Origin of the sequence: Paenibacillus sp. J53TS2, assembly GCF_018403305.1 — a bacterium.
Taxonomy (GTDB): Bacteria; Bacillota; Bacilli; order Paenibacillales; family Paenibacillaceae; genus Fontibacillus; species Fontibacillus rhizolycopersici.
On sequence record NZ_BOSK01000002.1, the window covers coordinates 630,411 to 688,081 of the forward strand.

Sequence of the window (57,671 nt, forward strand, 5' to 3'; positions counted from 1 at the left end):
GTAATTCAGGTCTTGCGCTTCTTTTTAGATATTATTCCACCCATTTAAATTCGACATATTCCCCTTCATTCCTTCAGATCTGTTCGTTACATTGAAGTGGTAGCAAATCATCAACTCACTTCCTATATTTCATTTAAAGAAATTCCGCATCATTTATGATACGGTTCTCCCCGATTGATCTTCACCGCGCGATAAATCTGCTCGGTGAGCACCAGGCGCATGAGCTGGTGGGGCAGCGTCATGCGCCCGAACGACAGCCGCTGCTGCGCGCGGCTGAGCACCGCATCGGCGAGCCCGAGGCTCCCGCCGATGACGAACACGACATGGCTCGTCCCGTAGGTGCCGAGCTGATCGAGACAACCGGCCAGCTCCTCCGAGCTCCAGAGCTGGCCGCCAATCGCGAGCGCAATGACATGCGCGTCGCTCTTAATTTGCGCGAGGATGCGTTCGCCCTCGCGCTCCTTCACGCCGATGAGCTCCGCCTCGCTCATCGTCTCCGGCGCTTTCTCGTCGGGTACCTCCACGACTTGAAACTTCACATACGGCGCCAGGCGCTTCGCGTATTCCGCAATGCCCTGCACCAGATATTTTTCCTTCAATTTGCCGACCGCCACGATTTGAATCAGCACTTAAGTTCATCCTCCGTTATCGTCCTATACTCGTCACCCTATATAAAAAAACAGCGGGGCCCGTCACCTGCATGCCGTCGCCCCGTTCGTCGTCCCTCATTCAATTGTGCAACACAACAACACTACACCACCAAAAACCGCGCCTCATGGTCGCATTCCTGGCATTTCACCGGGGGCTCCCAGTCTATAAACTTGGTGTGCTCCAAATCAACCACATCGGGGGCTTCCTCAAACTCATCCACGAACATATCGATGGCCAATTCCACATGATCTTTGCATACGACGTACATAGTCCAAGCATCCTTTCTTATGCGCCGCACTCCCGCGGCCGGCTTCCGTATTAACAGGTTGTCCTTTATCTTTTCTACCATACTCCGCGCAAAAAAGGAACCGCCCCGGTCACATCCCCCAGACGGTTCCCACCCTATCAAACCCAGCTTCCCGGCTCCCTAGCCGGTTTACAAAGGCGTATAGAAGTTTTGCGTATAATACGTATCATAATCGCTGCTATCCAGCCCGTCCACGGCACCGACACCCAGCATCGTAAACGATGGCTCCAGCATATTCTCCCGGTGGCCCCAGGAATTAAGCCAGCCATAATGCCCGTCGATCGCATCGAGGTATCCGGCGGCGATATTTTCGCCCCATGCCCGGAACTGCGGAATCCCGCGAGACATCATGCGGTCGCCCGCCGACTTCCCTTCCGGATTATCATGCTCAAAATAATTCCGCTCCGCCATATCCTTACTATGCGAGCGCGCCACCTCGGCCACGGACTCGTTCCAGCTCAGCACGCCTAACCCTCTTTGTACACGAAACGCGTTGGTCAGGTCAAAAATCTCCCGCTCCGTCGCCTTCAGCGACTCCGATGTAGACGGCGCGTACACATTCGTCTCCGTAAATTTCTTGTCCATCAGCAGCACCCCGTCCACGCGGTACTTCTCATGCTTGTCCAGATACAGATTAAGGTACAACCCTCTCGGTGTATACGTCTCCACGTACTCCCTTGGAGGATCCTCGCTCTTGTCCCAGATCGCGGCCAGGCTGCTCCGCAAAGTCTCCAGCCCTTTCTCCGCCTCAGGCCCGAAGCGCCACTCCTCATGATTGCCGAATAAACCAACCACCTTGCCGTCGGCCACGCCAACCTGTGTATAATGCTTGTAATCCTTATTATAGATATACCATTCCAGTCCGAAGTTGGTTACGTCCTTGCGCACCGGTTCACCAAGCAGCTCAATCACGCGGTCCGTCGAATCCCCGATCCCCACGCCCTGCAGCTGGATCTCCGGCTTGATCAGATCCGGGCTTGTCGCCTTCGGCAGCGTCAGCTTCAACCGGTACAGGAACGTCTGCGCTTCCGCCCGCGACACCGCGTCCTTCGGCGCAAAGCCTTCCACGCCGGCACCGCTTTTCCCTTGGGCCAAGCCTTGGGCAAGCACCCACTGGACCGCCTCATCTTCACTCAAACTCTGCCCGTAAAAAGCTGCCATCAAGCGGGCCACCGACCCGCGCGTAATCGGCTCATTGGGCTGATCGCTCACCGGCCAGGTTAATTCGAACGCTAACTGGTAATAAGGGGTATACCAGGTCTCCTGCCCCTTCGCCGCCTCCAGCTTGATCTCCGGATAGGCCCGTACTAGCATGCTTAGGAACTCCGCTTCCGTCACCGTCTGAGCCGGTCGGAATGTCCCGTCCGGATACCCGTCCGTCACCCCGTTATTCTTCGCCCACATGACTTTGTCATAAGCCCAATGGGAGGCCGGGACGTCCTTAAATTCTACACCCGCAGCCTGAACCGCTGACCCTGTGGCCAACCAGGCCGCTCCTAATCCCGCGAGAATCGCCAATCCGCAAATTCCGCGTTTCCATCCCTTCTTCATGAACCCCTGACCTCTTTCCCTCTTCGATAGATTGCTTGCTCTCTAAGAAGTAGTTCGACAGAAAAAGGACAAATTCCTTGTTCCTACAATAAAATCACATTATCTTCTAGTTCTAACCTGAGATTCCATCTATTCCCTCCGGGTTTTTCGGAACGACCGTACCCTCCAACGCCCGGTCCAGCTCCGCCATCCAACGCCGCTTCACTTCCTCCGACCCGCCAAAGTATCGGGTCATCTCCATGGTGACCGGTTCCTTCCAGCGACGTACCCAAGCGATGTCAAACATCAAAGCCCCTGTTCTTCGCACGAAAAAATCCGCCGGCGTCATCGCCATCTCCGCTTCCAGCGCATACCGCAGCGGAACCGCCACCTCCAGCGGGAGCCGCCTCGAATCGGCCGACGCGGCAGGCGCGCCCGAAGCCGACATCTCTGCGGCGATCGCCAGCAGCCGATCGACGTTAGCACCGTATCGAGCGGCCCACTTGGCGGCAAGCTCCTGCGGGATCCCACGTTCCGCCGCCTCCTGCACTTTGCGCTCCACGAACCCGGGCAGTCCTTGCGAGCCGCCCACCTGCCCGCCGGAGATCGGCAACGTCCGGGTGGAGCAAGGCGGGAAGCTCCGGCCGAATTCCCGCTTCAACTTGGCAGACACGCGGTCAACGACCAGCTCCGCCATCTTGCGGTAGCCGGTCAGCTTGCCGCCGGCAATGGTGATCAGGCCGGATGCCGACTCCCAAATTTCATCCTTGCGGGAAATTTCCGAGGGCGATTTACCCTCCTCATAGATGAGCGGCCGCACCCCGGCCCAGCTGGACTCCACGTCCGCCGCCGTAACGGCCAGCCCGGGAAACATCCCGTTAACCGCATCCAGGATGTAATCGCGGTCGGCCTTCGTCATGCACGGATGGGCAAGCTCGCCGTGATACACGGTGTCCGTCGTGCCCACATATGTTTTGCCATCGCGCGGAATCGCGAACACCATGCGGCCGTCCGGCGTATCAAAATACACCGCCTGCCGCAGCGGAAACCGCCCCTGGTCGAACACCAGGTGCACGCCTTTGGTCAGTTGCAGCATTTTGCCATGCTTCGACCCGTCCATCTCGCGCAACGCGTCCACCCACGGCCCCGCCGCGTTGACGACCTTCCGTGCCCGCAGCTCATATGTCTGCCCGCCGGCCAGATCCTGAACCTCGGCACCGATCAGCCGCCCAGCTTCGTACCGGAACTCGGTCACTTTGGCGTAGTTGACCGCCATCGCCCCGCGGGCCGCCGCCTCCTTGAGCACCTCGAGCGTCAGCCGGGCGTCGTCCGTGCGGTACTCCACATAGTAACCGCCGCCCAGCAGACCGTCCTCCTTCAGCAACGGCTCTCTCGCCAGCGTCGCCGCCACCGTCAGCATGCTTCGCCGCTCCCCGCGTTTCACTCCCGCGAGGAAGTCGTACACGCGCAGCCCCAGCGACGTGCTGAATCGACCAAACGTGCCGCCCCGATAAATCGGTAGCAGCATCCGTTCCGGCGTGGTGACATGAGGGCCGTTCTCGTACACGATCGCTCGCTCGCGCCCAACCTCCGCAACGACGCCAATCTCCAACTGCTTCAGATAACGCAGTCCGCCATGCACCAGCTTCGTCGAACGGCTCGACGTCCCGGCCGCAAAATCCTGCATCTCCACAAGTCCAACCCGCATCCCCCGCGCCGCCGCGTCCAAGGCGATTCCGGCCCCGGTGATCCCGCCGCCCACGACCAGCAGATCCAGCGGCTCAGCCGGGTTCGCCATTTGCTCCAACAGGTGTCGCCGATCCTTACCCGTAAACGAATCGATTGCAGCCATGTCCATCCTCCTTCGATCTCCGCATGCAAAAAGAGACCCCGACCACACTTCAGTCGTTTCTGTCTACGGCTGTCATGTCTTCGGAATCTCTCCTGTGAAAGTGTTATTTATCTTCGTCCAATCCTTGTTCGATCTGCGCCTCCGACGGTTTATCGGTCAGCTTCAGGGTCGCCTTCTCCAGCTTCCCATCACGATAATACGTAACCTCCAGATCATCGCCGATCTTCTTGCTCTCATACAGATATCGGCGTAACTCCAAAGTGGATTGAATCGGCTGTTTGTCGAGCTGGGTAATGACGTCATTCAGCTTCAGGCCCGCTTCCAGCGCCGGCCCATGGGCCTCCAAGACGATAACCCCCTCCGTCACATGGCTCGGCAGTTTGAGGTCCTGGCGTTGCTCATCGGAGATCGGGGAGAACCGGTTGTTGAGATCCAACGTATAGACGCCCATGTACGGACGAACGACCTTACCGTGCAGCAAAAGATCGTCAACCGTCTTCATCACTTCGTTGACCGGAATGGCAAAGCCCAGTCCCTCCACGCCGGTATCGGAAATCTTCATCGTATTAATGCCGATCAGCCGAGCGTTCAAATCAACCAACGCCCCGCCGCTATTGCCTTCGTTAATCGCCGCGTCCGTCTGGATGACCTCTTGCTCCCAGTCGTATACGCCGTCTTGGTTCAACGACACCGGAATCATTCGGCTCGTATAACTCACGATCCCGGAGGTCAACGTTCCCCCAAGCCCCAACGGATTGCCAACGGCAATGACGGTTTGCCCGGCGCGCAGCTTCTGGGAATCGCCCAAATCAATGACCGTATCGATGCCTTGGCCGTCGATTTCTAACACGGCGATATCGTTGATGGAATCTTGCCCGACAACCTCCGCCTTACGCGAGCTGCCGTCGCTCTTCACGATCTCCAGATCGTTCGCGCCGCTGATCACATGCGCATTCGTTATGATATAGGCCTTGCCCTTCTCCTTCTTAAAAATCACACCCGAACCCAGCGCCGCATGCTCCGGATCGAAATCCGACACCTCGCCTCCGTGGTTGAGGATGCTCACCACACTAGGCGCGACCTTGGCTGCCGCCGAGCTGATCCGGTCATAGGGATCACCTGTATCCGAGAGCAAGACGGCACTACCGGTAGCGGCATGGCGAGTCGATGAAGAAGGAAGTCCCGTAATGAAACTGAATAACAGCACGGCCACCACCGCGCTAAGAACGGAAGAGATTAAAGAGATCTGTAGCGTGGACAGCACCGGCCGGTGGTGCTGCTTCCGCGGCCCCCCGCGCCAACGCCGCAGGCCGCCGCCTTCGGACAAGCGCACGCGCCGCCCCGGAACCTTGGTGGAATAAAAGTCATCGTCAAACCATCCCATCTCTATTCTCTCCCTCCGTCGCTCTTCCCCAAAACCGCGTTGGCATCTCCTTCATGCCATCCGCCTCAAGCATAGGTCCCCTTCAACTTTATGCCGTTACGGCAAAGCCATATTCGCACGTTCCTTTTATTTCTTTAACGTCATGAACCGGGGAGATGTTGCCTGAATTTCGGGAAATTGCCGCTTTTTTTTCTGAAAATTGGAATGTTTGACCTTACCCATGACTACACTATATTAATGCGATAGATTGATAGATTTATTTTACCATATTTTGATGGTTCGGAAGCAGAATTTGATCAGGGAAATAACGGGATTTTTTTGGCAATCCCGCAACCCTCATTCAGTCGCAGATTTGTAGGCAATAAACAATGAAAATCGCGCACCTCGCGCGTCCAATTAAGGAGGTTATTCCATGGATTCCTACTACTCAACGCCGATGAACGAAGTGAATGTGCTGGCCAAACTGGCGGATATGAAGGAAGAGCACTATCACCAATTGGTGACCTTAAGCGCCATCATGGAGCTGCTCATAGAGAAAGGGATTTTGACCCGGGAGGAAATTGAGAAAAAAGCGCTGGAGATCGACGGTTTCTTAACCCCGCCTCCGTACCCCACCGTCTAAGCTGATACCTCAGCTCGAGTCACTAGGTAATCGCCAAGATGTCGGACCGGCCGATCACCGGACCGGTTTGCATATTAAATCTTCCCTCCTATCGTGACGTGAATAGGGGGAGACTGTCGCTAAAGCTGACCAGAGTGCTTATTGGGGCGTAAATCGGACAATTTCACTTTTAACGCTTGCCAGCGTGCTTATATTGGCGAAATCGCCTCCTTTTTCCTATGAATCAGGGAAATAAGCTCTCTGATCCGCGTTACATCCTGCACCTTCCCGTTTTTGCCCATTTAGCGTTTCTCCTAAGCGTTAGCGATTCGACCGGTTCGAGTTACTCGTTCTATTCAGTTAGTTCAGGTTGCCAGTTCCATTTAGTTAGTTCGGGTTACCGGTTCCATCAGTTAGTTCAGGTTACCGATTCCTTTCAATTAATTCGAGTTACTCGTTCCATTCAGTTGATTCTTGTTGCCTCCTTCCCGTTCATAGCTACCGCCCCTCGATCCATTAATGTCACATTACATAACATATATTTGTTTTCGCCACCCCAAACGCGAGCCTTAACTCAAAGTTTCACTCACATCTTCTCCACTTTTTTATCTCAAATGTCACATTACCTAACAGAAAGCGATTCCATTTTGCAAAAAGAGGGTTGATTATTTCCATCCCATCCTCTATGATAGGGTTAATCGCAGGATAAGAATTAAAGCACTTTAACTTTCACCTCGTTCAGATCTCGCACACTTCGACAATCACTTCATTCTTCCGCCCATAAGTTAAAGCGCTTAAACTTTTAGAAGAAAGGCTGGTGGTTCTGTGATCCATCGTGAAGGCCGGCGGCGGACATTCTATATGTACCTGTTCATCTCCCCGTGGTTAATAGGCTTCCTGGTGTTCGCCTTGTATCCGATTGTGGCATCGCTCTACTACAGCTTCACCGACTACGACATTATCCACCCGCCCGAATTCGTTGGATTCGCCAACTACGCCGAGATGTTCCGGGACGATTTGTTCTGGAAATCGGTGACGGTCACGTTGAAGTTCACCTTCCTCAGCGTACCTGCGCAACTGCTGCTGTCGCTGGGGTTCGCGTTACTGCTTCATCAGACGATGCCGCTTCGGGGGTTCTTCCGGACGGCGATGTATTTTCCCAGCATGGTTTCCGGCGTGGCGATGTCGCTGTTGTGGTATTGGATCTTCAATCCGCAGATCGGGCTGTTCAACTACATGCTGTCCTGGTTTGGCATCCACGGCCCGGCCTGGCTCATGGACCCCGATACTGCCCTTTATGCGCTCATCATCATGACCTTCTGGACCGCCGGATCGGGCATGATCCTGTTCCTCGCCGGTCTACAGGGCGTGCCGGCCAGCCTGATCGAAGCCGCGAAGCTGGACGGAGCCGGGCGCTTGCGTATTTTTCGCAATGTGACCCTGCCGATGATCTCGCCCGTGCTGCTGTTCCAGCTCATTATGGGCATCATCGATTCGTTTCAGGTCTTTACCCAAGCGTTCGTCATGACGCAAGGCGGGCCGAACTACTCCACCTGGTTCTATGTTTACAACCTGTATACCAGCGCTTTTAAAGAATACCGCGCCGGTTATTCCTCGGCCTTGGCCTGGGTGCTGCTGATTGCGGTCATGCTCTGTACCGCCCTCATCATGAAGATCTCGAACCGTTACGTTCACTACGAAGGAGGAGGAAGATAGATGAGCGCTGTTCCGGCTACCACGCCAACTTCTCGATCCACCTCCGTCAGGTCCCGCCGCCGCAAGCCGGACCCGGTAAAATTCGTTAGCTTCATCCTGCTGCTAGCTACCACTTTCCTGATGCTGCTGCCTTTATTCTTCATGGTCTCTACCTCGCTGAAGTCGCACCGGGAAATGTTGAAATTTCCGCCGACTTTTCTGCCGACCAGCTGGAGCTTCGGCAATTACGTGGAGATCTTCGATACGCTGCAGTTCGGCACGCTGTATAAGAACAGCCTGATCATCGGCGTCATGACGGTCATCGGCACACTGCTCTCCTCCGCGCTCGTCGCCTACGGGTTCGCCCGCTATCGCGGACGGGGCAACAGCTTCTGGTTTATGCTGCTGCTTAGCACGATGATGCTGCCGTACCCGGCGATCATGGTCCCGCAATTCGTGTTGTTCTCCAAGCTGCACTGGATCGATACGTTCCTGCCGCTGATCGTGCCGGCGTTCTTCGGATCGGCGTACAACATCTTTTTGCTGCGCCAGTTCTTCTCTACCCTGCCCGAAGAGCTGTTCGACGCCGGCCGGATCGACGGCTGCAGTGAGCTCGGCATGTGGTACAAAATCGCCCTGCCCCTCTCCGGACCGGCGCTGGCAACCGTGGCGATCTTTGCTTTTATCTACAGCTGGAACGACCTGCTGACTCCCGTGCTTTACTTAAGCTCATCCGAGCTGTTTACGCTTCCAGTGGGCATGGCCTCCCTCACCTCGTCGCGGTTCCGCATCCCGCCGTGGCATCTGCTGATGGTAGCGTCCGTGCTGGCCATGGTGCCGATCGTCACGTTGTTCGCCATCGCTCAGAAGCAGTTCGTCGAAGGGATCGTATTGACCGGCATCAAGTCCTAAACTGCCGCAAGGGGCGGCGTCCACAACCTAACCCAAGGAGGAATCGGTTTTATGACGAAGAACCCCGCAGCACCAAAGCCAAAGTTATCCGTTTTATTGGGGACCATCCTGCTCCTCAGCATGATCCTGTCCGCTTGCAGCGGCGGCAAATCGGCCGGCGATCTCGGCTCGGGTACGAGCACCGGTGGGAACTCCGGCAATGCCGGGAGCAAAGTCGAGAAGGTTACGATCACGCACTATACCATCGATTCGCCGGATCGCACGTTTATCGAGGAGTTGATCCCGGAATTCGAGGCCACCCACCCGAATATTAAAGTAAAAGTGGAGAAAGCTCCCTACGAGCAATTCGACAGCAAACTGCAGACGTTGATCGCCGGCGGCAACTCGCCGGACGTGACCAGCCATTACGGTTACGGCGGATTCGCAGAGTATTACAACAAAGACATGCTGCTCGATCTGACCGATCTGATGGCCGAAGACGGATTCAATGCAGACGACTACAGCATTCCTTCCCACCTGATGGACATCTATAAGGTCAAGGACCGCACATACGGCATTCCCGTCAATATCTACGTCACGCTGATGCTGTACAACAAGGACATGTTCGACGCGGCCGGGATTCCTTATCCGCCAAGCGACTTCGAGGATAAGAGCTGGACGTTCGATAAAATGGTCGAGGACGCCAAGCAAATGACCGTCATCTCCAAAGACATCGCCAAAACACAATACGGCGTCGACTTCACCTGGGCCGAACGCGACATGCGTCCGCTATACTTCGGCGCGGAGCCTTATTCCGCAGACACCTGGACGAACGGCGGCGTACCTTCGGAGACGCATTTCGATTCCCCGGAAGTGATCGCAGCTTATAACAAGCTGTTCGATCTTATTTTCAAGGATAAGGTGTCGCCGAACTCCGAGTGGAGCAAGAGCGTTGCCGGGCAGAACGGCGATCCGTTCGTTGCCGGCAAAATCGGGATGTCCGTTGGCGGTTCCTGGAACCTGGCCGGGGCGAATGATTTTCCGTTCAAAATTGGGGTAGCGGCTGTGCCATGGGGCGGTAACGAGAAGGTACGCAGCACGTTGTTCGTCGACCCGCTGCTGATCCTGAAGGATTCCAAGCATCCGAAGGAAGCTTTTGAGTGGATCAAATTCCTGCTGACCGATGACGTTCAGGAGAAGTCGATTGAGCTAAGCGGCGGCAATCCGCCGGTGAACACGAAAGCGGCTGAAACCTATTACAAGCATTTCGAAGGCATTGACCCGGAGGACGTGAAAAAGGTGTATGAAGGCGCAACGAAATACGGGTTCGAGTCTTATAACCACCTCATTACGAACTATTCGCAAATCAACGACATGTTCATCAACGAAATGCAACCGATCGAAACCGGCCATAAAACCGTAGAGGAAGTGATGCCAACGATTCAAGCGAAGGTTACGGAAATTCTCAAGCGATAACCCGAGTTCCTGACCGCGGGCAGCCCAGAACAAGCGGACAGCGTCACCCGGCCTGATATATACTAAACCTAACAAGATGACATTAAGGGTACGGAAAAACTGCCGCAAGGAGATATAGAGATGAAGGTTAGCATTTTTGACGTCGCCAAAAAATCCGGGTTGTCCGTGGTCACGGTCTCCCGTGTCCTGAACGGGGCGGAAACCGTGCGGGAGAAGAATCGCCAGAAGGTGCTGGACGCTATGAAGGAGCTGGACTACCGCCCCAATGCGGCCGCCCGCAGCCTCGCCAGCGGAAAGACAGGAATCATCGGCGTGATTGTGACGACGCTGCAGGATTCTTTTTTCGATCAAGTGGTAAAAGAACTAAACGAGGTGCTCGCCCTGCACGGCTATTTTCTGGCGATTTCGGTTACGACCGGGATCGGCAGCGGCGATACCCATTACTTAATCCAGGAAGACCGCGTCGACGGCTTGATCTTGCTCTCTCCGATGGAGGAGGACAATTATATTGTTGAGCTGAAGCGGCGCGGCATTCCTTATGTGCTGATTGATAACCAGAAGCCGGATAATGACAGCTTCTCTGTAACGATCGATAACTTCAAAGGCGGATATATGGCCACGAAGCATCTGCTGGAGCAGGGGCATACGTCCATCGCCCATCTATGCGGCGAGGAGATGTTCCGCAGCACCCGGGAGCGGCGCAGCGGATTTTTGCAGGCGCTTTCGGAGCAGGGGCTTGAACCGTTCGAGATCGTGACCGGCGAATTTGAAATCGCCTTCGGCTACGACACGTGCAAGCGTTGGATCGCTGCGAATCGCCTCCCCTCCGCTGTTTTCGCCGGGGATGACAATATCGCGCTTGGCGTGATGAACGCCTTGATGGAGGCCGGTATCTCCGTACCGGGTCAGGTGATGGTCGTGGGGTACGACGACCAATACATCGCGTCCCAGCTCCGGCCGCAGCTCACCACCGTCCGGCAACCAGCGGACCAGATCGCGCTGGCAGCAGCCGACATGCTGCTGAAGCGCATTGATGGGCGCATGAAGCGAGGCGCCGGCCAGCGGATCGATCCGGAGCTGATCCTCCGCGAAACTACTGTCCGTAAGGAGTGACGACGATTGGCTTATTACTTGGGGATCGACGGGGGCGGCACCAAAACCTATGCCCTGTTGACCGATGAGCACGGACGCGTGCTTGGCAAAGGCCGCAGCGGGAACGGCAACCATCAGACAGGCGCCGCTGAGGCGGCGGCCAGCATCCGGGACGCCGCGCTGACGGCTTTGGGCGAAGCCGGACTCCGCATGGAGGACCTGCGGCACGCCTATTTGGGGCTTGCCGGAGCCGACCGTGAGGCGGACTACCGGATTCTCCACCCGATGGTACGGAATATCGGGTTCACGAACTATACGATCAACTGCGATACGATGATCGGATTGCGCGCGGGCACGAACCGCCCGTACGGCATCGCCCTGATCTGCGGCACCGGCACAAACGCGGCCGGTCGCAACCCTCAGGGCGAGCATGTTCAATGCGGCGGCTTCGACTATATGTATGGCGATTTTGGCGGCGGCGGCGCGCTGAATATCGAGGTGTTCCGCTCCGTCATCCGCGCTTGGGACGGACGGGAGCAGGCGACGGTGCTGACCGGACTACTGCTGGAGATGCTGGGGTACGCGCGCGTGGACGACATGTTCAACGATTTCCTGGATCATGGGAAGCATGTCCCCGTGGACGCGGCGCGGCTGTTGTTCCCGGCGGCGGCCGAGGGCGATGCGGTCGCGCTGGAGATCCTGCACCGCCAGGGAGCCGAGCTGGGCAAATCGGCCGTGGCGGTGATCCGCAGGCTGGGGATGAAGGACGACGAGTTTGACGTCGTCCTGGCCGGAAGCCTGCTGACGCGCGGCGACCGCGGCTGGATCCGCGGGCCGATCGAGCAAGCCGTGCGGGCGGAAGCGCCGCAGGCCTCCGTCGTGACGCTGGCCACGGAGCCAGTCGTCGGCGCCGTCTGGTCGGCGATGGAAGAGGACGGCCTAACCGTCTCCGGCGAAGTGCATGAGCGAATGGCCGCATACCGTGATTTTGACGCCATTATTTCAAATGACAAGATAAAGGAGTGACCCCTCTTGGCACCAACAAAGCAAGGTTTAAAGATCGCCGTCATCGGCGGCGGGTCTTCGTATACGCCCGAGCTGGTCGAGGGCTTTATTAAGCACCACCAGGAGCTGCCGGTGCGGGAGCTGTGGCTGGTCGACATTGAGCCGGGCCTGCGCAAGCTGAATATCGTTGGAAACTTAGCCAAACGGATGGTTGAGCAAGCTGGCGTACCCATCGAAGTTCATCTGACGACGGATCGCCGGGCAGCCATTTCGGGCGCAGACTTCGTCAGCACACAGATGCGTGTCGGCATGCTGGATGCCCGGGCCCGCGACGAGTCGATCCCGCCGAAATACGGCGTCATCGGCCAGGAGACGACCGGCCCCGGCGGCATGCTGAAGGCGCTTCGCACGATCCCCGTGCTGCTGGAGATCTGCCGCGACATCGAGGAGCTGGCGCCGGACGCCTGGCTGCTCAATTTCACCAACCCGGCGGGTATGGTGACCGAAGCCATTCTCAAGTATTCCAAGGTGAAGAGCATCGGGCTCTGCAATGCGCCGATCAGCTTAATCAAGCAGGTGTCCAGCAAATACGGTGTAACCGCGGATCGGGTGTATGCCGAATTCGTTGGGCTGAACCATTTGCATTGGGTATCGCGGATCGATGTGAACGGCGAAGACAAGCTGAACGAAATGCTGGCGGACACGGCCGGGTATAGTGCCAAGAACGTCCCTGCCCGCGAATGGAACCCGGATTTCCTCCGTTCCCTGCGTGCCCTGCCCTCTTACTATCTGAAGTACTTCTACATGACCGACGCGATGCTCGAAGAGCAGCTGGAGTCCCTGAATCAGGGGCAAAACCGTGCCGAAGTCGTGAAGCGGGTCGAAGAAGAGCTTTTCGAGCTCTACAGCGATCCTGAGCTGAAGGAGAAGCCGAAGCAGTTGGAGCAGCGCGGCGGTGCGTATTACTCGGAAGCGGCGGTGAACCTGATGCGTTCGCTTTATAACGGGACCAACGACATCCAGACGCTGAACGTAGCCAACAACGGCATCCTCAACTTCTTGCCGGACGACGCCAGCATCGAGGTCAATTGCGTCGTTACGAAGACCGGCCCGCTTCCGCTCCCGCTGACGACTATCCCGCCCATGGCCAAGGGCTTGATCCATGCGGTCAAAACCTACGAGCAGCTCGCCATCGACGCCGCCGTCACCGGCAGCCGCGACCTTGCTTTGCAAGCGCTGGCGCACCACCCGCTGGTCCCGTCGGTCGAAGTCGCCATTAAGCTGCTGGACGAGATGCTGGAGGCGAACAAAGAGTATCTGCCGAATTTCTTCCCGCTGTAAACCTCATCGTATCGTAACCTAAGAACTCTCCTCCCGTTGTTTATGGGAGGGGAGTTTCTGTTTGTTGCACAAAATGCAACATTTCCGCGATCTGACTCATTTCTGAGGACGGAGCTACTCTCGAGTATTCCCTTCGGATTTTAACTGAGCCAAACCTGCATCTAACTTACAATCCATGCGCTCACTACATGCACAGAGCTTTAGATCCCATTCGGCCCTTTCCACCTCATTAGTACCTCTCCTGTGATCCTCGCTGTCATAGCCCCTACGGCTGCATTCAGCCCTTTAGCGCCGTATGCCCGCCGCTAAACATCCTCTGCTCCCGCCGGTAGCTTTGCGGCGAGACCGCCTTGGACTTCTTGAATACACGGCCGAAGTGGGTCACGCTTTGGTAGCCGACGCGATACGCGATATCGGTCACGGGCAGCTCCGTCTCACCCAACAGCGTACAGGCTTCCTCGATGCGGACACGGTTGATATAGGCGACCAGCGTTAGCCCCGTGACCCGGGGGAAAATATGACTCAGGTAATAGGGACTGAGGTGGAAACGGCCGGCCAGCTCGCCGAGGCTTAGATTCTCTTCGTAATGCGCATTGATGTAGCGGGCGACTTCGGAGATTTCCCGGTAAGGGCGCTTCCCGCCTCCCTCTTCCCCATCGTGGGTTGGCCGTCCCTGCGCCATGCGGAGCAGGTTGAGCAGCAGTTCGGCCAGCAGCAGGCGGCCATACTCCTCATACCCGCTCGCCTGCTGCTTCTGCTCCGTCAGCATACGGGCCAAAAGCGGCTGCACGAGATGTTGCTCTTCGGTGCTTAAACGCAGAACCGGATACCGTTCGAAGAGCTGCTCCAGCTCTTCCTCCCTTCCGGGAAGCAACATACTCACCGCCTCTGTGCGGAAGTTCACCAGCAACCGCTCATGGGATTGCGACAGCTTCCCGGACGGGGAAGTTTTATGCAGCACGTTGACCGGGATCAGCACGAGGTCGCCCGCGCAAATGCGGTAGATTTGATCCTTGATGAAATAACACCGTTCCCCGGACACGAGATAATAAATTTCCCACGCATCGTGAAAATGCTCCCCCTCCATCGAGAACCGTCCCGGCTGCTTCGCCGCCTCAATGAACAGCATCCGGCGAATCGGCGCCAACTGCCCCTCCATCGTCAAATCGCTAACCCCCTCGTTTAATTAACAGCAAAAAATGTAGACTAACAGCTCAAATTAACAAAATTCGTGCGGTAACTTTTCTATTATTGCTCTATGTTTATTGTAACATCATTCAAGGGGAGTGAACGAGATATGCAAGAAGCAACAACGGTCAAAAACTTGAAAATCGCCTATATTGGCGGCGGCTCGCGCGGCTGGGCGTGGGGACTGATGAGCGACTTGGCTTTGGAACCGGCGCTTTCGGGGCATGTGGCCTTATACGATATCGACTTAGCAGCGGCGCAAGCGAATGAAGTGATTGGTAACCGCTTGCAAAATCATCCTGATGCGGTCGGATGTTGGCGTTACGAGGCGGTACCGACGCTGCCGGAAGCGCTGAAGGGCGCCGACTTTGTGATCATCTCCATCCTTCCCGGAACGTTCGAGGAAATGCGATCGGACGTACATACGCCGGAAGCTTACGGCGTCTACCAATCCGTTGGCGATACCGTCGGCCCGGGCGGCGCGATTCGCGCGATGCGCAGCATCCCGATGTACGTGGAGATCGCCGAAGCGATCCGCGACCATGCGCCAAACGCTTGGGTCATCAACTACACGAACCCGATGAGCGTGCTGACCCGCACCTTGTACAAGGTCTTTCCGGGCATCAAAGCCTTCGGCTGCTGCCATGAGGTCTTCGGCACGCAAGAGCTGCTCGCCGAGATGCTGCAGGAGATGGAGGGGCTGACCGATGTCCGCCGCCAAGATATCGAAGTGAACGTGCTGGGGATCAACCATTTCACCTGGCTGGACCGGGCTTCCTATCGCGGTACCGACCTGTTCCCGATCTACCGGGCTTTCGCAGAGAAGTATGCTGAAGAAGGCTTTAGTGCCCATGGTCAAAAAGACCACTGGATGAACAACAGCTTCACCTCGGCGAACCGCATCCATTTCGACCTGTTCCGCCGCTTCGGCCTGATTGCCGCCGCCGGTGACCGCCATTTGGCCGAATTCATGCCGAACACATGGTATCTGCGAAGCCCCGAGCACGTGAAGCAGTGGAAATTCGGTCTGACGACCGTGGCCTGGCGGATCGACAATCTGCAGAAGCTGCGCGAGCGCAGCCGCCGGCTTGTTGCCGGCGAGGAGTCGTTCTCGCTCAAATCCAGCGGCGAGGAAGGCATTGCCATGTTGCGCAGCTTAACCGGCGCTAGCGCCCCGATGATCACCAACGTCAATCTGCCGAACCGCGGCCAGATGACCTCACTGCCGCTGAACGCCGTCGTCGAGACGAACGCCGTGTTTGGCGCGGACAGCGTCCAGCCCGTGCTGGCGGGCAGCCTGCCGGAGGACATCAACAATCTCGTCACCCGTCATGTCTACAACCAGGAGGCCATCCTCAAGGCGGCTATCAACAAAGACCGCGATCTGGCCTACCGCGCGTTCCTGAACGACCCGCTGCTTTCCGGCCTCACGCCGAACCAAGCGGAGGAGCTGTTCACGACGATGCTGAATAACACCAAGGCGTATTTGCCGGGGTGGGAACTATAGCATAATAAATACCGCCCGGGGTTCGCCATCCCCGGGCGGTTTGCTTGTCAGAATCTATAAATGTATGCGAAAAACCGAATACATTTCACCGTTTATGCCGTTTTCAACGGAATGTATTCGAATTTTCATACACATTCTCGTCCCAGAAGGTCAATCGGCCAGAATCTATATGAAATATCGTATACAATTTCAAATTTGGTTCCATCCGCAGCACATTGTATTCGAAAAATCATATATAATTCAACGAATGAGTCCACATATACACGCTAGCCCAACCTAGGCGGGTTCCAAAACATCAAACGGCCCCCTCCCGCCGCCACCTACCGCTCGCTCAACACATCCCACGGCGTGGGCCGGTCGTAATACGTTTCGCAAAGCTTGAACTCGCTGTCCCGGAAGAAGCAGCCGCGGTCTTCCATGGAGCCGCGAACGGACATCTTGGCCAAGTCGAGCATATTGTGCTCGCGACTAAGGTGAGCCAGATACGTCCGCTTCAGGCGGCCGTTCAAGATCTCGCTCATCAACTCGCCGGTTGCATCGTTGGACAAGTGTCCCAGGTCGCCGAGAATGCGGCGTTTGATGTTCCACGGGTAACGTCCCATCCGCAGCATCTCGATATCATGATTCGCCTCGAGCACCAACACGTCAGCGTCGCAGATCGCTTCCTTCACCTTGTCGCTGGCGTAGCCGAGGTCGGTACATACGCTCAGCTTCTCCTTGCCATCGTAAAAGTTGTAGCCCACCGGCTCGGCAGCATCATGCGAGATGGCAAACGACTCCACGCGGAGCGAGCCGAAATCGCGAGTATCCCCGGTACCCAAGATGCAGCGCTGGTCGTCCGCGAGGTTCCCGATTGCTTTTTCCATAGCGGCCCACGTCTTCTCGTTTGCATAGATCGGCAGATTGTATTTTCGCGCCACCGCGCCTAGGCCCTTGATATGGTCCGAATGCTCATGCGTAACCAGAATTCCCGTCAGTTCCTGCCCGGTCACCCCGCGCTCCATCATCAGCTCATCGATGCGTTTGGCACTAAAGCCGGCATCGACCATCAGCGTGACTTCCCCGTTCGCAACTAACGTTGCATTGCCCGTCGAACCACTCGACAGCACCGAAAATCGTATCCCCATAATCTCCCATTACTCCTTCGTTTTCTCTGTGTTCGGACTGATGACATCGCCGCTGATGCCTTGCACGTAATACTCCTTGCCGCTCTCCAGCATAAACCTCCATGCCGGCGCGGCCGGCAGATGAGCATCCGAATCGAACACCTCGCCGTAATAGCCCAACTCCACTTCCGTAACGACCGAGCCTTCCGGAAGGAAGTTCTCGATCAGGTTCCCTAGCGCTTTCGAGGCGGACAGCACGCGTTGCGGCTTCTCCTCCTCCGGATAGGTGATCTCAATCGCCCGGCGCTGGTACGAAATGATCTTCTGATTGCTATTGAACAGTTTTAGCTCAATTTTGAAAAGCGGCCATTTCCCGTCGACCAAAGGATGCAACACAAACACGTCTGAACTGCTCGCCACTTCGTCATATCGATAATCGCTGATGTCCGGCAAGCTCGCCTTCAGTGCAGCCGCCAAATCCCTCGGCGTAAAAATCAGCCTGCTATCAACCGGCACCGACAGGTCGGTCAGTTTACCGCTTTGCGAATCGTCCACGAACCGGTAGGCGATCTTCGGCAGCTCCGGCGTTTCCATCGGAATCTTGGCAAGCACACGAATGTTCTTCTCGTCCATCGCTTGCTGCGTATTATTCTCCAGGGCGGTGATATCCAGGTTGGAGTCGGCCTGCTCGCGCAGATCGTTCCACAGCTGATAACCCAGCACCAGATTCAACAGCAAAAAGGCGTAAATCAATACGTTTTTCGCCCGACCCCAATCCATGGTTCGTCCCCCTTTCGTATAGATTCGATTCTCTCATACCGTACCGAAACGTGACGTAACGGACCGTAGTGACGTTAATGGTGTATTTCCCGTCGATATCCCAGCCTAACGGACTCCAGTGACCCTATTCGCACTCTATCGAAACAAATTGGGCTCGACCCAGCCGAATAAGGTCTCCTGGGTCCGTTAGCACGAAGATCCCCCAAACTTTGGCCCAATAGCGCCTCCTGAGTCCGTTAAAAAGTAACGTTTGACGTGGAAGAGGCTACGAAATGACTAAGTTACTCGTTTGCATTTGCAGCATCATTTGCAGCAGCATTCCCATTAGCACCGGCACCAGCGTTACCACCAGCATCAACGCCAACATCCCCGCCTACGCTGGCACCCTCATTCACACCCGCCTCGGTCTTCTCCACAGCGCCCAAGCTGAGTACCCGGGTCGCGCCATTGCTGAGCTCGACGACCCAAGTTGGCTTCAGCAGCAGGCCCTTTTCAGTGAGCGACGGCAAGTACGCCGGGTACAACCCGGCGATGCCGGCCTCCGCCCGAAGCGCTGCAATTTGCTCACGAAGCGCCTTGCCGCCCGGCAGGGAGACAACTTTCTTCTCCCAGTTGCCGCCGGAGCCGTAGATCAACGAACGCTCATATCCGGCGATCGTACCTTGGCGCATCTCGAGCGTGATCGCCCCATAATGGAACGTCGGCAAGTCGATGATCGGGAATGCGCCAAACTGCCCAGTCCCGTAATACTGTTGGAACACGACCCGTTGCTGGTTTTCCTCGATGCCTTCGCTCGTCTGCTCTAACCGGTACTTCCCATTCCAGCCGCCGTGCTGGTTAACGAAGTCAATCGATGACAGCACGTTTTTGCTAGGACTGTTCTCGCCAGCCGAGGGGGCGGCTGGATCGGTGTAATTGATCCAGTTCCGGTTTTGTTTGACTTGAAGGCTGCGTTTACTGTCTGTGTAAATCTCGGAGCCGTCTTTTTCCCGGATATAACGGGTGATGCTCGGATCAAAGAACAAACTCTGCATCTGCTCTGTGGTATATAACCCAATGTTCAAGCCGGTTTCCACCAGATCGATCGGCTCCTCAGGAACGTAGTAGCCGTCCGTCAACGTATATGGCACCCAGTCCTTTCCGAAGTCGACCTGCTGCTGGACGTCCTGCACCGTCAAGTCGGCTTTGGTCGCTTCGTACACGACGTCACCCCGAGAGCTAAAGAAAAAGACGCGCACCTGGTCATCGGTTCCCGTGTTGAAGATCAGCAGCCGGTTGACGTTCTCCGCGTCAAACAGCGGGTCCGGCGCTATCTGCATGACCTTCTGCAGGAGCTGCACTGGCACGCCTCCTCCAAATTCCAGCTCCACGCCGATATCTTTGCTGCGAATGTCCGACCACTGGATATTGTCGATGTCATACCGCTGGAAACCTTCGAACTGACGGCCCTTCAGCCGGTTGTAAATCAGATTGTAAAACGTCGAATCCGGGTAAAACACGGTGTGCCGCTCCTCGCCCATATGTACGGCAATTTGCGCCGGAAAGAGCATCACATCGGCCTCCTGGGTCGTCCCCATATTCTCCGTACGGATGTAGTCGCTCTCCGATTTGACCACCGGATTGCTGCCCGGCAATTGATAGATCAGGAAATAACTCTGTACCAGGCTGCACGCGACCAGCAAGGCCAGCGCCAGCGATTTGACCCTTTCCTTCATCGCGCTTCGCCTCCTTGCTTCTCTGCCGGCAGCGTAAAGGTCACCTTGGTGCCTTTGCCGAATTCCGATTGCAGAGATATGGTTCCGCCGTGGGCGCGCACAATTTCCCGGGCAATGGACAATCCCAAGCCCGTCCCGCCCATATTCCGAGAACGCGCCTTATCGACGCGATAAAACCGTTCAAAAATCCGGTCCAGATCCTTCTTAGGAATCCCGATCCCGGTATCCTGTACCGAAATCGCCAACTGGCGATCATCGGTCAAGTGTGCTTCCAGTGTGATAGTGCCGCCTTCCGGCGTGTACTTCATCGCATTGGAGATCAGGTTGTCCAGCACCTGGTCGATCTGGTCACGGTCGATCCAAGCCGTATCCACGTCACTGGCGATAAACAGCGTTGGCTTGATCCCTTTCTCCTGCATCTGAAAAGAAAATCGATCCGCCACATCCTCCAGCATCTCCATCACGTTCGTCGGTTGCTTACGAAGTTCGGCCTCTTGGGAATCGAAGCGAGACAGGTGCAGCAGGTCGGTGACGAGGCGGATCATCCGCTCGGTCTGATTCTGAATCACAGACACGAACCGCGGCCCAAGCTCCGAATCCTCCATTGCGCCGTCCTCCAGCGCTTCCGTATAGCTCTTGATCGTCGTCAGCGGCGTCCGCAACTCATGCGACACGTTGGCCACGAACTCCCGCCGCGAGGCCTCCAGCTTCTCCTGCTCGGTGACGTCCTGAAGCACGGCGATCGTGCCGATGATCCCGATTTCCCGCCGATGAATCGGCGTAAACGTCACCCGGATGAGGAAAACATCGCCGTCCGGCCCGGTATTTTCGAGAATCGTTGAGTGCATCGTCCCTTGCTCCAGCACATCCCGTTCCTCTTCCGGCAGGTTCATCAGCGACATGATATCGGCCCGGTCGAGCGCCGTATCCGGTGTCCCCAGCATCTCGCTCGCTCGCCGGTTCATCAAGATGACCCGTCCGGTCTCGTCGGTCGCGATCACTCCGTCGCTCATGTTCGTGAGGATCGAGGCGAGCTTCTCCTTCTCTTCCTCGTTCTGCGCCAGCGCATCGCGAAGTCGGCTGGTCATATAGTTAAATGCCTTACTGAGCTGCCCGATCTCATCGTTGCCAAGCACGGGCATTTTCTGGTGGAACTCCCCTTCGGCCACCGCCGTGGCACGCCGGGTCAGCTCCTTAATCGGCGAGGTGATCGTATGCGCTAAGATGACGCCAAGCACCGCCGTCAGCCCCAGCGCCAGCAAGATCCCGGAAATAAATATATTATTAATCCGCTCCATCGTACTGTACAGCTCGCTCATCGACGCCGCGATGTAGATCGCGCCGACGATTTTTCCACTGCTGACCACCGGCTTGGCGACGACCTTCTTCCGGACGTTATCCTCATCGATGATATATTCCTCGTTGTCGCGGATGCCTTGCAGGGCCCGGCTCACGACCGTCTGCGTGTTCTTCGTGCCCACGTAATCGGCGTGGGACGGCTTGGACGTCGTCAACACCTTGCCGCTCGCATCAAGCACCTGAATTTCAGCCCCGCCGATGTTAAACAGGTTGTTCACCAGCACGCGCAAATTCTCCATCGATTCTTCCGCCGACTCTCCAGTCACGCCCAGGTTTTGCGCCGCCAGCACAGAGAGCAGCTCCGCCCGCTCCTGCAGCTCCTTCGTGAAGTTGCTGGTCAGCGAGGTCTTCATCGCGCTCACGAAATACACCCCGATCAACTGCATCGCGATCAGGATGAGGAGCACGTAGATGATGATCAGTTTGGCCTGGATGGTGCGAAAAAAAGAGGGCAGATTCATTCTAGAGTCCACCTGCCTTGGAGCTACGCATCATGTACCCCAATCCCCGCCGCGTCAAAATGTATTCCGGCTTGCTCGGATCCTTCTCGATCTTCTCGCGCAGCCGGCGAATCGTCACGTCCACCGTACGAACATCGCCAAAATACTCGAAGCCCCATACCGCCTGCAGCAGGTGTTCACGCGTCATCACTTTCCCGGCGTTCTTAACCAGGTAATGCACGAGCTCGAACTCCCGGTGCGTCAGGTCCAGCGGTTCGCCGTTCTTATGGACCGTGTACATGTCCGTATCGATGAACAGCTCAAATAAGCTGATGCCTTGCTTTGTCTCCTCCGCACCTTCGGTCGCCGCCGCCTTCTGCTGACGGCGCATCTGCGCCTTCACCCGAGCCAACAGTTCCCGCGTACTGAACGGCTTCGTGACGTAGTCGTCGGCGCCCAGTTCCAGCCCCAGCACCTTGTCGATCTCCCCGTCCTTGGCCGTCAGCATGATGATCGGCGTTTCGAGCTTCGCCCGCACCTCCCGGCACACGTCCATCCCGTCCTTGCCGGGCAACATCAAATCGAGCAGGATCAGATCCGGTTGCTCGGAGAACGCGAGTCGAGTGGCCTCAATCCCGTCGAAGGCGAGAACGACCTCGTAACCCTCTTTTTCCAAATTAAATTTCAAAATATCCGCAATGGGTTTCTCATCATCCACGACCAGAATTTTTCCTTGCATGACTTCGTTCACCCCAACTTTCAGCCATGGGCTTTTGCTCCCTCTATCTTACCATATCTGACGCCGCATCAGCTATCCGCCGATCCGGTAACGATTGACAGCACCTATTTCGGGGTAAATAAGGGTTGAGGCAAAAAAAACCCGCCTCCCTCACGGGTTGCGGGACTGATCTTATATCTTATAGATACTTCATCGGGTTCTGAATGCTGCCGTTCTTATGAATCTCGAAATGAAGATGCGTGCCGGTTGAGCGCCCGGTGTTGCCCATGACGCCGATCTTGTCGCCCTTCTCGACGACTTGCCCTTTCTTCACGCTGATCTTGCTTAAATGGCCATACAGCGTCTCATACCCGTTCTTGTGATCGATGATGATGCAGTTGCCGTAGCCCGTCTTCGTCCCGACAAAAGAGACCACCCCGTCATCGGCGGCGAGGATATTGCGTTTCGAGGACACGAGGTCAACGCCTTTATGCGTCCGCCCCCAGCGCTCGCCATAGCTGCTTGTCATCTTGGCGCTGGATACCGGCCAGGCAAACTGCCCGGAACCTTCGCCCAGCACGACCTTCGTGCCGCGCACGACGATCTTCGGCGACGATTTCTTGGTGACCTCCTGGCCTAACCATTCTTCATCCACGACCATGCCGTTTTCCTTCGTGATCCGATACTCCATCGTTTTCAGGCCGCTGCTCCCCGGCGAGACGACCTTGGTCTCTCCAGATCGCATGCTGGCGTTCGTCTTGACGACCACCTGCGGTTCGGTGATGATCTCTTCCGTCACATGCTCCACGGTGCGAACCGTCAGCGCCGGTTGGACCGCCTTCACATTCAGCAACGTTCCAATCTGCAGCGTCAGCTCTTCAATCCCGGGATTGTTTGCGAACAACTCCTTCTGAGACACATCAAAACGGGCCGCAATCGACGAGATCGAGTCCCCTTCCTGTACCTCATATTGAATGGCTTCCTCGTCTCCCTGAAGAATCTTACGTACAGCCTCCTCAGGGCTCAGTACCTTGTTCGGATCTGATTTGATCTCACCCTGCGCCACCTCTTCGGCGATTTCCACCGTTTCCAGCGTCGTGTTGGATGCCTTTGTTTTGGCCCCCGCCGTCGCGCTGCCTCCGGTGCGTTTTACTTTCGCTGCCAGCGTGCTGGCTGCCACATCCGGTGCATATTGCGTTTTGACCCGGTCCAGCACTTCCCGTGCCGCCTCCTGATCCTTCACGACAGCAATCACTTTGCCGTCCACCTTCAGCTCAACGCCTTTGGCATAGCCGGTCAACATCCCGTACAGCTCATTGAGTGTCGAATCCGCATCGACTTCCGCTTTGTAGGCCTGCTCCGGTTTGGTGGTAATGTCCTCGGTATTCACCGCCATCTCCACTTCCGGGTACTTCTGTTTATATTCTTGCTCTTTGCGCTTAATCAGAGCCTGTAATTGCGATTCGCTCGCGATCGTGCCAATTTCCTTCCCGCCGACATAAACCCGGTAATAAGCTACCGTATTGGCTTTGACATATTGCTGCCCTGCCAAATAAACCGTACCGGCGATCAATACCACCGCTGCCCCTGCCAGGGCGACCTTGCGGGATTTAAGAAGATGGGGCCATTTCCGCCCATTCTCTGCTTCGGATATCTCTGAATCGTTTTCCGGGCGGCTGTGTTGCTCCTGCGTTCGAGAGTTTTCTCCGCGCCACAGCTGCCAACGTTTTCCCGTAAAACCTTTCATACCGATCTCCTTTATTCATCGACTCGATTCGACTTAAAATGGTTTCAAAATTTTAACCTTTTACCGCTATTGTTAACTTTAACACAGCCCAGCAAGGGATTTCAACCTTGGGCCAAAATGCAAACAACCCGCTTAACGAAGCGGGTTATCGCGAATTCAGCGGCATCTCGGCCGTTTTTTTTAATTTACAATCCTGTGAATGTTAACGCTGACATTCCCTGTAGACCGGGGGTTTGGCGTTACTTTTTTAACAATTCCATGACCTTGGCATATTCCGTCTTGTCCAGATGTTTAGATAGCATTTGCTCGATGTTCATCATCTCCGTCTCGGTCAGTCCGCCCTCTAAAGCGACGGTTAAAATTTGCATCTCCTCCTGCGGCAGCTTCTTCATGAGGATCGCAAAAATCTCCTCCTTCTGCTTATCGGGCAGTTCCTCCTTCTTGGCGACGAGATCATCCGGCGTCACCACGACTTGCTGGTCCTCGCCTAAGGCATCGCCGGCACTCATTCCGCCCATGACCGGCAAAGCGTCCTCCGGCGCATTCCCATTCGGATCCGTTTCGTTGGCATCCTTGCCCGTACTCCCGGACGGGGGATTCCCGCTAGTCTCCGACGTCTTACCACTGGGAGTCCCGTTCTTCTCTCCACCACCGCCGGACGGATCTGTCGAATTGTCCCCGGTCTTGTTCGAGTCGGCGTCGGCGACGGAGCTACTGTCGACTTTGTCTGCGTTATCCCCTGGATCGGTTTCCCCCTCTACCTGACCGGTACGGTCTGAATCCTTACCGAACCCCAACATCCCCTTCATGATCCCACCAAAGCCGGGAGCCTGTCCGGTGACCGGCAGGTTATAACTGCTCATAAGCGATTGGATGTACGAATTGACGATATATCCCGTCGTGGCAACGGTCAATAGACTGACCGCTACAATCGTTACGCATAATTTCAAGATCCATCCGAGCCATTTCATCGTTTTATCCTCCTACTGCCTAAGAATCTAGTCTCTCAACCTTCAGTATGGACGGAGAAACCCGATTTCAACCTTGGTTTAGTAGGCAAAACTAGAAAAAGAAGCCGTCGACAGCGCGATGTTTCCATCCTCTATCGGCGGCTCCTATAGGTTCATAGTCTAAGGTTTGCTTATTCGTAGATCGGCAGCACTTGATTCGTTTGGCTGCGGTTGCGGCCGACCGAGAAAATCGCGATCGGTACACCAGTCAACTCGGATACGCGATTGACGTAATTGCGGGTGGTCTCGGGGAGATCCTCCAGCGTTTTCGCCCCGGAAATGTCCTCCGACCAGCCCGGCATTTCTTCGTACACCGCTTCGCATTCGGCAAGCATTTTCAGACTAGCCGGGTAGTGCGTGATAATCTCGCCGCGGTATTTATACCCGGTGCAGATCTTCACGGTTTTCAGCCCAGTCAGAACGTCCAGCGAGTTCAGGGACAACCCGGTCAACCCGCTGACACGGCGCGTATGGCGGACAACGACGCTGTCGAACCAGCCAACCCGGCGCGGACGCCCGGTCACGGTCCCGTACTCGTGGCCGGTTTCGCGGATCATGTGGCCAACTTCGTCGAACAGCTCCGTCGGGAACGGGCCGTCGCCGACACGAGTTGTGTACGCCTTAGCCACGCCGATAATCTGGTGGATTTTCGTCGGACCCACGCCGCTGCCATTGCAGACTCCGCCTGCCGACGGATTGGACGAGGTCACGAATGGATACGTCCCTTGGTCGATGTCGAGCATGACGCCTTGCGCGCCTTCAAACAATACCTTCTCGCCCGCATCAATTGCTTCGTTCAATATCACCGACGTATCGGCTACGTACGGACGAATGATTTCTGCGTATTCCAGGTACTGCTTCAGCACTTCCTCCACGTCGAGAGGCTGGCCGCCATAGACGGTCTCGATCAGATGATTCTTCTCCTTCATTGCATGGCGCAGCTTCGCCTCGAACTCCTCTGCATCCATCAAATCGGCAATCCGAATCCCGCTGCGGGAGGCCTTATCCATATAAGCCGGGCCGATCCCTTTCTTGGTTGTTCCAATCTTGTTCTCGCCCTTGCGTTCTTCCTCCAAAGCATCCAGGACCAAATGATATGGCAAAATCACGTGGGCCCGGTCGCTGATGACCAAATTCTTCGCGCTGAACCCGTTCTCTTCCACGTAATTGATCTCCTCGATCAATGCCGCCGGATTGATGACGACCCCGTTTCCAATAACACAACGTTTATTTTGATTGAAGATGCCTGACGGAATCAAGGTGAGTTTGTACTTCTTGCCGTCGATAAGAATGGTGTGACCGGCGTTGTTACCGCCTTGATAACGGGCCACCACATCGGCGCTATCCGCCAAGAAATCCGTGATTTTACCTTTACCTTCGTCTCCCCATTGCGTTCCCACAACGACTACCGTTGACATGTACATTCCCCCGCCCGGTGCGTCAAGCACCTGTATTTGAACATTGCAAAAGACAGCCGTTCGATTGCTGATGCTTCCCTGCAAACCTTAGGCCGATGCGACATTACACCTGTTGTACGCGCTAACAAACGTTCCGCTGCCGTCAAACCGAAGTTGATCTATCGCTTTAACGCAGCAATACCAGTTTAACAGTCTCCATTTTCAAAGTCAAATTAAAAAGCGAACGATTATTCGATCGCATTTTACAAATGTTCGGAATTAATTCATGAATCCAGCAAAAAAGGGCGACGCATTAGGTCAGCCCTTAGAATCCGATATAGCTAGATGATGATCGATTATTGATGAGTTCCATATGAAGAAGTTCCGTACTTAGGCTACCCCGCAAAGGCGTCCGCATGAGCCCGCTCATAGTTGGCGAACTTGTTGAAGTTCTTCAAGAAGACGAGCTCAACCGTCCCAACCGGGCCGTTCCGCTGTTTCGCGATGATGATCTCGATGATGTTCTTCTTCTCTGTCTCCTGGTTGTAGTAATCGTCCCGGTACAGGAACGCTACGATATCGGCATCCTGCTCGATGGAACCGGATTCCCGAAGGTCGGACATCATCGGACGCTTGTCCTGCCGCTGCTCGACGCCCCGGCTTAACTGAGACAAAGCAATAACAGGCACTTCCAGCTCCCGGCCGATTTGCTTCAGCGTCCGGGAAATTTCCGAGACCTCCTGCTGCCGGTTCTCGCCGGGTTTGCCCCGGCCCTGAATCAACTGCAGGTAGTCAATCACGATCATGCCCAGGCCGCGTTCCTTCTTGAGCCGGCGGCATTTCGCCCGGATATCGGCAACGGTGATCCCCGGAGTGTCATCGATATATATATCCGCTTCCGACAAGGCCGCAATGCCCATCGTCAGCTTTGACCAGTCGTCATCGCTCTTGAAATCGCCGGTACGCATGACGCTGGCGTCAAGGTTGGCTTCGGCGCAGATCATCCGCTGTACCAGCTGAGCCGCGGACATCTCCAGACTGAAGATCGCCACGGTCTCTTTAGCGCGCACCGCCACATTTTGCGCAATGTTCAAGGCGAAAGCCGTTTTACCTACGGATGGCCGCGCCGCTACGATAATCAAGTCGCTGCGCTGGAATCCCGCGGTCATTCTATCCAAATCCACGAATCCGGATGGAATCCCGGTTGTCGTTCCGCGGTTCTGATGCAGCAACTCAACGCGATCGAACACTTCCATCAGCACGTCGCGAATGGCGATAAACCCGCTGCCCGAGCGGCGGTTGGAAATCTCCAGAATGCGCCGTTCGGCATCGCTGAGCATATCGGCCACGTCTTCGCCGCCGGAATAACCGTCGCTGACGATTTGCGTCGCCGTACGGATCAACCGCCGCAGCATTGATTTCTCTTCAATGATCCGTGCGTAATAATCCACGTTGGCCGCCGTCGGCACGGCATGGGCCAGCTTGGCCAAATAGCTGACGCCGCCGATCTCTTCGAGTTCGCCGCGGTCCTTCAGCTTCGAGGTCAGCGTGACGAGGTCGATCGGCTTGCCTTCCTCGCCCAACTGAACCATCGCTTCAAAGATCAATTGGTGGGGCTTATCGTAAAAATCCTCGGTCCGCACCCGCTCCATCGCGGAGATGAGCGCTTCCGATTGCAGCAGTACCGCCCCGAGTACCGCTTGTTCAGCTTCTAGGTTTTGCGGGGGGATCCGGTCAAAAAACAGATCTCCGCTCATCTTATTCCTCCGTAACGTGAACCTTAAGCGTCGACTTCACTTCCGGGTGAAGCTTCACCGGCACTTGCGTTACGCCTAGAGTCCGGATCGGATCATGCATTTCGATTTTACGCTTATCGAGCTTCACGCCGGCTTTCTCCAGCGCCTCCGCGACTTGCTTGCTGGTAATCGCGCCAAACAAGCGGCCTCCCTCGCCAGCTTTCGCTTTCAACTGTACGGTCATTTCCTCCAGCTTCTTGCCGAGCTGGACTGCCTCTTCCTTCTCCTGCGCTTTGCGCTTCAGTTCGGATGCCGCTTGCTGCTCCAGCGTCTTCACATTACCTTCGGTAGCCGGGCGAACCAGTCCCCGTGGCATCAGGAAGTTCTGTGCATAACCTTCCGATACCTCTTTAACTTCCCCTTTTTTTCCTTGGCCTTTGACATCCTTCAAAAAGATCACTTTCATTCGAATAACCCCTCTTCCTTCTCTATTTCATCCAGCACGGCGAGCAATCGTTTCTCCGCTTCCGTCTGGGTTCCTTCCAATTGAACAGCTGCATTCGTCAAGTGTCCTCCGCCGCCGAGCCGCTCCATGACCACCTGGACATTCATGCTCCCGAGCGAACGGGCGCTGATCCCAATCAGGCCGTCCGGCCGCTCGCTGATCACGAACGAAGCAAGTACGCCCGTCATATTCAGCAGCGTATCCGCCACTTGGGCGATCAACAGCTGCGGGATTTTGCGGTTCGTCTCCGTCACCGCCAAGGCGATATGCCCGTGGATCATGCGGGCATGCTTGATGATGTCGGCCTTGGCGATGTACTCCTGCAAGTCTTCCTTCAACAATCGCTGCACCATCACCGTGTCCGCCCCGTTTCGACGGAGGAACGCCGCAGCCTCAAACGTCCGAGAGCCGGTGTGAAGCGCGAAATGCTTCGTATCGACGGTGATGCCCGCGAGCAGCGTCGTCGCTTCCAGCGGGCTGAGCTCCACCTTCTCGTGAATGTACTGCAGCAGCTCCGTAACGAGCTCGCACGCCGAGGAAGCGTAAGGCTCCAGATAGACGAGCACCGCATCGGCCACGAATTCTTCCCCGCGGCGATGGTGGTCCACGATGACGACGCGGCTCGCTTCTTCGACCAGCCGGGGCTCCATCGTGATGGAAGCCTTATGCGTATCAACGAGCACGAGTAACGTGTGCTCGGTCATCAAATTCAGGGCCTGCTCCGGCGTGATAAACCGCCGGAGCAGGGCCTCTTCTTTGCCGATGCGCTCCATCAGGCGCTCGATCGCCGGGTTCGGGCCATCCAGCACGATGTGGGCCTCGACCTTGTACATATCGGCGGCCTTCAACACGCCGATGGAGGCGCCGATCACGTCGAGGTCCGGTACGCGATGGCCCATGATGATGACGCGGTCGCTCTCCTGCATCAAATCGCGCAAGGCATGCGCGATGACGCGGGCGCGGACGCGCGTCCGCTTCTCTATGGCGCCGGATTTGCCGCCATAGAAGGACAACCGCTGACCGGCCTTCACGGCGGCCTGGTCTCCCCCGCGGCCGAGCGCCATATCCAAGCTGGACTGGGCGAGTTCGCCCAGCTCGCTGAAGCGCTCGGCACCAAATGCGAGGCCGATGCTGAGCGTAATCGGCACCTTCAGGTCCGCGGTCATTTCGCGGACCTCGTCCAAGATCACGAACCGGCTTTGCTCCAGTTCGTCCAGCGATTTCTGATTCAGGATCATCAGATATCGCTCGGAGGACAGCCGCCGCAGGTACACGCGGTACTGTTTGGCCCATTCCGTGATCGCCGTCGCTACGCGGGCGATCAAGGCGGTCCGCTGCTGGTCATCCATCCCCTGGGTAGCCTCATCTAGATTGTCCAGCAGGATGATGCCCAGCGCGGCCCGTTCGTCTTCGTACCGACTGCGCAGCACCGCCAACTCTGTCATATCATGAATGTAAATGAGTCGTTCATTCGTATCGATGGCCAATTCGTAATGTCGATCCCCAACCATCGTCTCCACAGTTGTCCGAGCACCGCCGCCATCTTTCTTGTCGCGGCTTGGCGCAGGGAGCTGCGGCAGTAGCTCGGACAAAGGTAGACCTACGACGGAGTCTTTACCGTACATGCCGGCTACGAAATGGTTATGCCATTCGATCGTCCGCTCCTCGCTATAGAGCATCAGACCAAACGGCAGTTTACTGACCGCCTCGCCTTCTACCCGTTTGATCCGGTAGTTCAAATCGGTCACGTAGCGGATCAGCTCTTTGCGGAACTGCCGCTCCGCCCGAAGCATGCTGTAAGTCAACACGCAGACAAGGCATAAGCAGACTAGCCCCAAAATCCAGTTAAAGTAGGAGACGAAGATGACGAGCAGCAACTGAAGCATGAACATCCATACGGTCTGGTACCCGTACCAACGTTTTTGCAAAATATTAGGCATGCCTTCTCACCCTATCGTCTTGATCTCGTAATCATATCCCGTAGCGGAAATGCAATGTCCAGAATCCCCACGATTCGCAGCGGCGGAATAAACAACATCGCTACGATCAGCAGGATCGGAATGACCGGGTTCCACTTGCGGTGATAGGCCGCAAAGAAGAAGAAGCTTGCCGTTTGAACCATAAAGAGAAATTGCAACAGCGGCATCAGGTTCAACAAAATCGTGCCCATGAACCCCTGCTGAACAGCTTCTCCGCCGAACCACTGCAGCAGCACGCCAATCAGGTAATACCAAATCAGCGAACGCGGCAACCGCCAATCGCGGATCGGCGGCAGCTTCGGCACCGCATGCCCTAAGCTGGATAACGTCGGCCTAGAGATGGCATGGGCCACCGCAGCGATCAGAAGCGAGCAGACGATCATCGTAAACGGAATCATTCGCACCGTGAGACTGGAAAACTGCTGACTCATCTCCGGTGACCAGACGATCCCGCCGGCCAACGAACTGTCGGCGACATTCGTAAACGGAGCCATGGCCGAATTGACCAGGTCCTCAATCGCCGTAGCCAGGTTAAAGTCAAAAAACACCGTGCTGATCAGAAGGACCAGCAAAAATTCCAGCAAAATGGTGCCGGCTCCCGTCATGATCGTGCGAAAGGCCGGAACTCTTTTCTTATATAAATAGCCCATCACGATCGAAGGAATAATAAAATAAACGGCCTGCAGCAGAATAACCGGTCCGAAGATCAGCGAAGCCGCTAGCCAGACCACCGCTACGTGCACGAGAAACACCCTTGTCGACAAGGTCGTGTACAACAAGATGCCCGGCACGATCAGAAAAAACATCGTAATCACGGTAAGCGGAGTTGCAAGTGACAGCAGAAGCAGCAAATATGCGGCGCTCCAGGCCACCGATGTCCAGCGTAACTTCAAATGGGTTCACCTCTTACGCATATGTTCTTCCAGGGTAGAAATATCTTGATACCAATCCTCGAGCTGGTGACCCTCCTGCTTATGTTTTTTCAGTTTCTCCAAGATGCTGTCATCCATATCCCGATAGGAAACACCTAGTCTTCGCCCCAAAATATAACTGCTGACAATCAGACTGGCAAGACTGTCCATAACCCGTGTCGTGCTGCCTTCCCATAATGCTTTAAACAAACGGGATACGTGATCGACTACTTCCGTTTTGAGCCATTCAATCACCTTGGCACGTTTGGCCACATCCATTTCCCTTTGCATGGCGGACAGCTTCCACCCTCCCCGAAAAAGCTTTATTCTTCATTATAGCATAATGCAACCGCGACAAAAGACGCAAACCTTTAGGATTTATTGGGGTTGTGCCGCATTTCGGGTCACGAACTTCTCGCAATATTCGATAATTTGGCTGCGCCGGACGATCCCGATGAACCGGCCCCGGTCGTCAACGACAGGCACAAAGTTTTGCACCTTCGCTAGATTGATCAGGTCCTCCATATCCGCATCGATCCGTACCGGTTTCATGTCCATCTTCAGCGGAACGTCCTTGAGCAGAAATTTTGAAGCGGTCTCAAAATTGATCCTACCATCGGAATTTTTCATATGCCAAAGTAAGTCGCCTTCCGTCACCGTGCCGACATACGCACCGTCCCGGTCGATGATCGGCACAGCCGTATATCGGTGAAACTCCATGCGTTCCAACGTCTGCCGCAAGGTGGAATCCAGCGTTACGGTCACCACGTCATTTTTCGGAAGCAAAAAAAACGCTATATTCATGAGAACAAAATCCTCCTCATCCTTCATTCAGACTCCCCTAATTGATACGTTTCGAAACGGGATATGTTCCGGGACGGGCCGTGTGAAATCGGCAGCCGGAACACCGGACTGCCGAGGTTTGATATAAACCTATAAAGCGGTTTAATCTAAAGTATGATGCCCCAAGATGACTCATTCTTGCTATTGCTGGTTGGTTGCCGTTCCCTGCGTGCCATTTGACTCGGCCGCGGCCTTCTCGGCGTCCCGCGATTCCGGCGTAATCAAGGCGGACGTTTCCGTTTCCGGGTTGAGCCAGCTGTCGATCATCTCTTTAGCAAAGTTCACATCTTCTTCATTGGCCTTGTCATAATAAATGCCGTTCAGCCGCATCCCTTCGCCCATAATCGTAAATCCGCTAATTTGCGGAGAAGCATCGCCCAGCAGCACTTGCTTGGACAAATCGATGATTTGGCTTGGCGGCAGGTCCGTCTTAAAATTATCGCCCATCAGGTTCATCAATTCAGGAATTTTTGTCACTTGATTCAGCTTTAACATTCGATCGACCATGGCGTTTAGAAACACCTGATGCCGTTTCGTCCGGTTAAAGTCACTGTCCTCGCGGTAACGGACGAAGTTCAAAGCCTCCGTTCCGTCGTACAGCGGTTTCCCCGCTTTAATCGTAAACTTCTCATGATCCGCTTGCTTATTCACGATATCCTTGGTAATCGGCAGCTCGATGCCGCCCAATGCATCAACGATATCCCGCACGCCCTGGAAGTTGATGGCCGCATAGTTATCGACCGGATATCCGATGAAATGCTCCACCGTGTCCTTGGCCATTTTCTCTCCGCCAAAAGCATACGCATGGTTAATCTTGTCTTCCTTATCCTTGCCCACAATCTCTGTGTAGGTGTCGCGAGGGATGGATACCAACAGCACCTTCGCATCCTCTGGGCGCACCACCGCATAGATCATCGTATCCGAACGAGCCGGCTCGTTATTTCGTTGATCCACGCCGAGCAGCAGTACGCTGAACGGCTTCATGTTCTCTTCCTGCGGCTGCACGGCCTGCGCTTCTTCCCCTTCCAGCGGAGAATAGGATCGCTCCAGAGTCTCCTCGACTTTCCCTGACAGGAACAAGTCAAACGCCATCACGGCGAGGGGTTTACGGAATAAATATCCCCCTGCCCCAATCACCAGTAGGATCACCAGTGAAAGGATTGCCACTTTTCTACGATTTTTCTTTGGTTTTGCCTTATGCCTTTTCTGTCGTTCGATCATTGATTTACGCCTCCATCGCCATTCTGGTTGATTTCGCATATCTTCATCTATGAGTTCGTCACGAGTCTACTTTTCTGCACGTCTCTATCTATCACTTTTCAAAACAACTCTACCGCTTCGTACTATAACACATCGGGGAATTCGGGTACAACAATAGGGTACATGCAGATGCTGGTCGGCTAACCAGGCAGGCATCCAAATTAGGTTTGAGGTGGTAAAAAAGAGAGACCCGCTCCTTCCGGAGATCGGGCCTCTACCATGATCGATTTGTAGAGCTAACTTGCTTTCGCTGAAGTTTAGGACAATACGGTCCCAGGCTGCAGCGGGAAATGGCAGGCCACTTGGCGTCCGGGGACTGCCTCAACCAATTGTGGCTCTACCTTGGAACAAAGCTCTTGGGCAAACGGACAGCGGGTATGGAAGCGGCAGCCGGAAGGCGGGTTCGCCGGGGAGGGAACATCCCCCTGCAGCACGATCCGCTCCTGCTTGCGGCCCGGCACCGGCTTTGGAATCGCCGACAACAAAGCGGCGGTATAGGGGTGCAGCGGCGACGCGAACAACGTCTCCGTCTCTCCAACCTCCACCAGCTTACCCAGATACATGACGCCGACCCGGTCAGAAATATGTCGGACAACGTTAAGCCCGTGTGCAATAAAGAGGAATGTCAGGCCCAGTTCCCGTTGCAGCTTCATGAGCAGATTAATCACTTGGGATTGGACGGACACGTCAAGCGCCGACACCGCCTCATCAGCCACGATGAATTTCGGGTTAAGCGCTATTGCCCGGGCAATGCCGATCCGCTGTCGCTGCCCGCCGGAGAATTCATGCGGATAACGATTGCGCCGGGTGGCATCCAATCCGACCAGCTCCATGAGCTCAACAACTCGCGCATCTATCTGTTTGGGAGACATGTTGCGATGCACGCGCAACGGCTCACCGATGATGTCTTTAACCAGAAACCGAGGGTTTAATGAACCAAACGGATCTTGGAAGATAATTTGCATCTCTTCGCGAAGCTTCCGCAGCTCGGGACCCCGTAATGAATGGATATCTTGGCCTTGGTATACCACTGCGCCCTCCGTGGCTCCTTGCAAACGAAGGATAACACGCCCTAATGTCGACTTACCGCAGCCGGATTCCCCAACCAGTCCAAAGGTTTCCCCTTGGCGAATCGCCAGGGACACATCGTCCACCGCCTTCACTTGGCCGACAACTCGGCTGAGCAGGCCCTTGTGAATCGGGAAATACTTCTTGATCCCGCGGATATCCACCAGGATCTCCCCGGATTTCGAACCGATCGGTCGCTTTGCCTCTACATTTGCCGTTTCCGTCATCATGCGGGTTTCACCTCGTCTCTACTGCTATGGGAATCGTCCAGACGTACCGGCTTATCTTCATAAAGCCAGCAGGAAGCGCGATGATCTGCTCCAATCATAAACTCAGGAGGTTCCTTCTGCCGACACACCTCCGTTGCATGCGGGCAGCGCGGGTGGAACCGGCACCCGGAAGGCAACTGGCCAATCGGCGGAATGGTCCCCTGGATCGTGTAGAGCTCTCCACCCCGTTCCCCTTCAAAGCCCGGGATCGATTGAAGCAGTCCCACCGTGTACGGGTGGCTGGGCTGGTTAAAGATATCCTCCACCGGACCCTCCTCGACAATCGCCCCCGCATACATGACGGCTACCCGGTCTGCCATTTCCGCGGCCACGCCCATATCATGGGTGATCAGCAGGATGGACATCCCAAGCTCGGCCTGCAGCTTGCGCAGCAAATCGAGGATTTGGGCCTGAACCGTCACGTCCAGTGCGGTCGTCGGTTCGTCGGCAATCAACAGCTCTGGATTGCAGGCTAGAGCGGTGGCAATAACGACCCGCTGGCACATCCCGCCTGACAGTTCATGTGGATACTGCTTGGCACGAATTTCCGGTGCAGGGATGCCGACGAGCCTAAGTAGATCGATGGCCATGTTCCAGGCTTCGCCTGCGGATTTATTCTGATGCAGCCGCAAGCTCTCGGCGATTTGTTCCCCTACGGTAAATACCGGATTCAGGGCCGACATCGGGTCTTGAAAGATCATAGCGATTTGATTGCCGCGGATATTTCGCATCTCATCTTGTTTCTTAGCTGCTAATTCCTGTCCCCGGAACGAGATGTTGCCCTCCATGATCGTCCCGCCGGCGTAATCGATCAGGCGCATGATGGCGAGCGAGGTGACGCTTTTCCCACTGCCCGATTCGCCTACCAGACAAACCGTCTGCCCCTTGCCTATGGATAACGAAATCCGATCCGTCGCTTTAACGACCCCATTCTCCGTCAAAAAGCCCGCCGTCAGTTTTCGGATTTCGAGAAGTTTCTCCGCCATTTTGCCAGCCTCCTCCGGGATTTGTTCAGATTCTGTCTTGGATCCAGCGCATCGCGGATACCGTCACCGATAAAGTTCACCGCAAGGACGACAATCAAGATACACAAGCCAGGGTATACGGCCTGCATTTTATCAACTAACATAAACTCCTGCGCATTACTCAGCATGAGCCCCCAGCTGGTGGCCGGCGGCTGGATGCCTAAACCAAGGTAAGACAAGGCCGATTCGCTAAGAATGGCCGCACCGACCATCAAGGTCGCGTTGACGATAATCGGGAACGTAGAGTTTCGCAGTAAATGACGGAATATGATGCCCGTGTTGGACACCCCGATCGCACGAGCGGCCTCCACGTACTGCATCTCCCGCAGTTGGAGGAAGTTCCCCCGCACCAGCCGAGCGATGCTCATCCAGCTAGTAAAAGCCAAGATCAAAATCATATACTTGATTTCCGATCCGAAGATCGCCAGCACCAAAATGTTGAGGAACAACGTAGGTACCGAGTTCATGACGTCAACGATCCGCATGAACACCGTGTCCACCCATCCGCCAAAATAACCGGAAATAGCGCCGATAATCGAACCTACAACCACCGATGCCAAGGCGACCGAAAACCCGATTAACAAGGAGATTCTCGCGCTATACAATAACCTTGCGAATACGTCACGACCCAATTCGTCCGTTCCCAGCAGATGACCCTCAGCCCCTGCCTTGAGATTCGGAAACATCATATCGATTTTTGCCGGATCGTACTTGGTAATCCACGGCGCAAATACGGCGGCGAGGATAAAGATAAGCAATACCACAAATCCAGTCATCGCGTAGGGATTTCGCGAAAACTTCCTCCACAACATCCCCCAAGGCCCTAAAGGCTTCTTCGCTGAAAGTGAGGTTGCCGAGTCTTTGAGGTTAGGCGATGGATTGGGTTCTGGCGTCACTACGTCCGGGGATGTTCTCGACGATATCGTTACCTTCATATCACTCATGCTGCCTTTGTCCCCTTTCCTCCCAATTTGACTCGCGGATCCACAATGGCATACAGAATATCCGCTAATAAGCTGCCGATGACGACCACCACGGCGGTGACAATCGTAATCGCCATTAACACGGAATATTCCCGTGCAGTAGCCATCTCAACATAGAGGCGCCCCATCCCTGGCCAGTTAAATACATTTTCAGTCAATGCCGCCCCACCTACAAGGATCGGCAAATCCAATCCTAAGATCGTAATGATCGGGATGAGCGCATTTCGCAGGGCATGGCGGAATATGACTTTCCTTTCCTTTACCCCTTTAGCACGGGCAGTTCGAATGTAATCCTGTTCTAACACTTCCAACATACTGGCTCGAGCGTATTTAATGTAGGAAGCAAGGAAGCCCAAAGAGAGGACGGTGACTGGCAATACCAGATGCATGAACAAATCAAAGACGCTTCCCTCCTTGCCGCGGCTATGCATGTCCGAAAGCGGAAACCAATCCAAGCCAAGGGAGAACCATTGTTGTAACAGGATACCGAACCAAAAAGTCGGCATGGCAAAACCTAAATAAGAAATAAAGGATGCCGTCTGATCTGAAATGCCGTACACTTTCGTGCTGTTGTAAATGCCCCAAGGTAGAGCGATAACAAGCGTAAGCAACCAAGCTGCGCCCATCAAAATTAGCGTGTTAGCGATCCGCGGCCAGAGCAAATCACCAACCGGCAAATGGTTTTTAAACGTATAACCCATGTCGCCTTGCAGCAAGTCTCCGACCCATCGAATATATTGGACGGGAATCGGTTGATCCAGCCCCATATTGTGCCTCTGCTGTTCAAAAGCTTCCGGCGACAAACCGGGGGCAAGCATGACTTGAGTTGGACCGCCCGGTGCTGCATGGATGAGCAAAAAGGTGACGACAGTGATCAAAAAAATAACTAGAACCGATTGCAGTAAGCGACGGATCAGATATTCTGTCATCGTTTTATCCTCCCACATTTAATAGGTATAAAGCCGCAGGGAAACTTCCTTCCTTGAAAGGGAGAAGGAGAAAGAGAATTCTCCCTTTCCCCTCCTGCGGTTTATTTCCTGTATCCGTACAACTTCTTATTCGGTTACCCACCATTTAATAGCATGGAAGTATTGACCATAACCCAATGATGGTTCAGGTCGGTCCTCCTCAGCCCAATGTACTCTTGGTCCCGTCCCAATCGCACTACCATATTGGTACAGGAATACATAAGGCAAGTCAGTGGAGATCTCTTTGGCTACTTCCTTATAGATCTTTTGGCGTTCTGCTTGGTCTACTGTAGAGTATCCATCCACCCATAATTGATCGAGTTTTTCGTTTTTATACCAACCGCTGTTTTGTCCTGCTGGCGGGAAATACTTCGAAGAGAAGATACTCTCGGAATCAGGGTCTGGCGTATTCAAAGACCAGGCCAGAAGAATCGCTTGATATTTACCTGGCGTTACATTCTGGTCAATCCAAGCTGCGAAATCGATCCCCTTCGGAGTCACTTCAATGCCAACATCTTTCAGGTTCTGTTGGATGATTGCCGACACCTGCTCACGACGGCTATTCCCGGCATTGTACTGCAATTCGAAGGAGAAACGATGTCCATCCTTTTCAAGAATCCCGTCTTTGCCGGCTACCCAACCGTCTTCTGCCAACAATTGTTTGGCCTTCTCAGGATTGTAATCATAATTAACGGCAGCATCTTTCGGATCGGCCCATGTATCCGGGAGGAACGGGGCATTCATCAATGCGCCGACGCCCTTCAATACATTATCAACCATCCCTTGCCGATTGATCGCGTAGGCAATGGCCTGTCTTGTCTTCTGCCCTTCGAATAAACCATATTTTTCAGGGAAGTTTTTCGAATCGAAGTTAAAATTGATATATTCATACGTTGGTCCCGGCTTCTGAATGACGTCAATCTTGTCATTTCCCTTAACGACCTCAACCTGAGTCACAGGGATGGCGCTGACATGATCGGTGTCTCCTTTGAGTAATGCCTGAACCTCCGTATTTTGATCGGCATAAATTTTATAAATAACTTGGGCAATATGCGGTTTGACGGCTCCCCAATAGTTTGGATCGGCATCAAGTGTATGGCTTTCCCCTTGCTTCCAAGCGGTCCACTTCCATGGTCCATTCGTGACCGTCTTCGCTGGATCGGTGCCGTAAGCATTAGATTGAAGTTCTTTCACAGGAATATCCTTAAGGACATGGGCTGGAACCAACTCCGTCACCAGCGTGTATTGGAAAGGAGCATAAATTTGTTTCAATTTAATGTTTGCGGTATGGTCATCTACTTTATCGATTTTCTCAACCTTATCAAATAAGCTGATGCCTGGAGCACCTGCTTCCGGATTGCGAACCGTATCGAAAGTATAGATGAGGTCATCTACCGTTACCGGCTGTCCGTCGCTCCATTTCGCTGTATCTTTCAGCTTTACGGTATATGTCAAACCATCCTCTGAAATTTGCGGGAGCTCGGATGCCAAAGACCAAGGTTCGGCAGCGACATTCCCTTCGCGATCCAAGTCGTACAACTTGGCGAACAGGAACTGAGCTACATCGCCGGAAGAAGTATCATTAATGAAAATAGGGTTCAAGCTGACGACGTCAGAGAAAGTGCTCAATGTAATCGTACCGCCATCCACCGGCTCATCGGCCGATGGTTCTGCTTCAGGCTCCGTTGTATTCTCTGGAGTTGTGTTGTTCTCTGTCGGAGTCGGCGTATTGGAAGCTGTGTTATTGGTACTGCAGCCCGTAAACAAAATTCCTACGAGGGATAAAATAAGTAAAAGGGACCATAAACTTCTCTTCTTAGCCACCATGTGTGTTGACTCCTCCTTGTTTAATGAAGTTGAGAACATGCAGTTTCGTCTAGTTTCACTTTCGTCTGGATCTGTCCTCCAATCTCCCCCTTTATCTTCTTCCGTCACTTCTAACCGTGCTTACAGCCTGGAATAAAACGACTTACCTATTAACCTTTGGCACTACCTCTACCATGACCTCTAGCCTTTAAGGAGTTGAATTCCATGAGCCATTTGTAATAAAGGGTGACATAGGTTCGGTATAAACCAACGGTTAATAAGGGTCTTTAGCCGGTCCCCAGCAAGGGAAAAACACCAGTTGAATTATTGTTCATAATACATGTGAAAATATCTCACGTCAATATCTTTTTTAATCGTTTGTTGGCTCCTTTTTACCCCTGAATTACTAATATTTTATAGAATTTTTGAATATGAAGCGTTTGCAAAAAGTTGAACGTTAATTTTTCTTACTCGTACTTAACCAGATATGTTAACAATTTTCGATGTTTATCTATCTATCTCGTCACGAATCGACTGAATCTCCCCTCCATTTACTAGAATTATGTCGTAAGTACTCGATAGGTGGTTCTTTAGTCATCCCTTTTCTAAACAAAAAAACAGCCGAACCCTAAGGTTCGGCTGTCTCTTTAGCAGATCACTGCTTATTCCGTTGTGTAAGGAAGCAATGCGATTTGACGGGAGCGTTTGATCGCGATCGTCAAAAGGCGTTGGTATTTAGCGCTAGTGCCAGTAACACGACGAGGCAAAATCTTGCCGCGTTCGCTGATGAATTTCTTCAGCAGCTCCGTATCTTTATAGTCAATGTGAGTAATTTTATTCACAGTGAAATAGCACACTTTACGACGTTTGTTGCGGCCGCCACGGCGAGCCGGTCTTTTGTCGTCTCCGCCTTCTCTTTGCTTGAAGCTCATGCTTGTCAGTCCTTTCCGTGTTTAAAATGGCAAATCGTCATCCGAGATATCGATCGGTTTCCCGTCGTCGGAGAATGGATCATCTTGATTGCCGCGTGAGAAATTACCGCCACGGTTGCTATTGCCACCGCCACCGCCGCCGCCTCCGAATGGAGCTTCCTCCCGCGTACCGCCGCCACCACCTGCACCGCCTTCGCGGTTCGATTCCAAGAAACGGACATTATCGGCAATAACTTCGGTTACGTATACGCGTTTACCTTCGTTATTCTCGTAGTTCCGTACTTGAATACGTCCTTCCACAGCCGTTAACCGGCCTTTACGCAAATAGTTCGCGCAAGTTTCGGCAAGCTGTCTCCAGGTTACGACCGGGATAAAATCCGCTTCGCGTTCGCCCCCTTGCGAGGTGAACGGTCTGTCCACTGCAAGCGTAAACTGAGTTACCGCTACGCCGGCTGGCGTATATCGCAGCTCTGGATCCCGGGTAAGACGTCCGATGAGTATGACACGGTTCAACAATCAAATCCCCTCCTTCGGGCAATGGTTACTCAAACTTGAATTAGGCTACGTCTTTCGTAATGAGATAACGGATAACCTCGTCGGAAATCTTCAAGATCCGTTCCAACTCAGCTACCACTTCAGGGGTAGCTGTGAAATTTACGAGAACGTAAACTCCATCGCGAACCTTGTTAATCTCATACGCAAGCCGGCGTTTGCCCATCACGTCATGTTTGGTAATTTCACCGCCGTTTTGGATGATGCCTTGGAATTTTTCGACTGTAGCTTGAACAGCTTCTTGTTCAACGTCAGGACGAATAATGTACATCACTTCGTATTTGCGCATCTGATTCACCTCCTCTTGGACTATGGCCCCCAATACGTAACTCGTTTAGGAGCAAGGAGCGAGCGTAAACTCGCACCATAGTAGTATATCAAATTGATGTCAGCTGTGCAAGGACCCAATACTTGCCTTCTTTAAGACCATGATGACAAGTCCTCTCATCCGCTTCCCATGACTTAAACATTTCCCCCACATCGCTTTTATGCTTGTAAATAATTATCGGTCCTTCGCGGTACATGATTAAGCCGCTCTGACAAACAATAAGCGTGAATTCCAATGTGAGGCTGAAAGGAGGAACGCCAGATGGGTGAACAAACGGAATTTGAGGAAGGCATGCGCGCTCCAAACCCGGGCGTATACGTGGAAGTCGGTGAGGCGCGAAGCTTCCATACGCAGATACAACATCCAAAGCGGATTACGTTGCAGAAGGGCGAGAAATTCCCTGAGACGTCAAACAAAGACCGCAAGTGGAAAAAGGAAGAAAAGGCCCGCGTCCATTAAAGGATTTTTGACCCATTAAAATTCATGTGTATAGAAAAACGAATCCTGCACATAATACAATCGACGGCGAGCAAGAGAGGTGTGGTTCCGTTGGTCCGTTTAGAGGATTCCGCGAGAAACAAACCGCAAGGAGATCTTGTTCACGACTTGTAGAAGCATCAGATCACGAGTTAGCGAAGACCCCTCTTCCCTGATTCGTGCTTGCTAAGGCAAACATCGTAAGGTTTCTGTTTGTCGCTGAGAAAAGAATTCCAAAATCAGTTCGCCGTCAACCAGAGGAAGGACCCGAAAGGGTCCTTCTTTCCTTTTGATTAGGCTCAAAATTCTATACAACAAAAAAAACTCCTACGCATAAACGTAAGAGTTCGTCTAATTAAGTAAATGGCGGAGAGGGTGGGATTCGAACCCACGCACGCCTTGCGACGCCTAGTTGATTTCGAGTCAACCCCCTTGGGCCTCTTGGGTACCTCTCCACAGCAAGAATGATTGTACCATGAATTCATTCCGAATGCAATAGAGGCATCCTTCATCCCATAAATTGTTTGTTCCTCTGACGTTTATTGTCCGTCCTGCCCCGACTCCTCTTGTGTGGGCGTCGCCGAGCGGAGCACTTTACGCATATTCTTCTCGAACTTGGCACGGGGCACCAAAACGCTGTGTTTGCAGCCTACGCATTTGATGCGGATGTCCATACCCATTCGGATGATTTCCATTTCATTGCTGCCGCAAGGATGGTTTTTTTTCATTTGCACGATATCGCCCAACTGAAATGATTTACGCTCCATGGCTTATTCCCCCTATCCCATCTTCTATACTTATGTCCTATTCCTACATGAGGCCTTCCGGTGTTACGCGTTCATCTCTGCCTGCTCCAGTGCTTCCTTGGCATAGGTCTGAATCTGCCGCTCGACATCGGCACGTACAGCCGGGGGGCACTCCACGGCGATCCGAATGACGTATTCGCTTGCCGTTAAGGACTGGATGCCCAGGACGCTTGGTACCTGAGGGATATGCTCCTGTTCCTCGCTCAATCGCTGCATGGCCCCCTGGAGCAGCTCTACGGCCCCTTCTAATTTCCGAGTGTTGCTGAACGGCAAATCGACCACTGCCAATGCGGTCCCCACGGAAAAGTTCGTCACATTGGTGATCATCCCGTTTGGAATGATATGTACCTCCCCCGTCCAACTCACCAGCCGCGTGGAACGTAGACCAATAATTTCTACCGTTCCCTTCAGACTGCCCGTTTGAATCACGTCCCCAACGGCAAACTGATCCTCCAGGATAATAAAGAACCCGGTAATGACATCCTTCACCAAACTCTGGGCACCAAAACCTATGGCCAGTCCAAGAACACCGGCGCCCGCTAACAGCGGTGCCAAATCATAACCAATCTCCCCCAACACCAACATCACCATAATGAAGTTGCTGGTGATACTGGTGACATTTTTCAGCAGCTCTCCCACCGTAATCAATCGCCGCGGGTTCATCTGCAGCCGGCTTTTTTCTCGCTTCTGCAATGATCGATCGATCAACCGGAACACGATATGAACGAACAAACGAGTGAGGACAAAGATAATGATGATTTTTATCCCCGCGTAGAGAACATTCGTCCACATATCCATATCTGTAAACCAATTCCATAAATTATCTCTCCAGGTGTTTACCGTTTCGGCAGCATCCTGGATCACTTCAGTTTCATTCGCCAATAGCATATCTATCAATCCTTCTCAGATTTCATAACTTGATGCTATCATAGCCCATCCCTTGACGGGAGTAAATCCCCCGAATCTCTACTGATTCGGATGTAATAATCTCTTTAACCGCATCCAATGATAATTGCGGGAACCGTATCGATAACGCGCACCCGGCGGTGATTTCTTTAGGCGTGGGGCATAAATCAATGTCTACGTCGGCATACTCCAAAAGCATTTCGGCGCGCAGCGCTTGCTGGGTTGAATCAAAGGCCATCACCAACCAATCTTCTTCTTCCACTTCGATTCCTCTCCTTTTCCCCAATGAGACTTTCGTATGAGTATATAATATGTGTTTCTTCCATATACTATCTACTAAATCTTTGAAGTGCGCTTCGTACGCACATGATCCCCCAGTGGAAAGGAAGATTCCATGTCACAGCTTCAACCGACAATTCCAGGGCAAGAAATTCCTTATTTAAAAATCCCGCATACCGAACCCGGCATTCATTCGGCGATTATTCACCGGTTGCTTTTGCATTTTGGACAGGTTACCCCTGGGCAAGATATGGTCATCGTGTGCATTGGTACGGACCGTTCTACCGGTGATTGCTTAGGGCCTCTGGTCGGTAGCGCATTGGCCAAGTATCACAGCTCGCACTTCCACCTTTATGGCACCTTAGAAGAGCCTGTACATGCAATGAATTTAAAAGAAACGCTGGACCAAATCCACTCTCGCTTCGTTGATCCGTATATTATTAGCATTGACGCTTGTCTCGGCCAAACGTCCAGCGTGGGATCCATTCAGGTCGTCCAAGGACCGCTTCGTCCCGGCGCAGGCGTAAATAAAGAATTACCGCCGGTCGGCGATATCCATCTAACGGGCATCGTCAATGTCGGCGGCTTCATGGAATACTTTGTTCTGCAAAATACACGTCTTAGTCTAGTCATGCGGCTTTCCGAAATTATCTCGAATTGCTTGTATACCGCGATTAAGGAGTGGACCCGGGGTTCGATTTCTCTAGCCCGGCGAGAGCTATAGCTTCACGCTCTTCCGGAGAGAGTGCATGCGGTGACTCCCCTTTCTCCAAGCCCTTGGCATATACAAAAGAGCCATCTCGATTGTAAAGCCCAGTGAGGACCACACCATCTTGCTGATCGTTGACGAACGCAATCGAGAAGCTCAAATCGTTCCCTTTTTCTCCAAAAGCGTTATACCGTTTAATGCCGATCTTCGACTTTTGCATAGGCATTCTTTTTTGGATTTGCGCGAGCTGCTGCTTTTGTTCCTCCTGGAGGTCTTCGATTTTACCCTGCTGCATTTTTAGATCGATCAACAAGCTCTCCAGATCTTCAACGCCGGCACCTTTCATCATCAGTTCGTATCTTTTCTTCATCTTGCGCAGCTTACTTCCTTGGATCAGATTCCAGACCAATAGCCACAGAATCAGGAGAACCAAACCTCCGACGATCCAGCTTAATTGTTCAAAGATGAGATCATTCCATTCCCGCATGCGACTGTCTACTCCTCTATGCTTGAGATCATTTAATTAATTGAAGTATTGCATGAATGAACATTTGTAACTCTGCCTCTGTCGTCCTATAACCTACACTTGCACGGACGGCGCCACCTTGTAAGGTCCCAGCAGTTTGATGTCCTAAAGGCGTGCAATGGTAACCGGCGCGAACGGCGATACCATACTCCTTGTCTAGCGTGAACGCGACCTCAGATGCATCTCTTCCTTCAATCGTAAAGGAAACGATGCCTGTTCGAGGCTGTCCCACTTGCGGACCGATCAGACGAATACCCGGGATGGCCTGCAGTTCCTTCATTAAATACTGCGTTAACTTCCATTCATGCTGATGAATCCGCTCCACCCCGCATTCCAGAACCGTTTCTACACCAGCACCTAGTCCGGCAATCCCCGGAGTATTTACAGTACCCGCTTCATAACGATCAGGTCGAACGGAAGGCTGCTCGCTTTCCTCGGATTGGCTTCCCGTCCCTCCATGCAGCAGCGGTTCCAAATCAATTTCCGGGTGAATGTACAAGCCTCCGGTTCCTTGAGGCCCGAGCAATCCTTTGTGACCCGGGAAAGCAAGAAGATCAATCCCCATCTCTTGCACATCCACTGGATAACAACCCGCCGTTTGAGCTGCATCAACCAAGATAATCGCTCCATTTGCATGAGCTATCCGACTTAACTCTTGAATCGGTAAAATGCAACCCAGCAAATTCGAACTATGAGAACATACAAGTAAACGTGTATGAGGTTGAAAAAGTTTCTCCACCTGAAGCAAATCCAACTGGCCCTGACGATCCACCTCGGCATAATCAACTTCAATACCCATTGTCCGTTTTAAAAATTCCAAAGGACGCCTTACTGAATTATGTTCGACCGACGTAGCTATAACATGATCCCCCGGCTTCAACCAACCTTTAATGGCTAAATTCAAAGCAGAAGTTGCGTTGGACATGAACGCGATGTCGTTCGGATTAAGTACGCCAAACAATTTTGCAAGCTTCATACGGGTCTGATACAGTACCCTACCCGCATGCAACGCCATCCCATGATTTCCACGTCCTGCATTGGCAGCTGGTCCGTTTAGTATTTCCAACATGACTTCTCCTACCCTAGGAGGTTTTGGCCAAGATGTAGCTGCATGATCTAGGTAGATGACCGATTTTGTCTCGCGCAACGATAACTCCTCCTCGGGCGTTAAGCTCCACAAGTGTTCATTCATAAGATCAGAGACAGACCAAGAAATGACATACCCTTCTTTTATCGAGCCCCTCTTGCTCAGGCTATCCAAAAGATGGATATGTCATTTCATTTATCCTTTAGCTCAGCATATCCAGTAATCGCTGCAAATCCTGCTGGCTATAATAGTTAATTTCGATTTTTCCCTTATCCTTGTTTGCTTTAATTTTCACGGTCGTCTTATATCGTTCACGCAAATTTTCTTCTACCTCATCGATATAAGGATCCCGTTTCTTTCCGGTTGCTTTCGGTTTTTCTTGTTTCTTGCGATCGAGTTGTTGTACCGCATCCTCCAGATCTCGAACACTCCACTCATGATCGATGCACTGCTGGGCTAATTGTTTGATCGTGGTTGGGTCTTTTAGTCCAACTAATGCTCGAGCATGTCCCATCGACAATGTTCCACGTGAAACATATTCCTTAACTTCCTCCGGTAAAGATAATAACCGTAAGAAATTAGCAATATGTGAACGAGACTTACCCACCTTCATCGAAAGTTCTTCCTGGGTCAATTGGAATTGATCCATCAGCCCTTGATAAGCCACGGCCACTTCCATTGCGTTTAAGTTCTCCCGTTGCAGATTCTCAATAAGGGCAATCTCCATTACTTGCTGATCGGAGAAACTCCGTACTACAGCAGGAATCGTTGCGTTTCCACAAAATTGCGATGCGCGGAACCGCCGCTCCCCAGCGATAATTTCATACCCTTTAAGCACGCTACGTACAATAATCGGTTGAATGACTCCATGCTGCCGAATAGATTCGGCCAATTCCCGTATTGCCTCTTCGTCGAAAGTTTTGCGTGGTTGATACGGATTGGCACGAAGCTGATTGAGTGGAATCTCGACCACCTTATCATCATCTTGGATCGATAGTGCTGGGATCAGAGCATCCAATCCTTTGCCCAATCGTTTATTCATAAGATACCACTTCCTTTGCCAACTCAAGATAAACTTCCGCACCCTTCGATCGAGGGTCATACGTAATAATGGATTGACCATGGGATGGAGCTTCGCTTAAACGCACATTGCGTGGAATTACTGTCTTGTACACCTTCTGCTGGAAATACTTCTTGACCTCTTCAATCACTTGAATGCCCAAATTCGTTCTAGCATCAAACATCGTCAACAAGACCCCTTCAATTTGCAGGGATGTGTTCAAATGCTTCTGAACCAATCGTACCGTATTAAGCAGTTGGCTCAATCCCTCCAAAGCGTAATATTCGCACTGTATAGGGATAAGTACGGAATCTGCTGCGGTCAAAGAGTTGATCGTTAAGATCCCAAGCGATGGTGGGCAATCGATCAAGATATAATCGTACAAATGACGAATCGGTTGTAGCGACTTTTTGAGTCTGACTTCCCGTGATATCGTTGGAACCAACTCGATTTCAGCACCGGCTAATTGAATCGTTGCTGGAATGATATGCAAGTTTTCAATGTCGGTATGTGCGATAGCTTCCTTCGGATGAACTTCGTTGATCAGCACATCATAGATGCAATTCGCTACATCTGCTTTATTAATGCCAACACCACTTGTCGTATTGCCTTGAGGGTCAATATCGATCAGCAGTACTTTCTTTCCGATGGCAGCTAGGCCCGCCCCCAAATTGACGGAAGTCGTCGTCTTTCCGACGCCCCCTTTTTGGTTAGCTATGGCTATGATTTTAGACAATCCAGTTCACCTCAATATAATAGAAGAATCTCTTTGTAGTCCTCATGTACGCATTCTAGGCTGCTGCTACAAAAAGACCTATAGCAATGCGTTGTGAATACAGCTGCCGATCGATAAAAATATCAGCCGTAACAGTCTTTATCCACATGTGCATAACGCTTATCGTTCAAGACCGAAAAAGAAACTGACCTTCAACCTCGCGGTTGGGGTCAGCGAGTGAATTTATGAACGTTTTGGAATCTGAATCACAATTTCATAATGATCTTCATGATCCTTTTCTTCCGTTTTGATTTGCAAGCCCGATCCGATGACCATGTCAATGGATTGGCGGATCGTATTCAAGGCTAAACGAACATCTTTTGTAAAAGAAATTCGTTTCGATGGAGACTTTTTGTTCTTGTCCAATTCTTTGTAGAAGACAATGCGAGCTTCTGTCTGTTTGACATTCAACTCTTTGCTAATTACTTCACCCAGGACCTTTAACTGCAATTCTTCCGAGTCCAAGGACAGTAAAGCACGCGCATGACGTTCTGTAATTTTCCGTTCCATCAGCGCTGTCTTTACACCCTCCGGAAGCTGCAACAGTCTGATTTTGTTAGCAATGGTTGACTGACTCTTTCCAAGGCGTTGTGCCAGGCTTTCCTGCGTCAACTGGTGTAAATCAATCAAATTTTGGTAAGCTATAGCTTCCTCTATCGAGGTGAGCCCTTCTCGTTGGAGATTTTCAATCAAGGCAATCGATGCCGCTTGCGAATCGTTGAAATCTCGCAAAATTGCAGGAATGGACTCTAAACCCAGCTTTTTGACGGCTCTCCAGCGGCGCTCTCCGGCGATAATTTCATACTTCTCATTCCGGTAACGAACGACAATCGGTTGAATCACGCCATGCGTACGAATCGTTTGGCATAACTCATCGATTTTCTCGTCGTCAAAGATCGTCCGCGGTTGATAAGGACTGCCGACAATTTCCTCCACCGGAATTTGTCTCACTTCATCTCCGCCGCTTCGTTCGGTTAACCCAAACAATTTAGAAAATTGTTCTTTCATTCCGTCAATTACCACCTAGTTTCATAGTGACATAAGGCCAAACCGCCTTACGAATCATCCCCCGGGATGACATTACTCCAAACGAAATGCAATATAAAACCTGATATATCTATTCTACCACTTTTTCCTCTATAATCCTATTCTCTAATTGAGAGAAGTTTAAGAAAAGAAGATAGATTTATCGGCCTAAAGACAAAAAAATCCCCCTTAGCTATGTTTCACGTGGAACAATTTGCTAAGGGGCATAGCTTATGATTTAAATCAGCGGCATCTTGACCGGTGTTCCAGGTTTTCTGGGGTACTTTTTTGGTGTTGGGGCTGTCTTTTGAATAATGACCAAATGACGTTCCGAATTTTCCAGCGGAAGTGAAAACTCGGGAGTGCTGACCCACTTCCCTTTTAATTCAGACAAACTACGGGCCGCTTCCTTCACTTCATCCACCGGATTGCTTCCTTTCATAGCCACGAATAATCCGCCAGGTTTAGTAAATGGCAGACAAAACTCGTTGAGAATGGCCATCCGGGCAACAGCTCGGGCCGTGACCAGATCAAACGCATCGCGAAGTTCCTTCTGCCGCCCCAAGTCCTCAGCGCGTCCATGCAGCAATTGTACTTGGGATAAACCAAGTTCAGTAACCACATGCTGCAAAAACTGGATTCGTTTATTTAGAGAGTCCACGATCGTTAGCTGCAAATGTGGATAACAAATTTTTAACGGAATGCCGGGGAATCCCGCCCCTGAGCCAATATCCGCCATAGACCCCATCTCCCCCATCGGGACATGGAACGCTAGGCTTATCGAATCATAGAAATGCTTGATATACACCTGTTCTCGTTCGGTAATCCCGGTGAGGTTCATCTTTTCATTCCAGTCAACTAGCACTTCGTAATATCGTTCGAATTGCTTCAACTGCTCGTCCGACACCTCGATGCCATGACCTTGGAGCAGTGTGCAAAATTGGGCTTGTATCGAATCCAATGGTTACCCTCCTGCAGCCGTGACCCGGTTATAATGCTCTAAATACACCAGCAAAATCGAAATGTCGGCCGGTGTAACCCCCGAAATCCGCGAAGCTTGACCGATCGAGATCGGACGAATTTTAGTCAGCTTTTGCCGTGCCTCTATCGCCAAGCCTTGAATATCATCATAGTTGATCGTTTCGGGTATTTTCTTCTTTTCCATTTTTTGTAACTTTTCAACATGGATCAATTGCTTCTCTATATAACCCGCATACTTGATTTGAATTTCAACTTGCTCCTGCATCTCTTCATCAAGTTCGATCTCCGACGGGGACAATGAAGCGATATGAGCATACGACACTTCCGGACGCCGCAAAATCGTGAGCAAGTTGCTGCCATCCTGAATCGGTGCCGAACCGATCGACTCGAGCAGCGGATTGATATCAGTAGGACGAACCTTCGTTGACTTCAATCGCTCAATCTCTTGCTCAACCTTCTCTTTCTTATCCAAGAACCGCGCATACCGCTCTTCCGAAATCAAGCCAATGTCATGGCCCAGCGGCGTCAGACGTAAGTCTGCATTGTCGTGACGAAGCAGCAGGCGATATTCGGCACGCGAGGTAAGCAAGCGATACGGCTCATTCGTGCCTTTCGTCACCAAATCATCGATCAATACGCCGATATAACCTTGCGAACGATCAAGAACAACAGGTTCCTTGCCCTGCACTTTACGGGCAGCGTTAATCCCGGCCATAATGCCTTGTCCCGCCGCTTCCTCATAACCGGAAGTCCCGTTGATTTGTCCCGCCGTAAATAGTCCAGGCAGCCGTTTCGTCTCCAAGGAAGGCCACAGCTGAGTCGGTACAACCGCATCATATTCGATCGCGTAACCGGTGCGCATCATTTGCACGTTTTGCAGACCCGGCACCGAACGCAGCATTTTTAACTGAACCTCCTCGGGCATACTAGTGGAGAAGCCTTGTACATAATACTCCGACGTATTCTTACCTTCCGGTTCCAGGAAAATCTGATGTTTCGGCTTGTCGCTGAACCGCACGATTTTGTCCTCGATAGACGGACAGTATCGCGGACCCGTGCCTTCGATCACCCCGGAGAACATCGGCGCACGATCCAAGTTATCCGTAATGATCTTATGCGTCTCTTCGGAAGTATACGTCAGCCAGCAAGGGAGCTGCTCATTGTCCGATTCTTTCGTCTCATAGGAAAAAAACTTCGGTTTCTCATCCCCAGGCTGTATCTCCGTTTGCGAGAAATCGATCGTATCCTTATGCACCCGCGGCGGCGTCCCGGTTTTGAAACGCACCAGCTCAAAGCCCAGCTCCTTCAAGTTTTGCGACAGTCGCACCGAAGGTTGCTGGTTGTTTGGGCCACTTTCGTACATCAGCTCGCCCATGATGATTTTGCCGCGCAAATACGTACCGGTCGTCAGTACCACCGCTTGAGCCCGATACTCCGCGCCGGTTTTGGTAATTACACCCACACACTGGCCATCCTCGACGATCAGCTCCTCAACCATCCCTTGGAGCATCGTCAGATTCGGCTCCTTCTCCATCGTTTCCTTCATCGTATGTTGATAGGAGAATTTATCCGCCTGCGCGCGAAGCGCGTGAACGGCCGGGCCTTTCCCGGTATTAAGCATCCGCATCTGGATGAACGTTTTGTCGATATTACGGCCCATTTCGCCGCCCAAGGCGTCAACCTCGCGCACGACGTGGCCTTTTGCCGGACCTCCAATCGAAGGATTGCACGGCATAAAAGCAACCATATCCAAATTGATCGTAACCATCAGCGTTCGACATCCCATCCGCGCTGCAGCCAAAGCCGCCTCGCAGCCTGCATGCCCTGCGCCAACCACGATCACCTCATAGTTTCCAGCAGCATAACCCATGTATCGTCAACCTCCTTTACCCTACACCCTTCAAACTCTATCCGTAACATCATACCATGAACCGGCTCTGCTGATACTAGAGAACGCTTATTTCCCCAAGCAAAATTGCGAAAAAATCTGATCGATCAACGCATCCGGCGCCGAATCCCCGATCACCTCGCCTAACTGCTCCCAAGCGTACCTCACGTCAATTTGCAAAATATCGATCGGAATCCCGCTGTCCGCCGCCTCGTACGCATCCGCAAGGGACTGCTTTGCCTTCTTCAGCAAGGCAATATGGCGCACATTACTTACATACGTCAGGTCGTTCGACTCCAGCTTTCCGCCGAAGAACAATTGGGCAATCGCTTCCTCCAGATGATCCAGCCCTTCCTCCGTTTTGACCGACAACTCGACGATCGCTTCCTCGGAAAAATAACGCCGTACCACCTCTTGATCCAACTGCTGCGGTAAATCGATTTTATTCAAAAGAACGATCGTGGACCGCCCCTTCAGTTGCTCCATCAACGCAACTTCGTCCTCATGCAGCGCCTCGGCGCTGTTGAGCACGAGCAAGATCAAGTCCGCCTCGTTCACCGCCGCTTTGGACCGCTCCACCCCGATCTGCTCGACTACGTCCATTGTCTCGCGGATCCCCGCCGTGTCGAGCAGCTTCAGCGGGATATTATTGATCGTCACATATTCTTCGATCACATCCCGCGTCGTTCCGGGGATGTCGGTGACGATTGCCTTATTCTCGCGGGCTAGGGCATTCATCAGCGAGGATTTCCCGACATTCGGGCGACCGACGATCGCCGTCGTAATTCCCTCTCGCAAAATCTTGCCCTGTTCCGCCGTTTTCAACAGCGCATCGATGCCTTCCGACACCGCCGTGCATTTCTCCTTGATAAACGCCATCGTCATCGACTCCACGTCATGCTCCGGATAATCGATGTTCACTTCGATATGCGCCAACGTCTCGATCAATGTGTGTCGCAGCATCCCGATTTGGCGCGACAGCTGGCCTTCGACCTGCTTCAGCGCCACGGAGAATGCCCGATCCGACTTGGATCGGATCAGGTCGATGACCGCCTCCGCCTGCGACAAGTCGATCCGGCCGTTCAGGAACGCGCGTTTCGTGAACTCGCCCGGTTCTGCGAGGCGAATGCCTCGCTGCTGGAGCAGCAGGTCCATCACGCGTTTGACGGAGATGATCCCGCCGTGCGTGCTAATCTCCACCACGTCTTCCGTTGTGAAGGAGCGCGGCGCGCGAAAGACGCTGACGAGCACCTCCTCGAGCTTGTCGCCCGTCGCCGGGTCCACGATGAAGCCATAATGTACCGTATGGCTCTCCGCCTCCGGCAGCGCCGTCTTGGCGCGGAATAACCGCCCCACTTCGGCGATGGCCTCCGGTCCGCTGACGCGGATCACGGCGATGCCGCTTTCGCCCACCGCTGTCGATATCGCTGCAATTGTATCGCTAAGCATTTTGCTTCACCTCGCTAGTTGTTTTAAAACCGTTCGTGAATTTCATAGCTCCGCTGGTCGTATGATCCTACGATCGCTGTTGTTCGCGGATTACTTGGATTGGACTACATTCAGAAGTTGTAGAAATCCGCTCACAAAGGCGAACGCTCCGCTTCATCGGATTCATACGCCCCTCTCCGCCCCCAATTCACTCACCCCATCAGAGCATCCTCATGCATCGCATTGCTCCGAGTGTCAGCGCCATCTCCGCAGGAGACAGCGCCCTCCTTGCATGTAGTCACTCCGCAAGCACCTGCCGCTACTCCTCGATCCCTTCGAAGCATCCGCCCTCACGTCTTGCTCCAACGTCAGCGCATCCCGAAGGGACAGCGCCCTCCTTGCACATAGTCACACTTCAAGCGCCTGCCGCTACTCCTCGATCCCTTCGAAGCATCCGCCCTCACGTCTTACTCCTACGTCAGCGCATCCCGAAGGGACAGCGCCCTCCTTGCACATAGTCACTCCGCAAGCACCTGCCGCTACTCCTCGATCCCTTCGAAGCATCCGCTCTCACCGCTTTGCTCCAACGTCAGCGCATCCCGAAGGGACAACGCCCTCCTTGCATGTAGTTTCTCTACCACCGCAAACCGTACTCGACGCTTCCTTCGGAGCCTCTCCCTCATAGGAGGAGCTCTAAAGTAAAGGCGGGCCCCGAAGGGGCGAGAAGCCGCTCCCACCTCCACATCCCCTTGGGTGCGCCGACAGCAGTAGTCATGAGCAGCACGGTTTACCAGGTATCCCGGGTGCTCAACAGTAAGACGTACCCCGAAGGGGGGAAAAGCGTTCCACACACCGAAGTAAAGCGCATCCCCGAAGGGGACAGCGAGCTGGAGCGCCTCTTTCCCTCCTACGTTCCTCCAGTTTGCGGGAGCCCAGAGGGCAGCAGGCCCTCGGACGCCCTCCCTTACGGTAAGGGAGGGGTGGGGTGGGTTGAGACCTAGGGATAAAAAAATGACGTCCCCCAGCTTACGCCGAGCAAACGTCATTGCGTCTCATTCATTTACTATGCTTCAGAGTAATAACGACCCGCCGGTTCGGCTCTTCGCCTTTACTGTAAGTTTTGACCTCCGGGTGATCCTGAAGTTTGGAATGAATCACTTTGCGCTCCTGCGGCGACATCGGTTCGAGCGTAACCTCTTTACGCGTTCGAACGACCCGTCCGGCCAATCTGACGGCAAGTTCCTCCAGCGTTTTCTTCCGGCGTTCCCGGAAGTTTTCGGCATCGAGGACGATGCGGATGAAGCTGTCGGAATAACGGTTAGCGATGATATTCGCCAAATATTGCAGCGCGTCGAGGGTTTGCCCTCTCCGCCCGATCATTAAACCCAAATCATGGCCCGAAATGTTCAACACGGTATGGTCTTTGCCATGGGAGACTTCGACTTTGACGTCCAAGCCCATGTTTTCGCCGACCTCCCGGATGAATGACGCCGCCTCCGCGTAGGGATCCTTCTCGCTTCCCGCCGCCTTCTCCTCTATCACGGAAGCAGACGAACGAGGTGCCGAAGCAGCCCTATTCGGGGTGGGTACTGATACAGGGGCAGGTTCCTCAACCAAAGTAAGCTCAACCTTTGCTTCCTTTCCCCCAAACAGTCCCAGGAATCCTTTTGATGGCTGCTCTAACACGTTCACGGCGACTTTATCCTCGGTGGTGCCGAGCTTGGCCAATCCTTGTCTTACAGCATCTTCAATGGTTTTTCCCGACGTCACGATTTTATTCATTTCGATTTTTTGGCCTCCTTGGCACCCTTACCGGGATGACCGGCTTTTAGATTGGAGCCGCCTCGCTTCTTGTTCCCAGAGCCGGAAGATGAACCGCCACCGCCGCCGCCTGCTGTAACAGCAGCCGCAGCCAAAGCCGGATCTTTCTTACGGTAGATAAAGAAGTTTTGCGCAATTGTGTACAGGTTACTGAAAATCCAGTACAACGGCAACGCAGCGGCGAAATTGTACGCCATGACAAAAATCAAAATCGGATAGACCCACATCATAAACGCCATCGGGCCTTGCATGCCCTGCGGATTCACGCTCGACATCATCTTCGTTTGAATAAAAGTCGTCAAAGCCGCGACCGCCGGCAAGATAAACAATTTGTCAGGTTCGCCGAGCTGCAGCCACAGGAAGGAATGCTCTCGGATCGCCGAGTTGTAGTAAATCGAATTATACAACGCAATGAACACCGGCATCTGAATGATCAACGGGAAACAACCCGCCATCGGATTGACCTTGTGTTCCTGGAATAGCTTCATGGTCTCCTGCTGTTGTAGCTCCGGATTATCTTTATATTGCTCACGGATTTTCTGGAGCTGAGGCTGAATGGCCTGCATCGCTTTCGAACTCTTGACCTGCTTCAGTGTCAAAGGCAGGATCAGCGTCCGAACGATCAGCACCATAATCAAAATCGCTACGCCATAAGCACCATTAAACCATTTTGCAAACGTATCCAGTACGAGCGAGAAATAGTAAACCACATTCGCGGTCCACCACGAATTGCTATCCTTCATATTTTCCGTCGTGGTTGCCAAATGAGCATTCTGCGGAGCGCATCCCGCGAGAACCGCTACCATCACGACCGCCAGAAGGAGAAGAAGCCATCTTCTTCGGTTAGTCATCAATCGCGACACTTTAAAACCCCTCTCTTAACCTATCCATTCAACGTAAATCATAACATATTTGAAGGGACAAAGAAACAAGCCTGCCTAACGCCCGGAAGCCCGCAGTAGCGAAGCTTTTCGAAGCACGTGAAGCACGCTTTTTTCGAGGTCCTTATATTCCATTCCAACGGCCCCATTACGCACGATCAGGATCAGATCGACATGGTCGCGAATTTCCGCTTCATGCAGTCGGACGATCTCCTTCAACATCCGCCGCATCCGGTTGCGAACGACGGCATTTCCGATTTTTTTGCTGGCCGATACCCCCAGGCGAAAACGTTCAATATCCGGTTTATTGGACCAGTACACCACCAGCTGGCGATTCGCAAAGGACTTGCCAAACCGGTAGATGCGGTTAAAATCGGCGCGGTTTCTCAAACGAAGTTGTTTATGCACGAGCAATCTCCTTGATTCATCACTTCTAGATTAGTATTGACCAAACGTCGTCGTAACTCTCGCGCTAGGCTCAAGTATAAAAAAAAGACCACCGCGGTGGTCTTTACGCACGCTTTACGCACTCAGTACTTTTCTGCCTTTGAGACGACGAGCAGCGAGAACCTTGCGGCCGTTTTTCGTGCTCATTCTTTTGCGGAAACCGTGAACCTTTTTACGTTTGCTCACATTCGGTTTGAAAGTTGGTTTCATTTATCGCACCCCCTTACAGGATTATCATTATCTGTATGTTTACCATTTTCATATCCACAGAAAATGCCTTTATACATTTAACCACACCGCCTAGGAAAAGTCAACCGAACTTCCATCGCCATCTCCCGCTTTTCGTTTCCCATTATCCACAATCCACAGCCCTCGTAACGAAAAATTTCACGCTTCAGTTTTCCACAGCCTTCCCGATAACCTCCTCGCATATAAGTTATGCACATGTGGAAAAGTACTTTCAACCGAAAGAACCCCCTCAAGAAGCGCCTTCTTGTAGATGGTTTACAGCCAAATCGAATCGGAGTATATTCAATTTATAAGTTGTATACAAGTATACAATAATTCGAAATGAGGTGCTTACTTCAATGAAATTAGGCATGATTGGACTTGGAAAA

At 53.1% G+C, this 57,671-nt stretch carries 55 protein-coding genes and 1 tRNA gene (1 of these 56 only partly in view); 11 read left to right on the forward strand and 45 right to left on the reverse strand.

Translation table 11 applies throughout. The features are described 5' to 3' along the window. Window positions 1-149 precede the first annotated feature (149 nt). The 5 genes from rlmH to KJS42_RS07580 form a co-directional block, all read right to left on the reverse strand. Window positions 150-629, reverse strand: coding sequence for a 23S rRNA (pseudouridine(1915)-N(3))-methyltransferase RlmH (gene rlmH / locus KJS42_RS07560; protein ID WP_213622498.1), 480 nt, complete (start codon window positions 627-629; stop codon window positions 150-152). 122 nt (window positions 630-751) lie between these two features. Beyond that, window positions 752-919, reverse strand: coding sequence for a CxxH/CxxC protein (locus KJS42_RS07565; RefSeq protein WP_082691335.1), 168 nt, complete (start codon window positions 917-919; stop codon window positions 752-754). A gap of 168 nt (window positions 920-1,087) precedes the next feature. After that, window positions 1,088-2,509, reverse strand: coding sequence for a CAP-associated domain-containing protein (locus KJS42_RS07570; RefSeq protein WP_213622499.1), 1,422 nt, complete (start codon window positions 2,507-2,509; stop codon window positions 1,088-1,090). 112 nt (window positions 2,510-2,621) lie between these two features. Beyond that, a complete protein-coding gene (locus KJS42_RS07575; RefSeq protein ID WP_213622500.1) occupies window positions 2,622-4,340 on the reverse strand; it encodes a glycerol-3-phosphate dehydrogenase/oxidase in 1,719 nt (572 codons plus the stop codon). A gap of 103 nt (window positions 4,341-4,443) precedes the next feature. Beyond that, complete coding sequence (locus KJS42_RS07580) at window positions 4,444-5,724, reverse strand: S1C family serine protease (RefSeq protein ID WP_193417582.1); 1,281 nt, start codon at window positions 5,722-5,724, stop codon at window positions 4,444-4,446. 412 nt (window positions 5,725-6,136) lie between these two features. On the opposite strand from KJS42_RS07580, the gene KJS42_RS07585 reads away from it, so the two are divergent. The 7 genes from KJS42_RS07585 (at window position 6,137) to KJS42_RS07615 (ending at window position 13,825) form a co-directional block, all read left to right on the forward strand. Beyond that, window positions 6,137-6,346, forward strand: coding sequence for a hypothetical protein (locus KJS42_RS07585; RefSeq protein ID WP_068784257.1), 210 nt, complete (start codon window positions 6,137-6,139; stop codon window positions 6,344-6,346). Between the two features lie 840 nt (window positions 6,347-7,186). Further along, on the forward strand, window positions 7,187-8,041 hold the full coding sequence (locus KJS42_RS07590; RefSeq protein WP_193417658.1) for a carbohydrate ABC transporter permease: 855 nt from the start codon (window positions 7,187-7,189) through the stop codon (window positions 8,039-8,041). Continuing rightward, window positions 8,042-8,932 carry a carbohydrate ABC transporter permease gene (locus tag KJS42_RS07595; RefSeq protein ID WP_193417583.1) on the forward strand — a complete coding sequence of 297 codons (891 nt, stop codon included), beginning with the start codon at window positions 8,042-8,044 and terminating at the stop codon, window positions 8,930-8,932. Window positions 8,933-8,983: 51 nt separating this feature from the next. Next, the gene (locus tag KJS42_RS07600; protein ID WP_193417584.1) at window positions 8,984-10,387 is read left to right on the forward strand and encodes an ABC transporter substrate-binding protein; all 1,404 of its coding nucleotides are present in this window, start codon (window positions 8,984-8,986) and stop codon (window positions 10,385-10,387) included. A 120-nt stretch (window positions 10,388-10,507) separates the two neighbouring features. Then, complete coding sequence (locus KJS42_RS07605; protein WP_155604559.1) at window positions 10,508-11,500, forward strand: LacI family DNA-binding transcriptional regulator; 993 nt, start codon at window positions 10,508-10,510, stop codon at window positions 11,498-11,500. Between the two features lie 6 nt (window positions 11,501-11,506). Then, the gene (locus tag KJS42_RS07610) at window positions 11,507-12,505 is read left to right on the forward strand and encodes an N-acetylglucosamine kinase (protein ID WP_213622501.1); all 999 of its coding nucleotides are present in this window, start codon (window positions 11,507-11,509) and stop codon (window positions 12,503-12,505) included. Between the two features lie 6 nt (window positions 12,506-12,511). Continuing rightward, complete coding sequence (locus KJS42_RS07615; RefSeq protein WP_213622502.1) at window positions 12,512-13,825, forward strand: 6-phospho-beta-glucosidase; 1,314 nt, start codon at window positions 12,512-12,514, stop codon at window positions 13,823-13,825. 277 nt (window positions 13,826-14,102) lie between these two features. Here the strand turns inward: KJS42_RS07615 and KJS42_RS07620 are convergent, their stop codons facing one another. Beyond that, window positions 14,103-14,984 carry an AraC family transcriptional regulator gene (locus KJS42_RS07620; RefSeq protein ID WP_239483878.1) on the reverse strand — a complete coding sequence of 294 codons (882 nt, stop codon included), beginning with the start codon at window positions 14,982-14,984 and terminating at the stop codon, window positions 14,103-14,105. Between the two features lie 138 nt (window positions 14,985-15,122). Between KJS42_RS07620 and KJS42_RS07625 the strand changes: the two genes are divergently transcribed. Beyond that, window positions 15,123-16,520 (forward strand): family 4 glycosyl hydrolase, encoded by a 1,398-nt coding sequence (locus KJS42_RS07625; RefSeq protein WP_213622503.1) that lies wholly within the window; start codon window positions 15,123-15,125, stop codon window positions 16,518-16,520. A 320-nt stretch (window positions 16,521-16,840) separates the two neighbouring features. Here the strand turns inward: KJS42_RS07625 and KJS42_RS07630 are convergent, their stop codons facing one another. The 23 genes from KJS42_RS07630 to rpsF form a co-directional block, all read right to left on the reverse strand. Then, entirely contained in the window at window positions 16,841-17,647 is an 807-nt protein-coding gene (locus KJS42_RS07630; RefSeq protein WP_155604554.1) for an MBL fold metallo-hydrolase, read from the reverse strand. A gap of 9 nt (window positions 17,648-17,656) precedes the next feature. Further along, complete coding sequence (gene yycI / locus KJS42_RS07635) at window positions 17,657-18,406, reverse strand: two-component system regulatory protein YycI (RefSeq protein WP_213622504.1); 750 nt, start codon at window positions 18,404-18,406, stop codon at window positions 17,657-17,659. Window positions 18,407-18,687: 281 nt separating this feature from the next. Beyond that, complete coding sequence (locus KJS42_RS07640; RefSeq protein ID WP_244868411.1) at window positions 18,688-20,121, reverse strand: YycH family regulatory protein; 1,434 nt, start codon at window positions 20,119-20,121, stop codon at window positions 18,688-18,690. Next, complete coding sequence (walK, locus tag KJS42_RS07645) at window positions 20,118-21,941, reverse strand: cell wall metabolism sensor histidine kinase WalK (RefSeq protein WP_155604552.1); 1,824 nt, start codon at window positions 21,939-21,941, stop codon at window positions 20,118-20,120. The genes KJS42_RS07640 and walK overlap by 4 nt, the downstream gene beginning before the upstream one ends. A 1-nt stretch (window position 21,942) precedes the next feature. Next, entirely contained in the window at window positions 21,943-22,659 is a 717-nt protein-coding gene (yycF, locus tag KJS42_RS07650; protein WP_155604551.1) for a response regulator YycF, read from the reverse strand. A 178-nt stretch (window positions 22,660-22,837) separates the two neighbouring features. Next, complete coding sequence (locus KJS42_RS07655) at window positions 22,838-24,385, reverse strand: M23 family metallopeptidase (protein WP_213622505.1); 1,548 nt, start codon at window positions 24,383-24,385, stop codon at window positions 22,838-22,840. Window positions 24,386-24,624: 239 nt separating this feature from the next. Then, window positions 24,625-25,356, reverse strand: a complete 732-nt coding sequence (locus KJS42_RS07660) for a hypothetical protein (RefSeq protein WP_213622506.1) — start codon at window positions 25,354-25,356, stop codon at window positions 24,625-24,627. A 170-nt stretch (window positions 25,357-25,526) separates the two neighbouring features. Continuing rightward, window positions 25,527-26,813 (reverse strand): adenylosuccinate synthase, encoded by a 1,287-nt coding sequence (locus KJS42_RS07665; protein ID WP_155604548.1) that lies wholly within the window; start codon window positions 26,811-26,813, stop codon window positions 25,527-25,529. A gap of 374 nt (window positions 26,814-27,187) precedes the next feature. Further along, on the reverse strand, window positions 27,188-28,549 hold the full coding sequence (gene dnaB, locus KJS42_RS07670; RefSeq protein ID WP_155604547.1) for a replicative DNA helicase: 1,362 nt from the start codon (window positions 28,547-28,549) through the stop codon (window positions 27,188-27,190). Window position 28,550: 1 nt separating this feature from the next. After that, window positions 28,551-28,994, reverse strand: a complete 444-nt coding sequence (rplI, locus tag KJS42_RS07675; protein ID WP_155604546.1) for a 50S ribosomal protein L9 — start codon at window positions 28,992-28,994, stop codon at window positions 28,551-28,553. Further along, entirely contained in the window at window positions 28,991-30,973 is a 1,983-nt protein-coding gene (locus KJS42_RS07680) for a DHH family phosphoesterase (protein WP_155604545.1), read from the reverse strand. Before KJS42_RS07680 ends, rplI begins: the two co-directional genes overlap by 4 nt. Before the next feature lie 11 nt (window positions 30,974-30,984). After that, window positions 30,985-31,905 carry a DUF2232 domain-containing protein gene (locus KJS42_RS07685; RefSeq protein WP_155604544.1) on the reverse strand — a complete coding sequence of 307 codons (921 nt, stop codon included), beginning with the start codon at window positions 31,903-31,905 and terminating at the stop codon, window positions 30,985-30,987. Window positions 31,906-31,911: 6 nt separating this feature from the next. After that, on the reverse strand, window positions 31,912-32,214 hold the full coding sequence (locus KJS42_RS07690; RefSeq protein WP_193417599.1) for a MazG-like family protein: 303 nt from the start codon (window positions 32,212-32,214) through the stop codon (window positions 31,912-31,914). A gap of 87 nt (window positions 32,215-32,301) precedes the next feature. Continuing rightward, window positions 32,302-32,727, reverse strand: coding sequence for a CBS domain-containing protein (locus KJS42_RS07695; RefSeq protein WP_155604542.1), 426 nt, complete (start codon window positions 32,725-32,727; stop codon window positions 32,302-32,304). 180 nt (window positions 32,728-32,907) lie between these two features. Next, window positions 32,908-33,987 carry an LCP family protein gene (locus tag KJS42_RS07700; protein ID WP_213622507.1) on the reverse strand — a complete coding sequence of 360 codons (1,080 nt, stop codon included), beginning with the start codon at window positions 33,985-33,987 and terminating at the stop codon, window positions 32,908-32,910. 296 nt (window positions 33,988-34,283) lie between these two features. Continuing rightward, complete coding sequence (locus KJS42_RS07705) at window positions 34,284-35,324, reverse strand: ABC transporter ATP-binding protein (protein WP_155604540.1); 1,041 nt, start codon at window positions 35,322-35,324, stop codon at window positions 34,284-34,286. Beyond that, a complete protein-coding gene (locus KJS42_RS07710; RefSeq protein WP_155604539.1) occupies window positions 35,321-36,349 on the reverse strand; it encodes an ABC transporter ATP-binding protein in 1,029 nt (342 codons plus the stop codon). The genes KJS42_RS07705 and KJS42_RS07710 overlap by 4 nt, the downstream gene beginning before the upstream one ends. After that, complete coding sequence (locus tag KJS42_RS07715; protein ID WP_193417603.1) at window positions 36,316-37,332, reverse strand: ABC transporter permease; 1,017 nt, start codon at window positions 37,330-37,332, stop codon at window positions 36,316-36,318. The genes KJS42_RS07710 and KJS42_RS07715 overlap by 34 nt, the downstream gene beginning before the upstream one ends. Beyond that, a complete protein-coding gene (locus KJS42_RS07720; protein WP_155604537.1) occupies window positions 37,329-38,300 on the reverse strand; it encodes an ABC transporter permease in 972 nt (323 codons plus the stop codon). The genes KJS42_RS07715 and KJS42_RS07720 overlap by 4 nt, the downstream gene beginning before the upstream one ends. Before the next feature lie 126 nt (window positions 38,301-38,426). Then, window positions 38,427-40,166: an ABC transporter substrate-binding protein gene (locus KJS42_RS07725; RefSeq protein ID WP_213622508.1), complete on the reverse strand. Its 1,740-nt coding sequence runs from the start codon at window positions 40,164-40,166 to the stop codon at window positions 38,427-38,429. A gap of 641 nt (window positions 40,167-40,807) precedes the next feature. After that, entirely contained in the window at window positions 40,808-41,077 is a 270-nt protein-coding gene (rpsR, locus tag KJS42_RS07730; RefSeq protein ID WP_009223360.1) for a 30S ribosomal protein S18, read from the reverse strand. A gap of 21 nt (window positions 41,078-41,098) precedes the next feature. Next, window positions 41,099-41,593 (reverse strand): single-stranded DNA-binding protein, encoded by a 495-nt coding sequence (gene ssb / locus KJS42_RS07735; RefSeq protein ID WP_213622509.1) that lies wholly within the window; start codon window positions 41,591-41,593, stop codon window positions 41,099-41,101. A gap of 40 nt (window positions 41,594-41,633) precedes the next feature. Further along, window positions 41,634-41,918, reverse strand: a complete 285-nt coding sequence (rpsF, locus tag KJS42_RS07740) for a 30S ribosomal protein S6 (protein WP_155604535.1) — start codon at window positions 41,916-41,918, stop codon at window positions 41,634-41,636. A gap of 300 nt (window positions 41,919-42,218) precedes the next feature. Here rpsF and KJS42_RS07745 point away from each other — a divergent pair, with 300 nt between their 5' ends. Further along, window positions 42,219-42,416: a YjzC family protein gene (locus KJS42_RS07745; protein WP_155604534.1), complete on the forward strand. Its 198-nt coding sequence runs from the start codon at window positions 42,219-42,221 to the stop codon at window positions 42,414-42,416. A gap of 382 nt (window positions 42,417-42,798) precedes the next feature. On the opposite strand, the gene KJS42_RS07750 is transcribed toward KJS42_RS07745, so the two are convergent. The 4 genes from KJS42_RS07750 to KJS42_RS07765 form a co-directional block, all read right to left on the reverse strand. Next, a tRNA-Ser gene (locus tag KJS42_RS07750) sits at window positions 42,799-42,889 on the reverse strand. A gap of 84 nt (window positions 42,890-42,973) precedes the next feature. Continuing rightward, on the reverse strand, window positions 42,974-43,201 hold the full coding sequence (locus KJS42_RS07755; protein WP_155604533.1) for a DUF951 domain-containing protein: 228 nt from the start codon (window positions 43,199-43,201) through the stop codon (window positions 42,974-42,976). A gap of 63 nt (window positions 43,202-43,264) precedes the next feature. Next, window positions 43,265-44,128: a mechanosensitive ion channel family protein gene (locus KJS42_RS07760; RefSeq protein WP_213622510.1), complete on the reverse strand. Its 864-nt coding sequence runs from the start codon at window positions 44,126-44,128 to the stop codon at window positions 43,265-43,267. Window positions 44,129-44,150: 22 nt separating this feature from the next. After that, a complete protein-coding gene (locus KJS42_RS07765; protein ID WP_155604906.1) occupies window positions 44,151-44,384 on the reverse strand; it encodes a putative Se/S carrier protein in 234 nt (77 codons plus the stop codon). A gap of 156 nt (window positions 44,385-44,540) precedes the next feature. Here KJS42_RS07765 and yyaC point away from each other — a divergent pair, with 156 nt between their 5' ends. After that, complete coding sequence (gene yyaC, locus KJS42_RS07770; protein ID WP_213622511.1) at window positions 44,541-45,149, forward strand: spore protease YyaC; 609 nt, start codon at window positions 44,541-44,543, stop codon at window positions 45,147-45,149. Here yyaC and KJS42_RS07775 read toward each other — a convergent pair. The 12 genes from KJS42_RS07775 to rpmH form a co-directional block, all read right to left on the reverse strand. Next, entirely contained in the window at window positions 45,100-45,621 is a 522-nt protein-coding gene (locus KJS42_RS07775; RefSeq protein WP_193417610.1) for a DUF4446 family protein, read from the reverse strand. The two genes, yyaC and KJS42_RS07775, sit on opposite strands and share 50 nt — an antisense overlap. Window positions 45,622-45,649: 28 nt before the next feature. Further along, window positions 45,650-46,807: an aminotransferase class V-fold PLP-dependent enzyme gene (locus KJS42_RS07780; RefSeq protein ID WP_239483860.1), complete on the reverse strand. Its 1,158-nt coding sequence runs from the start codon at window positions 46,805-46,807 to the stop codon at window positions 45,650-45,652. A 142-nt stretch (window positions 46,808-46,949) separates the two neighbouring features. Continuing rightward, window positions 46,950-47,789, reverse strand: coding sequence for a ParB/RepB/Spo0J family partition protein (locus KJS42_RS07785; protein ID WP_193417614.1), 840 nt, complete (start codon window positions 47,787-47,789; stop codon window positions 46,950-46,952). Continuing rightward, window positions 47,782-48,543, reverse strand: coding sequence for a ParA family protein (locus tag KJS42_RS07790; protein WP_155604527.1), 762 nt, complete (start codon window positions 48,541-48,543; stop codon window positions 47,782-47,784). The genes KJS42_RS07785 and KJS42_RS07790 overlap by 8 nt, the downstream gene beginning before the upstream one ends. 222 nt (window positions 48,544-48,765) lie before the next feature. Next, window positions 48,766-49,590 carry a nucleoid occlusion protein gene (gene noc, locus KJS42_RS07795; RefSeq protein WP_213622512.1) on the reverse strand — a complete coding sequence of 275 codons (825 nt, stop codon included), beginning with the start codon at window positions 49,588-49,590 and terminating at the stop codon, window positions 48,766-48,768. Between the two features lie 256 nt (window positions 49,591-49,846). Further along, window positions 49,847-50,569: a 16S rRNA (guanine(527)-N(7))-methyltransferase RsmG gene (gene rsmG, locus KJS42_RS07800; protein WP_193417616.1), complete on the reverse strand. Its 723-nt coding sequence runs from the start codon at window positions 50,567-50,569 to the stop codon at window positions 49,847-49,849. A 3-nt stretch (window positions 50,570-50,572) separates the two neighbouring features. Next, entirely contained in the window at window positions 50,573-52,459 is a 1,887-nt protein-coding gene (gene mnmG, locus KJS42_RS07805; protein WP_155604524.1) for a tRNA uridine-5-carboxymethylaminomethyl(34) synthesis enzyme MnmG, read from the reverse strand. An 87-nt stretch (window positions 52,460-52,546) separates the two neighbouring features. Further along, window positions 52,547-53,926, reverse strand: a complete 1,380-nt coding sequence (gene mnmE, locus KJS42_RS07810; RefSeq protein WP_213622513.1) for a tRNA uridine-5-carboxymethylaminomethyl(34) synthesis GTPase MnmE — start codon at window positions 53,924-53,926, stop codon at window positions 52,547-52,549. A 1,035-nt stretch (window positions 53,927-54,961) separates the two neighbouring features. Next, window positions 54,962-55,687 carry an RNA-binding cell elongation regulator Jag/EloR gene (gene jag, locus KJS42_RS07815; RefSeq protein ID WP_213622514.1) on the reverse strand — a complete coding sequence of 242 codons (726 nt, stop codon included), beginning with the start codon at window positions 55,685-55,687 and terminating at the stop codon, window positions 54,962-54,964. Further along, the gene (locus KJS42_RS07820) at window positions 55,684-56,589 is read right to left on the reverse strand and encodes a YidC/Oxa1 family membrane protein insertase (protein ID WP_213622515.1); all 906 of its coding nucleotides are present in this window, start codon (window positions 56,587-56,589) and stop codon (window positions 55,684-55,686) included. Before KJS42_RS07820 ends, jag begins: the two co-directional genes overlap by 4 nt. 75 nt (window positions 56,590-56,664) lie before the next feature. Next, window positions 56,665-57,015, reverse strand: coding sequence for a ribonuclease P protein component (rnpA, locus tag KJS42_RS07825; RefSeq protein WP_193417627.1), 351 nt, complete (start codon window positions 57,013-57,015; stop codon window positions 56,665-56,667). A gap of 114 nt (window positions 57,016-57,129) precedes the next feature. Further along, window positions 57,130-57,264 (reverse strand): 50S ribosomal protein L34, encoded by a 135-nt coding sequence (gene rpmH / locus KJS42_RS07830; protein WP_009223341.1) that lies wholly within the window; start codon window positions 57,262-57,264, stop codon window positions 57,130-57,132. Window positions 57,265-57,641: 377 nt separating this feature from the next. Between rpmH and gnd the strand changes: the two genes are divergently transcribed. After that, window positions 57,642-57,671: the 5' portion of a phosphogluconate dehydrogenase (NAD(+)-dependent, decarboxylating) gene (gene gnd, locus KJS42_RS07835; protein WP_155604520.1), read on the forward strand. 870 nt of this gene lie beyond the right edge of the window; only the first 30 of its 900 coding nucleotides appear in the window; the start codon lies at window positions 57,642-57,644; the stop codon falls past the right edge of the window.

Bases quoted from the DNA above. Each gene is read 5' to 3' on its own strand.
- KJS42_RS07765 (WP_155604906.1), bottom strand. From the start codon at position 44,384: ATGGCCTTTGATTCAACCCAGCAAGCGCTGCGCGCCGAAATGCTTTTG.
- KJS42_RS07585 (WP_068784257.1), top strand. From the start codon at position 6,137: ATGGATTCCTACTACTCAACGCCGATGAACGAAGTGAATGTGCTGGCC.
- KJS42_RS07600 (WP_193417584.1), top strand. From the start codon at position 8,984: ATGACGAAGAACCCCGCAGCACCAAAGCCAAAGTTATCCGTTTTATTG.
- KJS42_RS07785 (WP_193417614.1), bottom strand. From the start codon at position 47,789: ATGAATAAACGATTGGGCAAAGGATTGGATGCTCTGATCCCAGCACTA.
- KJS42_RS07580 (WP_193417582.1), bottom strand. From the start codon at position 5,724: ATGGGATGGTTTGACGATGACTTTTATTCCACCAAGGTTCCGGGGCGG.
- KJS42_RS07705 (WP_155604540.1), bottom strand. From the start codon at position 35,324: ATGATGACGGAAACGGCAAATGTAGAGGCAAAGCGACCGATCGGTTCG.
- KJS42_RS07725 (WP_213622508.1), bottom strand. From the start codon at position 40,166: ATGGTGGCTAAGAAGAGAAGTTTATGGTCCCTTTTACTTATTTTATCC.
- KJS42_RS07575 (WP_213622500.1), bottom strand. From the start codon at position 4,340: ATGGCTGCAATCGATTCGTTTACGGGTAAGGATCGGCGACACCTGTTG.
- KJS42_RS07720 (WP_155604537.1), bottom strand. From the start codon at position 38,300: ATGACAGAATATCTGATCCGTCGCTTACTGCAATCGGTTCTAGTTATT.
- KJS42_RS07625 (WP_213622503.1), top strand. From the start codon at position 15,123: ATGCAAGAAGCAACAACGGTCAAAAACTTGAAAATCGCCTATATTGGC.
- jag (WP_213622514.1), bottom strand. From the start codon at position 55,687: ATGAATAAAATCGTGACGTCGGGAAAAACCATTGAAGATGCTGTAAGA.
- KJS42_RS07590 (WP_193417658.1), top strand. From the start codon at position 7,187: ATGTACCTGTTCATCTCCCCGTGGTTAATAGGCTTCCTGGTGTTCGCC.
- yycI (WP_213622504.1), bottom strand. From the start codon at position 18,406: ATGGATTGGGGTCGGGCGAAAAACGTATTGATTTACGCCTTTTTGCTG.
- noc (WP_213622512.1), bottom strand. From the start codon at position 49,590: ATGAAAGAACAATTTTCTAAATTGTTTGGGTTAACCGAACGAAGCGGC.
- KJS42_RS07755 (WP_155604533.1), bottom strand. From the start codon at position 43,201: ATGGAGCGTAAATCATTTCAGTTGGGCGATATCGTGCAAATGAAAAAA.
- KJS42_RS07775 (WP_193417610.1), bottom strand. From the start codon at position 45,621: ATGCGGGAATGGAATGATCTCATCTTTGAACAATTAAGCTGGATCGTC.
- KJS42_RS07620 (WP_239483878.1), bottom strand. From the start codon at position 14,984: ATGGAGGGGCAGTTGGCGCCGATTCGCCGGATGCTGTTCATTGAGGCG.
- KJS42_RS07760 (WP_213622510.1), bottom strand. From the start codon at position 44,128: ATGCTATTGGCGAATGAAACTGAAGTGATCCAGGATGCTGCCGAAACG.
- rplI (WP_155604546.1), bottom strand. From the start codon at position 28,994: ATGAAAGTGATCTTTTTGAAGGATGTCAAAGGCCAAGGAAAAAAAGGG.
- KJS42_RS07630 (WP_155604554.1), bottom strand. From the start codon at position 17,647: ATGGGGATACGATTTTCGGTGCTGTCGAGTGGTTCGACGGGCAATGCA.
- KJS42_RS07695 (WP_155604542.1), bottom strand. From the start codon at position 32,727: ATGAATATAGCGTTTTTTTTGCTTCCGAAAAATGACGTGGTGACCGTA.
- KJS42_RS07605 (WP_155604559.1), top strand. From the start codon at position 10,508: ATGAAGGTTAGCATTTTTGACGTCGCCAAAAAATCCGGGTTGTCCGTG.
- yyaC (WP_213622511.1), top strand. From the start codon at position 44,541: ATGTCACAGCTTCAACCGACAATTCCAGGGCAAGAAATTCCTTATTTA.
- KJS42_RS07680 (WP_155604545.1), bottom strand. From the start codon at position 30,973: ATGCCTAATATTTTGCAAAAACGTTGGTACGGGTACCAGACCGTATGG.
- rpmH (WP_009223341.1), bottom strand. From the start codon at position 57,264: ATGAAACCAACTTTCAAACCGAATGTGAGCAAACGTAAAAAGGTTCAC.
- mnmG (WP_155604524.1), bottom strand. From the start codon at position 52,459: ATGGGTTATGCTGCTGGAAACTATGAGGTGATCGTGGTTGGCGCAGGG.
- KJS42_RS07640 (WP_244868411.1), bottom strand. From the start codon at position 20,121: ATGAAGGAAAGGGTCAAATCGCTGGCGCTGGCCTTGCTGGTCGCGTGC.
- KJS42_RS07595 (WP_193417583.1), top strand. From the start codon at position 8,042: ATGAGCGCTGTTCCGGCTACCACGCCAACTTCTCGATCCACCTCCGTC.
- walK (WP_155604552.1), bottom strand. From the start codon at position 21,941: ATGAATCTGCCCTCTTTTTTTCGCACCATCCAGGCCAAACTGATCATC.
- KJS42_RS07710 (WP_155604539.1), bottom strand. From the start codon at position 36,349: ATGGCGGAGAAACTTCTCGAAATCCGAAAACTGACGGCGGGCTTTTTG.
- rpsR (WP_009223360.1), bottom strand. From the start codon at position 41,077: ATGAGCTTCAAGCAAAGAGAAGGCGGAGACGACAAAAGACCGGCTCGC.
- KJS42_RS07700 (WP_213622507.1), bottom strand. From the start codon at position 33,987: ATGATCGAACGACAGAAAAGGCATAAGGCAAAACCAAAGAAAAATCGT.
- KJS42_RS07660 (WP_213622506.1), bottom strand. From the start codon at position 25,356: ATGAAATGGCTCGGATGGATCTTGAAATTATGCGTAACGATTGTAGCG.
- KJS42_RS07655 (WP_213622505.1), bottom strand. From the start codon at position 24,385: ATGAAAGGTTTTACGGGAAAACGTTGGCAGCTGTGGCGCGGAGAAAAC.
- KJS42_RS07745 (WP_155604534.1), top strand. From the start codon at position 42,219: ATGGGTGAACAAACGGAATTTGAGGAAGGCATGCGCGCTCCAAACCCG.
- yycF (WP_155604551.1), bottom strand. From the start codon at position 22,659: ATGCAAGGAAAAATTCTGGTCGTGGATGATGAGAAACCCATTGCGGAT.
- rpsF (WP_155604535.1), bottom strand. From the start codon at position 41,918: ATGCGCAAATACGAAGTGATGTACATTATTCGTCCTGACGTTGAACAA.
- KJS42_RS07565 (WP_082691335.1), bottom strand. From the start codon at position 919: ATGTACGTCGTATGCAAAGATCATGTGGAATTGGCCATCGATATGTTC.
- KJS42_RS07690 (WP_193417599.1), bottom strand. From the start codon at position 32,214: ATGCAAAGGGAAATGGATGTGGCCAAACGTGCCAAGGTGATTGAATGG.
- mnmE (WP_213622513.1), bottom strand. From the start codon at position 53,926: ATGCTTAGCGATACAATTGCAGCGATATCGACAGCGGTGGGCGAAAGC.
- KJS42_RS07570 (WP_213622499.1), bottom strand. From the start codon at position 2,509: ATGAAGAAGGGATGGAAACGCGGAATTTGCGGATTGGCGATTCTCGCG.
- dnaB (WP_155604547.1), bottom strand. From the start codon at position 28,549: ATGAGCGGAGATCTGTTTTTTGACCGGATCCCCCCGCAAAACCTAGAA.
- KJS42_RS07665 (WP_155604548.1), bottom strand. From the start codon at position 26,813: ATGTCAACGGTAGTCGTTGTGGGAACGCAATGGGGAGACGAAGGTAAA.
- KJS42_RS07715 (WP_193417603.1), bottom strand. From the start codon at position 37,332: ATGAGTGATATGAAGGTAACGATATCGTCGAGAACATCCCCGGACGTA.